The sequence below is a fragment of the Pseudomonas sp. BJa5 genome (genome assembly GCF_030272875.2).
Lineage (GTDB): Bacteria > Pseudomonadota > Gammaproteobacteria > Pseudomonadales > Pseudomonadaceae > Aquipseudomonas.
Map to the genome: position 1 here is coordinate 1 of NZ_JALRNG020000040.1, position 55,541 is coordinate 55,541.

The following is a 55,541-nucleotide window of genomic DNA, read 5'->3' on the forward strand; positions in this document are numbered from 1 at the left end:
GATGCCTACCATCACCATCAGCGAAGATTGAGATGAGCCCTGCGCGGGGCAAGCCCGCTCCTACTGGCCCTGTCGGAGCGGGCTTGCCCCGCGATGGGCATAAAAAAAGCCCCGCCTGTTAAGGGCGGGGCTTTTTTCAAGCTGTAAAGCGGAAGTTAGATAACTTCTACTTCTTCAGCCTGCATGCCTTTCTGACCGCGGGTAGCGATGAAAGAAACCTGCTGGCCTTCTTTCAGGCTCTTGAAGCCGTCAGCCTTGATGGCTTTGAAGTGTACGAACAGGTCGTCACCGGATTGTGGGGTGATGAAGCCGAAGCCTTTCTCATCGTTGAACCACTTGACGGTACCGGTTTGGCGATTGGACATGGTCTGTCTCCTTGGACAAAGATAACTACGGCTCAGGAACGCCCTGGCCGAGACTGAGTGCAAAGAGGCAGAAAATTCATGGAGATGGGTTGATCGAAATCTTGCATCAAGTAGAGATTCTCAGTGACACGTGCAGCACAGTGGCGCCACCATAACCGTTTTTCCAGAACGTGCCAATAATCTTGTTGAGCTTTCGCGCAAATCAAGACTGACGGTGCAGTCGCCGGCCCCGCAAGCCCCGTCGGGCGCGGATTTGACACCTGCAGGCGGATGGAACTTTGAACCGGGCGTCGGGCCCGGTAAGATGCGCCACAGATTTTTTCACCTCGTTACTTCAGGACACCCGCCATGAGCATCAAATCGGACAAGTGGATTCGCCGCATGGCGCAGGAACACGGCATGATCGAGCCGTTCGTCGAGCGCCAGGTGCGCGGCGAGAGCGACAACCGGCTGATCTCCTTCGGTGTCTCCAGCTATGGTTACGACGTGCGCTGCGCCGATGAGTTCAAGGTGTTCACCAACATCAATTCGGCGACCGTCGATCCGAAAAACTTCGATGCCGGCAGCTTCGTCGACGTCAAGAGCGACGTCTGCATCATCCCGCCGAACTCCTTCGCCCTGGCCCGTACCGTCGAGTACTTCCGCATCCCACGCAACGTGCTGACCATCTGCCTGGGCAAGAGCACCTATGCCCGTTGCGGTATAATCGTCAACGTCACGCCGCTGGAACCGGAGTGGGAAGGCCACGTGACCCTGGAATTCTCCAACACCACCACCTTGCCGGCGAAAATCTACGCCAACGAGGGCGTGGCGCAGATGCTGTTCCTCGAATCCGATGAAGAGTGCGAAGTGTCGTACAAGGATCGTGGCGGCAAGTACCAGGGCCAGCGCGGCGTCACCCTGCCGCGCACCTGAACCGACGGCGCGCGGGAATTCCCCGTGCCCCGCGCACTCTAATGCGATGAACCGTTCGCCAGGCACCAGGCCTGGCGAGCGTCGCCAAGGAGTCGCTCATGAAACTCGACCCGAGCATCAGCGCCAAGCTGGCCGTGCTGCAGCCCAACCAGGTTGGGGTGCTGGCCTGGACGCTGCTGGCTCACCCGCATCCACACACCGCCCATGCCAGCGGTATTCCCACTCAGCCTGACCCGGATGAGCCGCAACCGCCAGAACCGGGTGAAAAACCGCCCATGGAGCCAGGTGAGCCGACCTTGCCGGACGAAGCACCCCCTGCGCCCATAGCCTGAGACTTACTTCAGGTTGCCACTGAGAAACTGGCGCAGGCGCTCGCTTTTCGGACTTCCGAGGACCTCGGCGGCTGGCCCTTGCTCTTCGACCAGCCCCTGGTGCAGGAACATCACCTGGCTCGCTACCTTGCGGGCAAAGGCCATCTCGTGGGTCACCATGATCATGGTCCGGCCTTCTTCCGCCAGCCCCTGAATCACTTTCAGCACTTCGCCGACCAGTTCCGGGTCGAGCGCCGAGGTGGGCTCGTCGAACAGCATCACCTCCGGTTCCATGGCCAGGGCTCGGGCAATGGCCACGCGTTGCTGCTGGCCCCCGGAGAGGAAGGCCGGGTACTGGTCGGCGACCCGCGCCGCCAGGCCGACCTTGTCCAGGTACTTGCGGGCCCGGGCTTCGGCTTCCTGTTTGCTCACCCCCAGCACCCGCCGCGGCGCCAGGCTGATGTTCTCCAGCACGCTGAGGTGGCTCCACAGGTTGAAATGCTGGAAGACCATGGCCAGGCGCGTGCGCAGGCGCTGTAGCTCATCGGGGTCGGTCACCCGCAGGCCAAGGTGGTCATGGCTCATGTGCACCGGGTTGCCATCAAGGGTCATGCGGCCCTCGTTGGGTTGTTCGAGAAAGTTGATGCAGCGCAGGAAGGTGCTCTTGCCCGAGCCGCTGGCGCCGATCAGGCAGATCACGTCACCGGTCCTGGCCTTGAGCGACACGCCCTTGAGCACATGGTGCTCGCCGTATCGCTTGTGCAGGTCTTCAATGGTCAGTTTGTACATGGCAGGCCCTCAAGGCGATAACAGGTAACCGCTGCGAAAGGCCTGGCGGCCGGCCACATGGGCGATGGCCATGCCGGCGGTGGCCATGCGCCGCAGCGAGCGGGCGTACATGAGGCCGGGGTAGACGTTGCGCACCGGTGTCACCCGGTCATTGAGCGGGTCGATGACCTCGGCGATCAACTCGCCGCTTTCCAGGTACTGGCCGGGCCTGGCGTGAAACACCAGCAAACCGCCCAGCGGCGTGGTCACCGGCTCCACGCCGGCCAGGGGCGTAGCCGGGTAGAGCAGTTCCGGCAGGGCGGGGGCCGTGCCGTCGATGGCGCCGTAGTGGGTCAGGTAGGCCAGCAGCGCGGCGCAGTCCTGCTCCGCCAGCGGGTGACTGACGTCGCCCTGGCCGCGCAATTCGACGGTGACCGAGAAGCTGCCCTGGGGGATCGGGAACGCTTTGCCGAAGCGCTGTTGCAACTGCCACCAGACCAGGGTGAAACACTCGTCGAAGGACTGCCCGCCGGAATCGGTGGCCAGCAGGCTGGCCTGGGTTCCGAGGTAGCGTGACAGGGGCTCGACCTGCGGCCAGGCCTCGGGGGTGGTGTACAAATGGGCCACGGCTTCGAAGTCGCAGTGCAGGTCCAGCACCATCTCGGCGTCGCAAGCCAGCCGTTGCAGGGTCAGGCGCTGCGACTGCAGCGGCGTGGATGCCGGGTGGGCGTCCAGGGCGCGGCGCAGGCATTCACGGATCAGGGCCACGTTGTGCGCCGGGTCCTGGGTCAGGTGCCCCTCGATCTGGTCGCCGATCTTGTCGCTCAGGTCGACGAAGTTGCGGTTGAAGTTTTCACCGCTTTGCATTTCGTAGCGGCCCAGGGGCACATCCATCAGCACCTGTTCCAGGCCGACCGGGTTGGCGACCGGCACCAGCACCACCTCGCGCAGCAACAGGCCCTGGGTTTCGAGCTCGGCCAGGCGTTGCTTGAGGTGCCAGGCCACCAGCATGCCGGGCAATTCATCGGCGTGCAGCGAGGCCTGGATATAGATCTTGCCGGTGCCACGGGGGCCGAAGTGGAAGCTGTGGATCTGGCGGGCGATGCCGGGCACCGGAGCCAGAATATCGTGGGTCGAGTGGTGCATATCAGTCCTAGTGAGTCGGTCCTAGAAAAGCCAGCCAGCGCCGCTCGGCGAGGCGGAACAGGCCAACCAGTGTGAAGGTCACGCACAGGTAGATCAGTGCGGCGATACCGAATGACTGGAAGGTCAGAAACGTGGCCGAGTTGGCGTCGCGCGCGACCTTGAGCACATCCGGAACGGTGGCGGTGAAGGCGACTGTGGTGGAGTGCAGCATCAGGATCACCTCGTTGCTGTAGTAGGGCAACGAGCGGCGCAGCGCCGACGGCATGATGATGTAAGCATAAAGTCTCCAGCCGCGCAGGCCGTAGGCCTTGGCCGCTTCCACTTCGCCATGGTTCATGCTGCGGATCGCCCCGGCGAAGATCTCCGTGGTGTAGGCGCAGGTGTTCAGGGCGAAGGCCAGGATGGTGCAGTTCATCGCGTCGCGAAAGAAGCTGTCGAGCAGCGGCTGTTCACGTACGGCGGCCAGGCTGTAGATACCGGTGTAGCAGATCAGCAGCTGGATATACAGCGGCGTGCCGCGGAACAGGTAGGTGTAGAACTGCACCGGCCAGCGGATCCAGAAACGCGGCGAGACGCGGGCGATGGACAAGGGGATCGAGGCCACGAAACCGATGGCCAGCGAGGCGGTGAGCAGCCACATCGTCATGGCCAGGCCGGTGATGTGGGTGCCATCGGTATAGAGGAAGGCTCGCCAGTATTCCTGCAGCAGTTCGATCATCGGATGGCCTCCCGGGTGCCGACGTTATAGCGCCGTTCCAGCCAGCGCAGGCAGATGTTCGAGGCGCTGGTGATCAGCAGGTAGATGAAGGCCGCGACCATCAGGAAGTAGAACAACTGATAGCTGCTCTTGCCGGCGTCCTGGGCCGCCTTGACCAGGTCGGCCAGGCCGATGATCGACACCAGGGCGGTGGCCTTGAGCATCACCATCCAGTTATTGCCGATACCGGGCAAGGCGAAGCGCATCATCTGCGGGAAGACCACGAAGCGAAAACGTTGCAGGCGCTTGAGGCCATAGGCGGTGGCGGCTTCGACCTGGCCGCGGGGCACGGCGAGGATGGCGCCGCGGAAGGTCTCGGTGAAATAGGCCCCATAGATGAAGCCCAGGGTAATGACACCGGCCGCGAACGGGTCGATCTCGATGTATTCCCATTCCATGTAGTCGGTGAGGTTGGTCAGCCAGGTTTGCAGGCTGTAGAAAATCAGCAGCATCAGCACCAGGTCCGGTACACCGCGGATCAGGGTGGTGTAGAGCTGCGCCGGGACGCGCAGCAGGCGGATCGGCGAAAGCTTGGCGCTGGCGCCGAGCAGGCCCAGCCCGACGCTGACCAGCAGCGACATGGCCGAGAGTTTGATGGTCATCCAGGTGCCCTGCAGCAGCAAGGGGCCGAAGCCCTTCAAGCTGAATGCCGAGAGCCCCAGGTATTGCAGCAGGTCTTCGAACATGAACTCAACCTATGCCAGGTGTATGCGGTCTTTGTGTAGGAGCGGGCTTGCCCCGCGATGAGGCCGTTCGAAACGCAGCATCTTCATCGCGGGGCAAGTCGAGGCGTCGAACCGCCGCTCCTACAACAATCATTTACCGCTGTAGAGGTTCAGTTCACCGAAGTGCTTTTTCTGGATCGTGGCATAGGTACCGTCATCGTGTAACGCTTTGATACCTTTATCGAGCAGCGCCTTGAGCTCGGTGTTACCTTTTTTGATACCTACCGCGGTCTTGGACGGCAACAACTCGCTGTCGACCGGTTGGCTGACTTCGTAATCGGCGCCCTGTGGCGACTTCAGGAAGCCCAGTTCGGCCTGGAGCATGTCCTGGATCGAGGCATCAAGGCGGCCGGACACCAGGTCGGCATAGACCTGATCCTGGTTCTGGTAGGCCTGGGTCTTGACCCCGGCCTTGTCCAGCACGGCCTTGGCGTAGGCCTCCTGGATGGTGCCTTGCTCGTAGCCGACGGTCTTGCCCTTGAGCGAGGCGATGTCGGTGCTCAGCCCCGAGCCTTTCTTGAACACGAACGAGGTCGGGCCGGAGAACAGTTCGCTGGAGAAGTCGATGACCTTCTCGCGCGCCGGGGTCACCGTCATGGACGAAATCACCCCATCGAACTTGTTGGCCTTGAGCCCCGGGATCATGCCGTCGAAATCGCTTTCGACCCACTTGCACTTGACCTTGAGCTCGGCGCAGATGGCGTTGCCCAGGTCGATATCGAAGCCCACCAGGCTGCCATCGGCAGCTTTGGATTCAAAAGGTGCATACGACGGATCGACGCCGAAGCGCAGCTCCTTGTACTCCTTGGCCAGGGCATTGCCCGCAGCCAGACACAACGCGAGTGCGGAAACCGTCAGCCATGCTTTTTTCATTGTGTGTCCTTGGATTCGCAAAGTGTTGGGGTGGCAATAGGCCGTTACCGCCCACTGCCAGACATCACCAAGAAAGCAAGTTTCACACCATGTAGCGGATGGGCCGCAAAGCGGCCCGGATTACCGACCCTCTCAGTAGCGCGCATCCACCGGTTTGCCACCGTTGGGCCAGTCCTTGGCCTTGTCGGCAAAGTCCGGCCGTGGCTGTTGCGAGAACCAGGCGGCGACATCCACCGCCTCCTGGTCACTCAGGCCGCCCTGGCCCAGGGGAAAGCCCTCGTGAAAGCCGATCGGCATGTTGCGTTTGACGAATGCGGCCGCCGTGTAGGTGCGTGCCATGCCGGCGCCGAGGTTGAACGACTGCTCGCCCCACAACGGCGGGAACACAGGGGTGCCATCGGCACGGGCGAGGCCCTCGCCGTTGTCACCGTGGCACACCGCGCACTGTTTGACGTAAACCTGCTGGCCATTGGCAAGGTCGGGTTTGATCGACGGGTCGATCTTGCCGACCCCGCGGCCGGCCACCTTGTCGCCGGGCAGGGTGTTGTTCTTCATCCAGTCGAAGTAGGCGACCATGGCTTGCATGTCGGCCGATTGCGGCGGGATCGGCTTGCCGTTCATGGAGCGACGGAAACAGCCGTTGATGCGTTCCTCCAGGGTGATGACCTTGCCGGCCCGTGGCGCGTAGCCGGGGAAAAATGCCGACACGCCGACGAAGGGCGAGCCATCGGCCACCGTGCCGGCGTTCAGGTGGCAACTGGTGCAGTTGAGGCTGTTGCCGACGTTATCCGGCAGCAGCGCCTTGGTCTGCAGGTGCAGGCGCATGCCGCGGATCACCTGCTCGGCGTTGGGCGCGGCGAGCAGGTCGGCCAGGCGCGGGGTCTGGAAGGTCGTCGAGTCGGTGGTCTGCGGATTGAGCTGGCCGCGCAGCGCTTTCACCTGATCGGGTGTGACCGCCGGGCTGTCGTTGCCCCAGCGCCCGCGCACGAAGCTGAGGATTTCGGCGATTTCCTGATCCGACAGGCGAGCGAACCCGGGCATGGTGTACACCCGCGAGTGGGTGGCGGTCTGTGCGCTGGCCCAACCGGTGAGGGTGATATGCAGCAGGGAGGTCGGGTCTTTCGAGGCAATGCTCGGGTTGCCGGCCAAGGGCGGGAACATGCCCTCCACGCCGCCGCCGTCGGTGCGGTGGCAGTCACTGCAAAATTGCGTGTAGCCCAGGCCGCCGCGACTGCTGAACAGGTCGTCCGGGGGCGCGGCAGGGGCCAGTGCCACGGCCGGCATGGGCAGGTCGTCCTCGCCGGGAGGCAGGGACTTGAGGTAAGCGGCGATAGCCGTGAGGTCGGCATCGCTGAAGTGCTGGGTGCTGTGGTGAATCACCTCGGCCATGTTGCCCGAGACGGTGGCGAAGCGGTTCTGCCCGGTCTTGAGCAACTGCACGGTGTCCGGCACCGTCCACAGGTTGCGCAGGCTCAGGGCCCGCCAGTGCTCGACGGTTTCACCGGCGAGGAAGTGCTTGCCGCTGCTGCCGGCATCGCTCATGGCCTTTTCCTGGAAGGCCAGGCCCCGTGGCGTATGGCAGGCACCACAATGACCCAGGCCTTGCACCAGATAGGCACCGCGGTTGATCAGCGGGTCGCGGTCGGGGTCGGCTTCGAAGGGCTGGCTGTCGACGAACGCCCAGTTCCACAAGGCCAGGCCCCAGCGCATGTTGAACGGCCAGACCATGTCGGCGGCCTGGTTGGAGCGGCTGATGGGCGTTACGCCTTGCATCAGATAGGCGTAGAGCGCACGCATGTCGGCTTCGCTCATCTTGGCGTAGGACGGGTAGGGCATGGCCGGGTAGAGGTAGGTGCCGTCCGCGCTCACGCCCTCACGCATGGCCCTGTCGAATTGCTCGAAGCTGTAACGACCGATGCCGGTGTTCGGGTCCGGGGTGATGTTGGTTGAGTAGAGGGTGCCCATGGGCGTCTGCAGTTGCAGTCCCCCTGCCATCGGCGGACCCTGGGGCGCGGTGTGGCAGGCGACGCAGTCACCCAGCTGGGCAACGTATTTGCCACGCGCGAGCAGGTCATCCTCGACGGCTTCACTGGCCTGCAGGGCAGGGATCGACAACAACGCCGCGGCGCACAAGGCCAGACGTGAGAGGGCACTGTCCATTGCATTATTCCTTTAATCACCTGGCCCCGGGTGGTCCCGACGGCCAAGGCGTGCAATTGCTTTTATGGTTCATCAGGCAGTACGGGCGAGGTCGCCCTACGGTTTCGTTGTAGAACAATTGCGGGCGGGGGCTGTTGATATGGATCAGCGCAGCCGGCATTGCACCGGCTGCGCGCAGGCGGGGAATTACTTGCCCGGCACCAGGGTCAGGCGCTGGTTGCCGTAGGCCCGGTCGAAGTTCTGCGGTTGCAGCGGCAGGCTCATGTAGCGGCCCTTGAACCAGGCCTCCAGGCCATCGGCAAAGTGCTTGCTGGCCGGGTTGCCGGACTGGCCGCTGCTGCTTTGCAGTTGCAGCGGTTCGGCCTGGCCGAAGTCCACCACCATGCGCAGTGACGGTGCCAGTTCGGCGTTGAAGTCCTTGCCCCAGGCAAAGGGTGCGAGGTTCAGGGTGCTGTGATCGCCCCCTGCAGCTTGCGGGCTGCGGCTGACGGCATCACCCAGGCCATGGAAGGTCGGCGCCGGCCAGCGGTACTGATGCAGCTTGCCCCACTGCCAGGCACGGCGGTCGCTGCCCAGTTGCGCTTCGCCGGCGCTGACCGCGGCGGCCAGGCTGCGGGCGAGGATCGCCGGTTTGTCTTCTTTCTGCGCGGTGCGCTGGTCGTCCCAGAACGGGCTGTCTTCGCGACCCAGCAGGTGGTCGGCCTGGGCCGAATAGGACAGGCGCGCATTGCCGACCAGGGCTTGCCAGGCAGGGGAGGATTCCGGGCCCAGTTCGTCGAGGAAGGTCTGTCTGGCGCTTTCCTGCAGGAACAGCTCATACAGGGCGGCGTCGGCCGAGGTGGTCGTCAGCCGGCCATCGAAGGCCATCAGCCGGGTGTAGGCTTCCCGCGCACGGGTGCGCTGTTCGGCGGGCAGGGCCTCGATGGCCTGCTTGAGCGGCTGGGCCATGCCGGGCGCTTCGAACATCTGCTTGAGCTTGTCGGCGAACAGCGTGGTCTGGTCGTTTTGCAGGGTGATCAGGCTGCGGCTGTCATGTTTGCCGTTGCCGGCCAGTTGCCCCAGGCGCTCGGCGCGCTCGGGGTAGTACCAGCTGTTGGACAGCTGCATGCCGTAGCCCTTGGGGACGCTGCGCTGGTTGGCATTGGCCAGCCAGCCCTGGAGCGGATCCTGGTCGTAGGGGTGCAGCATCGGATCGGCGTAGCCGTCCCAGTCGTAGCGTCCGTCCCAGCCCGGCGAGGGCAGCAGGCCCTGGCCTTCGCGACGGTTGGGGAAGCGGCCACTGACCTGCCAGCCAATGTTGCTGGCATCGGCGAAGACGAAGTTGAGCGCCGCCGCGCCGATCTCCCGGGTGTTGTCGAAGGCGCGCTCGACTGTCTGCGCCCGCGACAGGTTGAAGAAGGCATCCATGCTCATGTCACCCTTGAGCTGCGGCACCTGCAGGGCAAGGCCCAGGCTGGCATTGCGGGTGCTGCCCAGCAGGGTGCCGTGGCGGGTGTCGTAGAGGGTTTCGCGTTGCGGGCGCTGGCCCTTGATAAAGAAGGTCTCGTTGCGCGCCAGGGCCGGCAGCCATTTGCCGTCGGCCTGGTACATCAGGCGGCTGCCTTCGTTCTTGAGCCGTTCCAGGTACAGGTCCTGGTTGTCGGCCATGACCGCACTGGCGCTCCAGGCCAGCTTGCCGTTGTAGCCGGACAGTACCAGCGGCAAGCCGGCAAGGGTCACGCCGGCGGCCTGGTATTTGGGCGCGCGAATCTGCACCGGGCTCATGGCCCAGGCAGCGAGGGTGTCGCTGGCCAGCAGGCTCTTGCCGCTGCGGCTGCGTTGCGGGGCAATCGCCAGGTTGCTGGAGCCAGCCACACCCAGCAGGTTGAGTGAAGCCAGTTGTTCGCTGGCGGCGGCCAGTGGCGCCAGCCCGGCCAGCTGGCTGCCCAGGTTCAAGCCCTTGAGCTTGTCGGCTTCGTCCAGCGGCAGGGGCTCGTCCGGGTAGCTGGGCAGCAGCCAGGCCAGCTTGTCGCTGCCGACTTTCTGCGCCAGGGTCAGGGCGGCCAGTTCTTCCTGCAGGTTGACCGACTGGCTGAAGTTGTACAGGCAGAAGATCAGCGCCGAGTCTTCCGGCTTCCAGTATTCCGGGCGATAGCCGCTCTGCGCCAGCGGTGCCGGCAGGCGGTCGCGGTAACGGAACAGGTAGGCATTGACGCCACGGGCGTAGACCTCGAAGAAGCGCTTGAGGCGCGGCGAGGCATCGGCGTAGAGCTGGTTGGCGGTCTTTTTCAGGTTGGCCGCACGCATCAGGCGGTCGACTTCCAGCACATCGTCACCGGCCAGTTCCGCCAGGCGACCCTGGGCCAGCAAGCGCATGCCGACCATTTGCCCGATGCGATCGCCGGCATGCACATAGCCCAGGGCGAAGAGCGCGTCATGGAAGTTGCTGCTTTCGATCAGCGGCATGCCTTGGGGGTTACGCCGTACCGTCACGTTCTGGGCCAGGCCCTTGAGCGGTTGCACGCCGGTACTGGGTGGCACGCTGTCGCGCTGGCCGCCCATCTGGCAGCCGCCCAGGGCAAGCAAGCCGAACATCGCTGCGGCTACGCCGAACCGGGGGAGGAAAGGGGGGAAGGCTGGCGCGGCCATGGTCGGGCTCCTGCAGGGCGTGGCGTCTGATAAAAGGCGCTACGTTAGTGAGCTCGACCATGCCATGCAAGCGGGGGCGAGGCCTTTATTTGCAAAGCCTCGCCATTACCTTGGCGGTATCAGGCGCCGTGGCACTTCTTGAACTTCTTGTTGCTGCCGCACGGGCACGGATCGTTGCGGCCGACGTCCTTCAGGGCGTTGCGCACCGGCTCCTGGTGGCCGTGGTTGCAGTGTGGACCGTGCACATGGCCGTGGTCATGATGGTGGTGATGGTCATGATCGTGGTTGCAGTCGGGGCCATGGACATGGGGTTGCTGGGTCATTGCGGGTTACTCCGGTAAAAGATCGCCGGGAATTATCTCACCACTGCGCGATAAGTGCAGTTCGCGGGGGAAGATTAATCCACTGTTGAGCTCGCCATCGAGGCGATAGCGCAGCGGTTGGTCGGTTTGGCGCAGCAGCTTGGACAGGGGCTTGACCTGTTGCCACAGGTTGGTACGCACCGGAATCTTGAAGGTACGCCGGGCGTGACCGCCGACACTGCGCCACAGGCTCGACTCGCCTTCGGCCAGCAGCAGGTCGTTCAAATGCACCGAATAGCTCAGGTTGCGGATGAACAGGCGACTGTCATTGGGGTTGTCGACGCGCACGTGCAGAACGAACTCCTGTTGCAGCAGGCGTGCCTTGACCATTTCGACCTTGACCAGCTGCACTTCGGGGTCGCGGTAGTCGCTGCCAAACCAGCTGGCACAGCCCGTCAGTTGCAGTAGCAGGAGGCTGAACAGCAACAGGCGGGCCATGGGGCTCAGCTTCCCAGGTAACTGGCGCAGCACTTCTTGAACTTCTGCCCGCTGGCACAGGGGCAGGCGTCGTTGCGACCAGCTTTGAGGCCCACGGTCGGGTCGATGAAGTACCAGCGTCCGCCGTTCTGCACAAAGGCCGAACGCTCACGGTGACTGTGCTCGCCGTCATTGTCGTGCCAGCAGGCGGTGAAGGTGACAAAGGCATGTTCGGGTTGGCCGCCGAACACCTCGGCGCTTTCCACTTCCAGGCCCAGCCAGGTGCTTTGTGCGCTCCAGGCCTTGATGGCGTCGCGATCCAGGCCTGCCTGCTGCACCGGCAAGGTGGTCTGCACCAGGTAGTCGACCAGGCCCAGCACATAGGCACTGTAGCGCGAACGCATCAGCGCCTGGGCATCGGGGGCCGGATGCCCGGCATGGAAGTGTCCGCAACAGGCATCGAGCAGATTACCGCTGCCGCAGGGACAAACCGAGACACTCATTGCTTCACCACCAGTACTTGCCAAAATTTTGCGGGTTGGCCCAGAACTTGGCGTTGAGCCAGTCCGGGACCTGTTTGTATTCACGTAGATCATAGGTGAACAGGCTCAGAACCTGCTCATCACGCTGAAATTTTTCGTTGGCCTGTAGGGCCAGGGCGAAAAAGTCGGTGTCGTGCCAGCCGCAGGCGGCCAGGTCGGCCAGCACCGCCACGCGGCTGGCGTTGAGGTTACGGATACCGCCCAGCAACTGCAGGCCATCGCGTTTGGGCAAGTGCTCCAGGCAGTCGACCAGCAGGGCCAGGTCGAAGCGTTGCGCCGCCAGGGCAGCAGGCAGCGGTCCGGGTTCGGCCTGGGCAATTTCCACCTGCGGGTGTGCCTGGGCAAACGCCTCCAGGGCAGGGAATCGCGTGCCCACCAGCAGCAGGCGTTGTGGTGCATGACGCTCGAGCAGGGCGGCCAGGGCCTGCTGCGGCGTGTATTGGGAAAATCCGTCAATCATCGGGAATCCTCGCTCAGATGCGTCAAGACTAACGGTCCCGGGCCGTCAGGCATAGTGGCTGACAGCCGCATCATGGCTTATTGCTGGCGGAGATGGTTTGCGCGGTCTTTACTCCCAGAGATCGGTTCCGCACCGAATCCCCCCTAGGAGAAGCAACAAAATGAGCATAGTACGCACAGCATTACCCCTGGTTCTGCTAACCAGCGTGTTGACTGGTTGTGCAGGTTTGCAAAAAACCGATTGGCCGAAGTGTGCTGCCGTCGGGGGTGTAGGCGGCGCCGCCCTGGGCGCGATAGAAAGCTCGACCTGGGCCGGTTGGGGCGCGCTGCTCGGCGCGGGCATGGCGGCGGGTTACTGCTGGGCCCACGGCGACGGTGACGAGGATGGCGATGGTGTGCCGGACAGCCGTGACAAGTGCCCTGGCACGCCACGCGGTGTGCAGGTCGATGCCAATGGCTGCCCGCCTGAACCTGCTCCGGTTGTCGAAGAAGCGGTCGTGGTCAAGGAAGAAGTCATCGTCATTCGCGATGTGCACTTCGAGTTCGACTCGGCCAAGCTCACCGCCGCCGACAAGGAACGCCTCAATACCATTGCCACCCGCCTGAAACAGGAAGCGCCTAGCGCCAGGCTGAGCGTCACCGGGCATACCGACAGCGTCGGCCGTGATGCCTACAACCAGAAGCTCTCGGAAAAACGCGCCCATTCGGTCACCGAGTACCTGATCAGCAGCGGCGTACCACGCGCCAGTTTCGTCTCGGTACAAGGCGCCGGTGAAAGCCAGCCAGAAGCCGACAACGCGACGGCCGAAGGACGGGCACAGAACCGTCGTACGGAAATTCGCATCCAGCGCTGATGCAAGCGGCCTGCGGCTTGAGAAGTGCCGCAGGCCCGTCTTTACTCCTGTGTGACCGGTATAGGCCGGTGACACAGGAGCAATTTCATGAGTGTTCTCTCCAAAGCGGCTCTCCCCCTGCTGGTGGCTGCAAGCCTGCTTTCCGGTTGTGCCACCCACAGTGATGGCAGCGCACCACTCAATCAAAGGACCTGGCCTATCTGCAGTGTGATTGGCGGTTTGGTCGGTGGCGGCCTGGGGGCTATCGAAAGCTCGGCCTGGGCGGCCGGTGCCGGTGCTGCCGGTGCGATTGCCGGCGGCCTGATCTGCTATGCCCAGGATGGCGACGAAGATGAGGACGGCGTGTTCGACCGTCGAGACAACTGCCCGGATACCCCGGCCAATACACCGGTCAGCCACACCGGCTGCCCGTTGCCGCAATACCCGGAAAAAACCGTGGAAGCTGCCGCCGGCCCGGAAGTCATCACCCTCGATGACAAGGGCGCGGTGATGTTCGCCTTCGACTCGGCCGAGCTGACCGAGGGAGCCCGCAGCCAGTTGCAGGGGTTGATGGGCAAGCTCAATGACGCCAGCGTGCACAGCGTCAAGGTGATCGGCCATACCGACAGTCAAGGTGCCGATGCCTATAACCAGGAACTCTCCGAACGGCGTGCCGCCAGTGTTGCCGAGTACCTGATCAGCCAGGGCCTGGCAGCCTCGAAAGTCACCAGCCAGGGCCGCGGCGAAAGCCAGCCGGTGGCCGATAACGACACGGAAGAAGGCCGTGCGCAGAACCGCCGGGTGGAATTGCACCTGAACTGATCGAGTGCTCTGGCGCAAGCACAGCGCGGCCGTTACTGTTGCAGGCGATGCCCAGACGTTGGCATCGCCTGCCAAAAAACAACAACAGGGGGCGCGTATGAAGGTTCTGCTGGCGCTGGGCAAGGTCCTGACGGTGGTGTTCTGGTGGGTGGTCCTGGTCAATCTGCTGATGCCCCAGGTACTGCCGTTCAACCTGCTGATCAACGCGGCGGGTGCCGCGCTGCTCGGCCTGCACCTGCTGGAGGTGCTGGGCTTCAATGGTCGCCTGCGCGGGCGTAGCCATCGCTGGTTCGACCGCCTGCAGATCCTGCTGGTCGGAATCTTTCATGTGCTGTCGATTCCGGCGCCCCGTCAGGAGAGTACACATGCGTAATTTGATTTTGCTGGCGGCGCTGTTCAGCCCGCTGGCCCTGGCCGATGCCATCAGTGTGGCGGCCAATTCGGTGCTGCGCCTGCCCAACAAGTCCAGTGTCGTGCACCTGCAACGCCTGGACGTGGCGGATTCGGCCACCTTGTTGCTGCCAGGCAGCCTGGTCGAACTAAAAGTCGATGAACTGCACATGGGGCGCGAGGCGCGAATCGCCATCGTGCCGGCGGACGCCCCATTGAAGATCGAAGTCGGGCGGGCCCGACTGGACGAAGCCAGCCAGATCAGCGCCCGTGGCGCCCCAGGCACTCATGAGCGTGCGGCCAGGGCGGGGCGCAACCTCGATCTGCAACTGCATGCCTTGCAGGCGCAGGTTTTGGCCATCGATGCGCGCGGCGGTGCCGGTGCGCCGGGGTACGTCGGGCTGGATGGGGCCAACGGCAAGGCCGCAGGATGCACCTGGGGCCAGGCCAGCAGTGGCGCCGATGGCGACAATGGCGGGAATGGACAGAATGGTGCGCCCGGGGGCCGGGTACTGCTGGCCGTGCCGTCGGACTTTGCGGCCGAGCGGATCAAGGTGCAGCTCGATGGTGGTGCGCCGGGGATTGCCGGCGCTGCGGGTAAACCGGGCGCGGGCGGGGCGAGCAAGGGGTGCTTGGTCTATCGCACGGCTCCCGGTACCGCCGGCAAGCCCGGTGTCGCAGGCCAGCCCGGCCTGGCCGGGGCTGAGGGCGAGCTGATTCTGAAACGCTTGTAATCCCTGTAGCCGCTGCCGCCAGGCTGCGATCGACTACAGCTGTGGGAGCGGCCTGGCGGCAGTGGCTACGGGATGTATCAGATCAACCAGCGGGTGCTCGCCACCAGCACCACGGCGATCCCCAGCAGCAGGTTGATCCCTACCAGGCGGCGAATCCGCCCCAGCACACCGGCACCGGCCGGCCAGTCTTCAGCCTGTACCGCCTTGCGCAGTTCCGGTAGCAGCAATGCCTGGATACGAAAAAACAGCGCGAACATGACGATGCCGCCGCCAATCATCGCCTGGACATAGCGTGGCGCCGTCTCGAAACCGGCAAAACGCAGGTGGATCATGCCGATGCCGCTGATCGCCAATATCAGGATCGCCACCCAGACCCACACGAAAAAGCGCTGAAACACTTCCACCCACAGGCGCAGGCGGGCAGGGCCGTCCAGGGCTGCAACCGCCGCCGGCCGCAGGATCAGCCAGGCGAAGAACATCCCGCCGACCCACACCAGGGCGGCCAGGACATGCAGGCTATAAGGAAGGGCAAAGGCGGCCATCGGGATCTCCATGCGGCGCAAAGGGCAATAGCGGGGTATGATAGCGACCCGATCGAAACACTGAAAATTTATCCAGCCCTCCGGGCGCCCCGACACCATGATCAGCAACGAACTCAAAACCACGATTCAGGGCGCCTATTCGCGTTTTCTCGAAGCCAAGAATCTCAAGCCACGCTACGGCCAGCGCCTGATGATCGCCGAAGTGGCCAAGGTGCTGGGCGACATCGCCTGCGACGACGAAGGTCGACGTGCCGGTGAGCCCGCCGTGGTGGCGGTCGAGGCCGGCACCGGTACCGGCAAGACGGTGGCCTACAGCCTGGCCTCGATCCCTGCCGCCAAGGCCGCCGGCAAGCGCCTGGTGATCGCCACCGCGACAGTGGCCCTGCAGGAGCAGATCGTCTTCAAGGACCTGCCCGACCTGATGCGCAACAGCGGCCTGAACTTCAGCTTCGCCCTGGCCAAGGGGCGTGGCCGTTACCTGTGCCTGTCCAAGCTCGACCTGTTGTTGCAGGAGGGTCATGCGCAATCGGCCACGGCCCAGCTGTTCGAAGAAGAAGGCTTCAAGATCGAGGTCGACGAGGCCAGCCAGAAGCTGTTCACCAGCATGATCGAGAAACTGGCCGGCAACCGCTGGGACGGCGACCGTGACAGCTGGCCGCAAGCCCTGGAAGACCAGGACTGGGCGCGCCTGACCACCGACCACAGCCAGTGCACCGGACGCCATTGCCCCAACTTCGGCCAGTGCACCTTCTATAAGGCCCGTGAAGGCATGGGCAAGGTCGATGTGATCGTCACCAACCACGACATGGTCCTGGCCGATCTGGCCCTGGGCGGTGGCGCGGTGCTGCCCGATCCGCGCGACACCATCTATGTGTTCGACGAAGGCCACCACCTGCCGGACAAGGCCATCGGCCATTTCGCCCATTACACCCGGCTGCGCTCCACCGCCGACTGGCTGGAGCAAACGGCCAAGAACCTGACCAAGCTGCTGGCCCAGCACCCCTTGCCGGGCGACCTGGGCAAGTTGATCGAACAGGTGCCGGAACTGGCCCGGGAGATCAAGGCCCAGCAGCAGTTCATGTTCACCGCCTGCGAACAGGTGGCCGATTTCCGCCCCGGCGAAGACATGGAAGGCCGCGAGCGGCCACGCCATCGCTTCGAGGGTGGTGTGGTGCCCGAGCACATGCGTGAAATGGGCATCGAACTGAAAAAAGGCTTCTCGCGCCTGACCGACCTGTTCACCCGCCTGACCGAACTGCTCAAGGAGGGCATGGACGCCGAGGTCAATATCGGCATTGCCAGCCACCAGGCCGAAGAGTGGTACCCGCTGTTCGGCAGCCTGCTGATGCGTGCCCAGGGCAACTGGGAGCTGTGGACCGCCTTCACCGCCGAAGACCCGGAAGACAGCCCGCCCATGGCGCGTTGGCTGACCCTGGCCGAAAGCGGTGCGCTGTTCGATATCGAGGTCAACGCCAGCCCGATCCTTGCCGCCGAAATGTTGCGCCGCAACCTGTGGAACGTCGCCCATGGCGCGCTGGTGACATCGGCGACCCTGACTGCGTTGGGCAAGTTCGATCGCTTTCGCATGCGTGCCGGCTTGCCCAAGGATGCCATCACCGCCGTGGTGCCGAGTCCCTTCCACCACACCGATGCCGGTGTGTTGCGGGTGCCGGACCTGCGTGCCGACCCGCGGGACGCCGTTGCCCATACGGCGGCGATCATTCGCGACCTACCGGAGCTGGTCGAAGGCTCGCGTGGCTCGCTGGTGCTGTTCTCCTCGCGCAAGCAGATGCAGGACGTTTTCGACGGCCTGGACCGCGACTGGCGCAAGCAGGTGTTCATCCAGGGCAACCTGTCCAAGCAGGAGACCCTGAACAAGCACAAGGCGCGGGTCGATGGCGGTGATTCCAGCGTGCTGTTCGGCCTGGCCAGTTTTGCCGAGGGCGTGGATCTGCCAGGTGCCTACTGCGAGCATGTGGTCATCGCCAAGATCCCCTTCGCCGTGCCGGACGATCCGGTCGAGGCGGCCCTGGCCGAGTGGATCGAGGCGCGCGGCGGCAATCCGTTCATGGAGATCGCCGTGCCGGACGCCTCCTTGCGCCTGATCCAGGCCTGCGGCCGGCTGCTGCGTACCGAGCAGGACCGCGGCACCATCACCCTGCTGGATCGACGCGTGGTCACCCAGCGCTACGGCAAGGCTATCCTCAACGCGTTGCCGCCGTTTCGACGGGAAATTTCCTGAGCTCCGGGGATCATTGTCCCGGGGCGTTGTCTATGACTCAGTTCAAGGCCCGCACGGGCCCTCAAGGAGAGCTCCAGCCCTATGATTCGCCGTACCTTGCCTGCCGTCTTCGCACTGATGTTCAGCACGCCGCTGCTGGCCGGGCAACAGACGCTGTTCAGCTTCGTGCGCCCGGCTGCCGTGGTCAATGTGCAGACCACTGACGCCAGCTTGCCGCAGTACAACGCAGAACAGACGGCGGAGGGCGAGGTATTGCGCCGCGTGGTGTTCAACCCGGCGCAACGGCCGAGCCTGCGCTTGAGCCCGCAAGCCGGTACCTGGGACTGGTCCACGGCCACGGCCATGACCTTGCGCCTGCAAAGTGGCATGGACTGGCCGCTGACCGTGGATGTCACGGTGCTCGGCAGCGATGGCAAGACCCTCACCAGTCGCATCGACCTGCCGGCGGGCCCGGCCCAGACCGTGGTGGTGCCGCTCAAGGCCAGTTCGCCGCTGAGCCAGGGCATGCGTGCCGGCCCGCCGATGCCCTGGACCCACGAAGGCCAGCGCTGGTTGCTGACCAGCAGTGCCGGTGATCTGGACCTCAAGCAGGTGGTGTCGGTGACCTTGTCGATGAACCAGCCCGATGTCGCCCAGAGCCTGATGATCGAGCGTTTCGGCATCCAGGACGACGATGCGCTGCAAAAGGCCGTCTACAGAGGCTTGATCGATGCCTATGGGCAGTCCACCCGCGGCCGTTGGCCAGAGAAGATCGCCAGCGATGACCAGCTCAAGGCCGCCCTGTCCCGCGAACAGCAGCAGCTCAAGGGCTGGCTGGCCGAACGCAGCCACCTCAAGCGCGACAAGTTCGGCGGCTTGAGCAACGGCCTGCAATTCGAGGCCAAGGGCTTCTTCCGCACCGAAAAGCATGACGGGCGCTGGTACCTGGTTACCCCGGAAGGCCATCCGTTCTACTCCCTGGGCGTCAACGCGGTTACCCCCGAGGGCGGGCGGACCTACGTGGCCGGGCGCGAATCGATGTTCACCGCCTTGCCGCAAGCCGGCGAGCCGCTGGCGCAGTTCTATGGCGAAGGCAACAACAACGACGGCAATGGTTCGGCGAACGGGCGCAACTTCAACCAGGGACGCTGGTTCGACTTCTATGCCGCCAACCTCGAACGCAGCCACGGCAAGCCCTGCACCTCGACCGCCGCGACCGACACCACGGCGGCGGTGCCGTGCCCGGCACCGGCGTTCGACCCGCAGCGCTGGCGCGGCCACACCCTGGACCGCCTGCAGGCCTGGGGCTTCAATACCCTGGGTAACTGGAGCGAGCCGGCCCTGGGCAAGACCGATCGCGTGGCCTACACCTTGCCGTTGTCGATTGTCGGTGACTACACCAGCATCAGCACGGGCATGGATTGGTGGGGCCGCATGCCCGACCCGTTCGACCCACGTTTTGCCATGGCCACCGAACGTGCCGTGGCCATCGCCACCCGTGATCACCGCGACGACCCCTGGCTGATCGGCTATTTTGCCGACAACGAGCTGGCCTGGGCCGCGCCGGGCAACGACCCCAAGGCCCGTTACGCCCTGGCCTATGGCACCTTGCGCCTGACCACCGATGTGCCGGCCAAGCGTGCGTTCCTCAAGCAGTTGCGCGACAAGTACCGCAACCAGGCCGGCCTGTCCAAGGCCTGGGGCATAGACCTGGCCGCCTGGGAACTAATGGAAGACCCGGGGTTCGAGCCGCCCCAGCCCAGCCCGGAACACCCGGAGATCGAGGCCGACTTCAAGTACTTCCAGAAGGTCTTCGCCGAGACCTACTTCAAGACCATTTCCGACGCCTTGAAGTGGCACGCGCCCAATCATCTGCTGCTGGGTGGACGCTATGCCGTCAGCACGCCGGAAGCGGTGCAGGCCTGCGCCGAGTTCTGTGATGTCCTGAGCTTCAACTTCTACACGCCCAAACCCCAGGACGGCTACGACTTCAGCCAGCTCAATGCCCTGGACAAGCCGGTACTGGTCTCCGAATTCCAGTTCGGCTCGCGTGATCGCGGCCCGTTCTGGCCAGGGCCGATGGAAGTGGCCAAGGAGGAGGCGCGGGGGCCGGCGTATGCGGCCTTCCTGAAAGCGGCACTGGCCGAGCCCTCGATCGTCGGTGTGCACTGGTTCCAGTACCTGGACCAACCGGCCAGTGGCCGTCTGCTCGATGGCGAGAACGGTCACTTCGGCCTTGTAGGCATCACTGACGTACCGTTCCAGGGATTTGTCGACAGCGTGCGCAAGAGCAACCTGCAAGCGCAGGAGCAAGTCGGCATCGTGAAAGCGACGAAAACCCAATAGCCCCGGGCCTGGCAGCCTGGTGCGCAACGACGCACCGGGTTGGCCCCCAAACTGGCTGACCACTGTCTGTTCCCAAATCCCCCAGAGGCTGAAACAATGCACGCCATTTTTCCGATTGGCGTGTGCCGGGAGCGGCTGGGTGCAGATTCAGGGTCATTACGAACTTCAGTTCGAAGCAGTGCGCGAAGCCTTTGCGGCATTGTTCGACGATCCCCAGGAACGTGGTGCGGCGTTGTGCATCCAGGTCGGTGGGGAGACGGTCGTTGACCTGTGGTCCGGTACCGCCGACAAGGACGGCGCCGAAGCCTGGCACAGCGACACCATCGCCAACCTGTTTTCCTGCACCAAGGCCTTCACGGCGGTCACGGCCCTGCAACTGGTAGGCGAGGGCAAGCTGTCGCTGGACGCTCCCGTCGCCCGCTACTGGCCGGAGTTCGCCCAGGCCGACAAACAATCGATCACCTTGCGCCAGCTGCTCTGCCACCAGGCCGGCTTGCCCGCCATTCGTCAGCTGATGAGTGCCGAAGCCTTCTATGACTGGCAGACCATGGTCGACACCCTGGCCGCCGAAGCCCCCTGGTGGAAGCCCGGTACCGGCCACGGTTACGCGGCAATCACCTTTGGCTGGCTGATTGGAGAATTGATCCGCCGCGCCGATGGGCGTACGCCGGGTGAGTCGATCGTTGCCCGCACCGCACGCCCGTTGGGCCTGGATTTTCATATCGGCCTGGCCGACGACCAGTTCCACCGGGTCGCGCATATCGCCAGGGGCAAGGGCAACATGGGCGATGCAGCGGCGCAGCGTCTGCTCCAGGTCACCCTGCGCGAGCCGGAAGCGCTGTCCACCCGCGCCTTCACCAACCCGCCGGGCATGCTGACCAGCACCAACAAGCCCGAGTGGCGCCGGATGCAGCAACCCGCGGCCAATGGCCACGGCAATGCACGCAGTCTGGCCGGGTTCTATGCCGGCCTGCTCGACGGCAGCCTGCTGGAATCCGAGTTGCTCGACGAGTTGACCCGCGAGCACAGCCTGGGCGACGACAAGACACTCTTGACGCCGACCCGTTTCGGCCTGGGCTGCATGCTCGATCAGCCGACCGTGGCCAACGCCACCTTCGGCCTGGGCAGCAAAGCCTTTGGTCACCCCGGGGCCGGTGGGTCGGTCGGCTTTGCCGACCCCGAACATGATGTGGCCTTCGGTTTTGTCACCAATACCCTGGGCCCCTATGTATTGATGGATCCTCGCGCGCAGAAACTGGTTCGGGTGCTGGCTGGCTGCCTTTGATCGGCTAAACCCGAGCGGCCTGAACCCTTTGGGTATTCTGAATTCCAATGGCCCGTGCAATTGGGCCGAATTTTTTCCTTCCATGGTGTATCACTGATGTCTTCGCATAAATCCTTAGCTCTTGCCCTGTGCCTGGCCATGACCGGCTGCGCACAGCATTCTCAGAAAGGCGCTGCCGGTAGCAGTATGGATTGGTGGCCCTTCGGTTCGGACAAGGTCGCCAACAAGGAAGTGAAGGCAGAGGTTGCCGAAAAAGTGGCCAAGACCGAGGCCAAGCCGGCCAGCGGCAGCTCCTGGTGGTGGCCGTTCGGTGGCAGCGACAAGGCCAAGGCCGCGGCGGTGCCGAAGATCGATCACAAGGCGACCCAGGCCTGGCTGGACAGCTATGAGCCGCGCCTGCGTGAAGCGATCAAGGACAGCAAGTTCGAACTGGAGCGTGGTGAAGACGTGCTGATCGTCACCGTGCCGGTAGACAGCGCGTACAACCCGGACCGCCCGTCCATGCTCCTGCCGGTAACCCTCGGGCCGATCACCCGGGTGGCCAAGGCCATCGAAACCGACAAGCAGACGGCCGTGCTGGTCCTGGGCCATGCCGATACCAGTGGCGCCGCTGCAGCCAACCAGAAACTGAGCCAGGAGCGCGCCCAGTCGGTGGCCGCGATCTTCCGTCTCAGCGGCCTGGAGCGCGACCGCCTGATGCTGCGCGGTATGGGCTCGGAAATGCCGCGTGCCGCCAACGACAGCCTGCAGGGCCGTGCCCTGAACCGTCGGGTGGAGATGATCCTGACGCCGCAGAACACCATGGTTGCGCTGCTGGCCAAATACAAGCAACCTACCCCGAGCCCGGCCTCGCTGGTGGCGGTGCAGGATGCCAAGGCGCCGCTCAAGGAAGCGGTGAAACCGGCGGCCAAGGCGCCGGCGAAAAAGACCAGCACCGCCAAGAAAGCCGCCCCGGCCAAGACCGTGGCCGCGAAGAAAGCCCCTGCCGCCAAACCTGCAGCCAAGCCTGCGTCGACGGCGAAGAAAGCGGCCACCAGCACCAGCCCTGCGAAGACCAACTGATCGTCAAGGAACGCAGCAATGAGCAAAACCCTGGCCGATATGCGCCGCGACTACACCCGTGATGGCCTGGCCGAAGACCAGGCCCCGGTGGAGCCTTTCGCGTTGTTTCGCCACTGGTTCGATGACGCGGTGAAAACCGAGCAGCCGCCGGTGGAAGCCAATTCCATGACCTTGGCCACGGTAGATGCCGATGGTCGCCCGCACTGCCGGATTCTTCTGCTCAAGGGGCTGGATGACGAAGGTTTCACCTTTTTCACCAACTACGACAGCGCCAAGGGCCAGCAGCTTCAGGTCAACCCCTGGGCGGCCATGACCTTCTTCTGGCCGGCGCTTGAGCGCCAGGTGCGGATCGAGGGCAAGGTGGTCAAGGTGACGGCCGAGGAGTCGGACGCCTATTACCAGGTACGGCCATTGGGCAGCCGCCTGGGCGCCTGGGCGTCGCCGCAAAGCCAGGTGATTGCCGACCGCGCCGAGCTCGAAGGCCTGGTCAAGGCCACCGAGCAGCGCTTCAGCGACAACCAGCCGCATTGTCCCGAACACTGGGGCGGCTACCGGCTGGTGCCGGAGCGTATCGAGTTCTGGCAAGGACGGGCCAGTCGCCTGCATGACCGCCTCAACTACCGCCTGCAGCAAGGCGCCTGGCTGCGCGAGCGGCTGGCGCCTTAATCGGCCGCAAACGCGGCGGCCTGGCGTTCCAGCCAGGCCGCCAGTTCCGAGCGCTTGATCTTTTGTGCCTGGGCAGTGGCCAGGCATTCAAGCATGTAGGCTTTCTTGTGCTCATCAGTACCGGCAAATGACAATGCCAGGTCGCGGTCCATCCAGCGCCGGATGCGGACGTACAGCCACCAGTGGAAGTACAGGCCGGCCAGAGTCGTGACGACGACGATGAAGTAATCCATGACTATCCTTGCGCTAGAAGTTTCGACAGGCTGCCTCGACAGGCTGTACAGAAGCTGAATGGAAGCAATATTACTCCGCATGAGTCGTGACAGTCGTCAATGTGCGGAGTCTAATGAACACCTGTCTTACGGAGATTATCCAATGCGTAAATCTGCTTTGCTGGCGGCCAGCTTCGCCACCCTGTCGCTGCTGCTCGGCGGTTGTGCCTCGAGCCTGACCGGCGACAGCTATTCGCGCGATGAAGCGCGCCGCGTCCAGACCGTACGCATGGGCGTCATCGAGGCCCTGCGCCCGGTGAAAATCGAAGGCACCAAGACCCCGATCGGTGGTGGCGCCGGCGCCGTTGTCGGCGGTGTGGCGGGCAGTGCCATCGGCGGCGGGCGCGGTAGCATCGTGGCAGCGGTCATCGGTGCCGTGGCCGGTGGCCTGGCAGGTTCTGCCGCAGAAGAAGGCCTGACCCGTACCCAGGGCGTTGAAATCACCGTGCGTGAAGACGACGGCAGCATGCGTGCCTATGTGCAGGCGGTACAGGAAAACGAGATTTTCCGGGTGGGCGATCGCGTCCGCATCCTGACGGTCGATGGCACCAGCCGAGTTACTCGTTGACTCCAGGCTGAAAAAAAGCCCCGACCTGGCAATGCCGGTCGGGGCTTTTTCATGCCTGGCGTATTGTCAGGCGCCCGGTGCCTTGCGACTGGCCAGGGCGGTGACGCTGTAGCCGATGATGGCAGCGAGGATGGAACCGGTGAGAATACCCATGCGGTCCATGCCGGCGTATTCGCTGCTGCCTGGCACGAAGGCCAGGGAGCCGACGAAAAGGCTCATGGTGAAGCCGATACCGCAGAGGATCGCCACGCCCAGTACCTGGCCCCAGTTGGCGCCGGCGGGCAGGGCGGCCAGGCCCAGCTTGACCGAGATCCAGGTGAGGCCGAACACACCCACGGTCTTGCCCAGCAACAGGCCAATGGCGATGCCCATCGGTACGTAGTGGGTGAAGCTCTCCAGGGTCACCCCGGCCAGCGAAACCCCGGCGTTGGCAAAGGCGAACAACGGCAGGATGCCGTAGGCCACCCACGGATGCAGGGCATGCTCCAGGGTCAGCAGCGGTGACGGCTCGGCATTGCGGGTTCGCAGCGGAATGCACAGGGCCAGGGTAACGCCGGCAAGGGTGGCGTGGACGCCGCTCTTGAGCACGCAGACCCAGAGAATCAGGCCAACCACCATGTACGGGCCCAGCTTGACCACGCCCAGCCGGTTCATCCCGACCAGGGCCAGCAGGCAGGCGCCGGCCAGCATCAACGACAGGCTCGACAGTTCACCGGAGTAGAACAGGGCAATGACGATGATCGCCCCCAGGTCGTCGATGATGGCCAGGGTCATCAGGAACAGCTTGAGCGACACTGGCACGCGCTTGCCCAGCAACGCCAGCACGCCCAAGGCGAAGGCGATGTCGGTGGCGGTGGGGATGGCCCAGCCGGCAACAGCCGCCGGATTGTCCTTGTTCAGGAACCAGTAGATCAGGGCCGGGACGACCATGCCGCCAATCGCCGCCGCACCGGGCAGGACGATTTGCGAGGGTTTGGACAGGTGGCCGTCGACCACCTCGCGCTTGACTTCGAGGCCGATCAACAGGAAGAACAGGGCCATCAGGCCGTCGTTGATCCACAGCAGCAAGGGCTTGGCAATCTTCAGGGCACCGATCTGGGCAACCACCGGTACATCCAGCAAGCCGTTGTACAGGTAGGACAAGGGCGAGTTGTTGATGATCAGGGCCAGGGCGGCTGCAGCAATCAGTAATAGACCGCTGGCAGCTTCCAACTGAAAGAAACGTGTGAAAGTGCTACGCAGCAAAGGTGCTCTCCATCCTGAGGTTTCCGATAGGGGCACACCCTACCTTGAGGGGATATGCATTAAAACAAAAATTATATTCTTTTTTGTTATAAGCTGTTACCAATAGGCCAAGAGCAGCCTAGCAGTTGTATCTGGATATTTTATGCAGCTGTATCTGTTGGAGTTGTAGGGGTTTTCTTAACATGATCCCCTGCATATCGATCCTTTTCCGGAACCGGACCATGAACGATCACCGCCTCTGGGCTCGTGAAGCCATTCGCATCATCGAAGCCGACTTTCAGCGTAGCGCCGATACCCACCTGATCCCGTTGCCCTTGCCGGGGTACCCCGGGGTCGAGTTGTATTTCAAGGATGAGTCCAGCCATCCCACCGGCAGCCTCAAGCACCGCCTGGCTCGCTCGTTGTTCCTTTATGCCTTGTGCAATGGCTGGTTGCGCCCCGGCGCGCCGGTCATCGAAGCCTCCAGCGGTTCGACGGCGATTTCCGAGGCCTACTTCGCGCGCCTGCTGGGGTTGCCTTTCATTGCCGTGGTACCCGCCAGCACCTCCCAGGAAAAGATCGCCCAGATCGCCTTCTACGGTGGCCAGAGCCACCTGGTGCAGGATCCGACGCAGATCTACGCCGAATCCGAGCGCCTGGCCCGGGAAAGCGGTGGGCATTTCATGGACCAGTTCACCTACGCCGAGCGGGCCACCGACTGGCGAGCCAACAACAACATCGCCGAGTCGATCTTTACCCAGCTGCGTTGCGAGCGGCATCCGGAGCCGAGCTGGTTGATCTCCAGCCCCGGTACTGGCGGTACCACCGCGACGCTGGGGCGCTATGTGCGCTATCGCCAGCACACGACCCGGGTGCTTTGCGCCGATGCCGAGCGTTCGGTGTTTTTCGATAGCTACAAGAGTGGTGATCGTTCTCTGCTGCTCGACTGTGGATCGCGGATCGAAGGTATCGGCCGGCCGCGGGTGGAGGCGTCATTCCTGCCCCAGGTCATCGACGCCATGATCAAGGTGCCCGATGCGCTGTCGTTGGCGGCCATGCATTACCTGGCCGAACGGCTGGGACGTCGGGTCGGAGGCTCCAGTGGCACCAACCTGATCGGCGCCCTGGCCGCGGCGCAGCAGATGAAGGCCCGGGGCGAGACTGGGTCGATCGTTGCGATTCTTTGCGATGGCGGCGAGCGTTATGCGACCACCTATTACGATCAGGACTGGTTGGCAGGGCAGGGGTATCAGTTGCAAGGCTTGATCGAGGCGGTGACGGGCTGTGTGGAGCGTGGCGAGGCGTTGCCCGAGAGCGTCCTGCGCGCCGGGGTTTGATAGCGGGGTGCGCTTATCGCAGGCTTCGCCAGCTCCCACAGGGTCCGGGGTAGATGGACCATTGTGGGAGCTGGCGTAGCCTGCGATGCTCTTTAGCGGCTGGAAACTCCCTGCAAGCCCAGCATGCTGCGCGCCACGGCCTCGGCAATACGAATCCCGTCGACACCCGCCGACAGAATCCCGCCCGCATAACCGGCCCCTTCACCCGCCGGGAACAGCCCCTTGAGGTTCAGGCTCTGCATATCCGCACCACGGGTGATGCGCAGCGGCGAAGAAGTACGCGTCTCGATCCCGGTCAACACAGCGTCGTGCAGGTTGTAGCCCTTGATCTGCCGATCGAAGGCCGGCAGCGCTTCACGAATGGCCTCGATGGCAAAATCCGGCAGGCTCGGGGCCAGGTCGCCGAGGTTGACCCCGGGCTTGTACGACGGCTCGACACTGCCCAGGGCGGTGGACGGGCGGCCGGCAACGAAGTCACCCACCAGCTGCGCCGGCGCCTGATAGTTGCTGCCGCCCAGGACATAGGCATGGGCTTCGAGTTTTTCCTGCAACTCGATACCCGCCAGCGGACCGCCGGGGTAATCCTGTTCCGGGGTAATGCCGACGACAATACCGGAGTTGGCGTTGCGCTCGTTGCGCGAGTATTGGCTCATGCCGTTGGTGACCACTCGGCCCGGCTCGCTGGTGGCCGCGACCACGGTGCCGCCCGGGCACATGCAGAAGCTGTAGACCGAACGACCGTTCTTGGCGTGGTGCACCAGTTTATAGTCGGCCGCGCCCAGTTTCGGGTGGCCGGCGTACTTGCCCAGGCGCGCCTGGTCGATCAGCGACTGCGGGTGTTCGATGCGGAAACCGATGGAAAACGGCTTGGCTTCCATGAACACGCCACGGGCGTGCAGCATGCGGAAGGTGTCGCGGGCACTGTGGCCCAGGGCCAGGATCACATGGCGCGACTGCAGTTGTTCGCCGCTTTCCAGCACCACGCCGTGCAGTTGGCCGTCGTCCATCAGCAGGTCGGTGACTTTCTGTTCGAAGCGCACCTCGCCGCCCAGGGCGTGGATCTCATGGCGCATGTTCTCGACCATGCCGGTCAGGCGGAAGGTGCCGATGTGCGGTTTGCTGACGTAGAGGATCTCTTCGGGCGCACCGGCCTTGACGAACTCGTGCAGCACCTTGCGGCCATGATGGTGCGGGTCCTTGATCTGGCTGTAGAGCTTGCCGTCGGAGAAGGTACCGGCACCGCCTTCGCCGAACTGCACGTTCGACTCGGGGTTCAGCACGCTCTTGCGCCACAGGCCCCAGGTGTCTTTGGTGCGCTGGCGCACTTCCTTGCCGCGCTCGAGAATGATCGGCTTGAAGCCCATCTGCGCCAGCAGCAGGCCGGCGAAGATCCCGCACGGGCCGAAACCGACCACGATCGGTCGCTCCTGCAAGTCGGCAGGGGCCTGGCCGACCACCTTGTAGCTGACGTCCGGCGCGACATTGACGTTGTGGTCGTCGGCGAACTTGTGCAGCAACTCGGCTTCATTGCTGGCAGTCAGGTCGATGGTGTAGATGAACAGCATTTCGCTGTTCTTCTTGCGGGCGTCGTAGCTGCGCTTGAACAGGGTGAAGTCCAGCAACTGCTCGTCGCTGATCCCCAGGCGTTGCACGATGGCCTCGCGCAGGGCTTCATCAGGATGATCCAGCGGCAGCTTCAGTTCGGTGATTCGTAACATGGCAGGGTCCAGTATCCCGGCCATGGGCGGCCGGCGGCTTTACACAAACCGCCAAGTATAAGCTGTTCGCCGGCCTTGCAGGCAGGATTAACGCAGGCGCCGATGATCAGTCGTTGCGCGAGCCGCCATAGTAGGCGCAGCCACGCATGATCTGGCCATTGACCCGCAGCTCGGCACTCAGGTGCTGCACGCCGCCGGTGGCGACGTCGACACAGCGTTGCGGCGCCACCCACAGCTCCACGCGCTGGCCGTTGGCCTCGGTGTTGATGCTGAACCGCCCGTCAGGCAGTTGCTCTTCCAGGTAGGGCACCGCCAGCGAAGGTTGGCCGGGGCGCTCCAGGACCATACCCTTGCCGCTGGCCTTGAGGCTCCAGTCCGGTTCATGGCCAAAGGCGCGCAGGGTCAGACGCTTGAAGTTGGGGTCGCTGCAGGCACTGCTGGAATGCTCGACCCGGTACAGCCGCTGCACGTTGAGCTGGCCGTCGTTGCCAGCCTTCTGGCTGGCGGAAAGATTGCCGCTGACATCGGCGAACAAGGTGCCAGGTTCGGCGGCCAGGGCGGCGGCTTCCTGCAGCAGGCCGGTGCTGCCGGCGTCGAAGACGGCAAAGTGGCGATTCTCGCCGCAGGGCTTGAACAACAACTGGCCGCCCTTGGCACTCAATTCACCTTGCATGCGTGTCGTGCCGGCCACGGCGGTTTGCGGCTTTTCCGCCAGCGCCTGGCAACCGGCGAACAGCGGCAACAGGGCGACAAGCAATAACGAAGGGGCGGCACGCATCGAGCAAACTCCAGGGTCTCTACCAAAAGGTGCCGCCACGTTACGCAGGCTGAACGCCGATCACAAGGCCTTAGCCGACATGATAGGTCTGGCCGGTCTGCAGGCCCTCGACGCTCTTGGCGTAGGCCAGGGCCACGTCAGCGGCCGGTACCGGCTTGAATCCACGGAAATACGGCGCATAGGCCGGCATGGCCTCGACCAGCACGTTGGGGCTGATCGAGTTGACCCGCAAGCCCCGCGGCAGTTCGATGGCCGCCGCCTTGACGAAGGCATCGAGGGCACCATTGACCAGGCTGGCCGACGCCCCGGTACGGATCGGGTCATGGCTGGTGATGCCGGTGGTGAAGGTGAAGGAGCCGCCGTCGTTGATGAACTCGCGACCGATCAGCAGCAGGTTGACCTGGCCCATGAGCTTGTCGTTCAGGCCGAGGGCGAAGTGTTCCTCGCTCATGTCCGCCAGCGGGGCGAAGGTGACGTTGCCCGCGGCGCAGACCAGGGCATCGAAGCGGCCGGTCTGCTCGAACAGGCGGCGAATGGATGCGCTGTCACTGATATCCACCTGGTAGTCGCCGCTGCTGCGCCCGATACGCAGCACCTCGTGGCGCTGTTCCAGTTCCTTGGCGACTGCCGAACCGATGGTGCCGTTGGCGCCGATCAACAGGATTTTCATTGAGCCGTTCCTCGCAAGTCAGGGGGAGAAGGCTCAAGTCTAGGGTGGATTTTCCCGGGGATAAGCGTAGTAATAAGCAACCTTTGGTTTTCATATGGAAACAATCCGTGAGCGACCTCGACGACCTTGCCGCCTTTGCCGTGTTGATGGATGCCGGCAGTTTCACCTTGGCCGCCCAGCAACTGGGCTGGAGCAAAGGGCAGTTGTCCAAGCGCATCAGTGCCCTGGAATCCAGCCATGGTGTGAAACTGCTGCACCGCACCACACGCCGGCTGAGCCTGACCGCAGCCGGCGCGATGTTGTTGCCCCAGGCCCAGGCACTGGTGCGGCAGATGGAGGGCGCGCGCCAGACCCTGGCCATGCTCAAGGACGAACTGGCCGGACCGGTGCGGATCACCGTACCGGTGTCATTGGGTGAGACGTTCTTTGAGGGCCTGCTGCTGGAGTTCGCCGCCACCTATCCGCAGTTGCAGGTCGAGTTGGAGTTGAACAACGGTTATCGCGACCTGCTGGGCGATGGCTTCGACCTGGCCATCCGTACCGAAGTCCGGGACGACGCGCGCCTGGTTGCCCGGCCTTTGCTGGCCATGCAGGAGCTGACCTGTGCCAGCCCGGCGTATCTGCAGCAGCAGGGTGAACCGCACACACCGGCGCAGTTGAGTGGGCATCGCTGTCTGCTCAACAGCCATTACAGCGGGCGGGAAGAGTGGTTGTATCACCAGCAGCACGAATTGCTGCGGGTGCAGGTCAGCGGCAGTTTCGCCAGTAACCATTACAGCTTGCTGAAAAAGGCGGCGCTGCTGGGGGCGGGTATTGCCAGGTTGCCGTCGTACATGGTGCATGCCGAGTTGGCCGAAGGGCGCTTGCAGTGGCTGCTGCGCGACTATCAGACGCGCAGCGTGCCGTTGTTCCTGGTTCACCCCTATCAGGGCGGGATGCCCAGGCGGGTCCAGGTGCTAGCCGACTACCTCATGCACTGGTTCAAGCGCAGCAGCCAGGCGTTGCAGACCCTCTAGGTTTTACATCTTGTCCTTTTTCTCGTCCTTCATCATGTTGTCGCCATTGTCCATTTTCTTGTCGTGGCCCTTGTCCATTTTCTTGTCGTGGCCCATGTCCATTTTCATGTCGTCGGCCATTTTCTGGTCCATCTTCATGTCCTTCTCCATGCTGGCTTGCTTGTCCATCTTCATGTCTTCGGCATGGGCAACGGGAAGGATGGCCAGGGTCGAGCCAAAGGACAGGATGAGGGCGGCCGCGCTGAGGGTTTTGTTCATGGTGGAGCTCCTGGTTAGTAGAGGGGGCGAGCGCTTGAGGTTGCTGGCTCGCCTGCTGCACTAGAGTCCACTGCCCGGGAGGCGTTACAGCGGGCAAGAAAAAAGGCCCGAAGGCCTTTTTCCATTTGTTGCCATGAAGCGGTGGATCAACCGCCCAGGTAGGCGTCGCGCACCTTGGGGTCGGTCAGCAGCGCTTCACCGGTGCCCTGCATCACCACCCGGCCGTTTTCCAGCACGTAGGCACGGTCGGCGATCTTCAGGGCCTGGTTGGCGTTCTGCTCGACCAGGAATACCGTCACCCCATCACGACGCAGTTGCTCGATGATGTCGAAGATCTGCTGGATGATGATCGGCGCCAGGCCCAGCGATGGCTCGTCGAGCAACAGCAGCTTGGGCTTGCTCATCAGCGCCCGGCCGATGGCCAGCATCTGCTGCTCGCCACCGGACATGGTGCCGCCACGCTGGTTGAAGCGCTCCTTCAGGCGTGGGAACAGTTGCAGGACCTTGTCCATCTGCTCCTGGTAGTCGCCCTTGTCGGTGAAGAAGCCGCCCATGGCCAGGTTCTCTTCCACGGTCAGGCGGGCGAATACCCGGCGGCCTTCCGGTACCACGGCAATGCTCTTGCGCATGATGTGCGAGGAGGACTGGCCGACCAACTCCTCACCCAGGTACTTGATGCTGCCGCTATGCGCCTGGGGTGAGCCGCACAGGGTCATCAGCAGGGTCGACTTGCCCGCGCCGTTGGCACCGATCAGGGTGACGATCTCGCCCTGGCGGATCTCGACGTTGACGCTGTGCAGCGCCTGGATCTTGCCGTAGAAAGTGGAAACGTTTTCGAACTGCAGCATTTACGCTTCCCCCAGGTAGGCTTTGATCACTTCAGGGTTGTCACGGATCTGTTCCGGCGAGCCGTCGGCCAGGGGCGTGCCCTGGTTGATCACCACGATGTGGTCGGAAATGCTCATGACCAGCTTCATATCGTGCTCGATCAGCAACACGGTGACGTTGTGCTCTTCGCGCAACAGGCTGATCAGTGCCTTGAGGTCCTCGGTTTCCTTCGGGTTCAGGCCGGCCGCCGGTTCGTCGAGCATGATGATCCGCGGACGGGTCATCATGCAGCGGGCGATTTCCAGGCGACGTTGCTGGCCGTAGGCAAGCGTGCCGGCGGGGCGGTTGGCGAACTCGACCAGGTTGACCTTCTCCAGCCAGTAGCGTGCGTACTCTTTCGCTTCGTGCTCACTGCGGCGGAAGGACGGGGTCTTGAGCAGGCCGGCGAGGAAGTTGGTGTTCAGGTGCCGGTGCTGGGCGATCAGCAGGTTCTCCAGCGCGGTCATTTCCTTGAACAGGCGCACGTTCTGGAAGGTCCGCACCACGCCCTTGCGGGCGATCTCATGGCCGGCCAGGCCCTGGATCGGCTGCCCATCGAGCAGGATGGTGCCGCCACTGGGCTTGTAGAAGCCGGTCAGGCAGTTGAACACCGTGGTCTTGCCGGCGCCGTTGGGGCCGATCAATGCCACGACCTGTTTTTCCTTGACGGTCAGGGCCACGCCGTTGACCGCCAACAAGCCGCCGAAGCGCATGCTCAGGCCGCTGACTTGCAGAATTTCGCGGCTCATCGACGCAGCTCCATGTGGGGACGTTGCATAGGCAGCAGGCCTTGCGGACGCCAGATCATCATCAACACCATCAGCGCACCGAACATCAGCATGCGGTACTCGCTGAATTCGCGCATCAGCTCCGGCAGCAGGATCATCACGATGGCCGCGAGGATCACGCCCAGCTGAGAGCCCATACCGCCGAGCACGACGATGGCGAGAATGATCGCCGACTCGATGAAGGTGAACGACTCCGGCGTCACCAGGCCCTGGCGCGCAGCGAAGAAGCTGCCGGCGAAACCGGCGAAGCAGGCACCGAGGGTGAAGGCCGACAGCTTGATCACGGTCGGGTTCAGGCCCAGGGCACGGCAGGCGATCTCGTCTTCGCGCAAGGCTTCCCAGGCACGACCGATCGGCATGCGCAGCAGGCGGTTGATCACGAACAGCGCGAACAGTGCCAGCAGCAGCGCCACCAGGTAGAGGAAGATCACCTTGTTGATCGAGTTGTACTGCAGGCCGAAGAACTCGTGGAAGGTCTGCATGCCTTCGGCGGCCTTGCGTTCGAAGGTCAGGCCGAAGAATTCCGGCTTGGGAATGTTGCTGATGCCGTTGGGACCGCCGGTCAGCCCGGTAAGGTTACGCAGGAACAGGCGGATGATTTCACCGAAGCCCAGGGTCACGATGGCCAGGTAGTCACCGCGCAGACGCAGTACCGGGAAGCCCAGCAGGAAGCCGAAGGTGGCCGCCATCAGGCCGGCGATCGGCAGGCAGATCCAGAAGCTCAGGCCGTAGTAGTGCGACAGCAGGGCGTAGCTGTAGGCGCCGACGGCATAGAAGCCGACGTAACCCAGGTCGAGCAGGCCCGCCAGACCGACCACGATGTTCAGGCCAAGCCCGAGCAGCACGTAGATCAGGATCAGGGTGGCGATGTCGACCGCGCCGCGCGAGCCGAAGAACGGCCAGATCAGCGCCGCCACGATCAGGCCCATGACCACCCAGCGCTGGGTCTTGGGCAGGGTCAGGAAGTTGCTGACAGCCGGCGAGATCAGCTTGCGCTCCGAGCGCGGGCGCATGACGGCGCTCCACTGCTTGTCGAACAGCACGCGCAGGAACATCAGCACCGAACACAGGGCGATGATCCACAGGGTCATGGCACCCTGGGTGTGGACGATCAGGTTGATGCCATCGATGCTGAGCTTCAGGCCCAGCACCGGGAAGGCCACGGCCCAGACCAGCAAGGCGCTGAAGAACGCCTGTTTGAGATTTCTGTTCATACTTTTTCAACCTCCGGACGGCCGAGAATGCCGGTCGGACGGAACAACAGCACCAGAACCAAAAGACCGAAGGCCACCACGTCCTTGTACTGGTCGCCGAAGATATCGGCGCCAAAGGCTTCAGCCACCCCGAGCACCAGGCCACCGAGCATGGCGCCCGGAATACTGCCGATGCCGCCCAGCACCGCGGCGGTGAAGGCCTTCAGGCCCACCAGGAAGCCGGCGTTGGGGTTGATCACGCCGTACTGCATGCTCAGCAGTACCGCCGCCACGGCCGCCAGGGCGGCACCGATGACGAAGGTCAGGGCGATGATGTTGTTGGTGTTGATACCCAGCAGGTTGGCCATCTTGATGTCTTCGGCACAGGCGCGGCAGGCACGGCCCAGGCGAGAACGGGAGATGAACAGGGTCAGGCCGGTCATGGCCACCAGGGTGACGACGAAGACCAGGATCTGCATGTACGAGAGCAGCACTTCCTCTGCGCCGCCTGGGCCAAAGGAGATGCTCCCCGGGATCAGGTTGGGAATGGACTTGTCCTTGGAGTCCTGGGACAGCAATACAGTGTTTTGCAGGAAAATCGACATACCGATGGCAGAAATCAGCGGGATCAGCCGGTTGCTGTTACGCAATGGGCGGTAGGCGACCCGTTCGATACTGTAGCCATAGGCACTGGTTACGAAGATCGTCGCGACGAAGGCGACGGTCATCAATACCGGCAGTGAATCGATGCCCATCATGGCCAGCCCGGCAAGGGCGATGAAGGCCACGTAGGAACCGATCATGTACACCTCGCCATGGGCGAAGTTGATCATTCCAATGATGCCGTAAACCATTGTGTAGCCAATGGCTATCAAGGCATAGGTGCTGCCAATGGTCAGGCCATTAACCAGCTGTTGGAAGAAGTGATAGATCTCAGGCATTACAGCGCTCCTAAAAACCTGATACGCATTTCACTGGTGGGGTTGCCCCCGGCCCGGTCTGGTGGTGTTTAGCCACGTTTCCCGCGCAACTGCCAGCGAACCGCTGGTGACGGTTTTAAGATTTTCAGGTGAACCTGCTTCCGGATCGCGGAAACCAGGCCCATGAACCTCGTAAAACAAAGCCCACTGCTCGCACAGTGGGCTTGTAGTCATGTAGTCAGACGGTATTACTGAGGGGAAACTTCGGTTTTAGGTTTGCCGAAATGCCATTCGTAGACCACGAATTTGAAGTCTTTCAGGTCGCCCTTGTCGTCGTACGACAGGTCGCCGGTCGGGGTCTTGAAGGTGCCTTTGTGGATGGCATCAGCCACCTTGTCGGTGTCTTCGGACTTGGCGGCCTTGATGCCTTCGGCGATCAGCTCGACAGCGGAGTAGGCCGGGAACACGAACGGACCGCTCGGATCTTTGCCGTCAGCCTTGATGGCATCGACGATTGCCTTGTTCGCAGGATCGGTATCGAAGGACTTCGGCAGGGTCACCAGCAGGCCTTCGGAGGCGTTCTGGGCGATCTGCGAGATGGAGTCGTTGCCGACACCTTCAGGGCCCATGAACTTGGCTTTCAGGCCTTTTTCCTGGGCCTGGCGCAGGATCAGGCCCAGCTCTGGGTGGTAGCCGCCGTAATAGACGAAGTCGACGTTGTTCTGCTTGAGCTTCTGGATGATGGACGAGAAGTCCTTGTCGCCGGCGTTCAGGCCTTCGAATACGGCAACCTTGGTGCCTTTGCCTTCGAGGGTCTGCTTGACCGCGGTGGCGATGCCTTCACCGTATTGCTGCTTGTCGTGCAGTACGGCAACCACTTTCGGCTTGACGTGGTCGGCGATGTAGTTGCCGGCCGCCGGGCCCTGGGCGCTGTCCAGGCCGATGGTGCGGAACACCAGCTTGTAACCGCGAGCGGTGATTTCCGGGCTGGTGGCAGCCGGGGTGATCATGATCACGCCTTCGTCTTCGTAGATGTCCGAAGCGGGCTGGGTGGAGCTGGAGCAGAGGTGGCCGATCACGAACTTGACGCCATCGTTGACCACTTTGTTGGCTACGGCCACGGCCTGTTTAGGGTCGCACGCGTCGTCGTACTCTTTGGCTTCAAGCATCTTGCCATCGACGCCGCCCTTGGCGTTGATGTCCTTGATGGCTTGTTTGGCACCAACGAACTGCATGTCGCCGTACTGAGTGACCGGACCGGTTTTCGGGCCGGCGATGCCGATCTTGATGGTATCGGCTGCAAACGAATGGCTGGCAACCCCGGCCAGAACCATTGCGGCAAACAGCTTGGAAATCTGCTTAGTAGCCTTACTCATAGTGCTCCACTCATTCTGTTGTAATTTTTATAGTCCTGGCGGCCAGAGCTTGAGGACCGGATCTGGTTCCATGGGAGGCCACGCCTCGCCATCGGTCCCGGATTGCTCCGAAAATGCCCTGGCAACTGTACCGGTACAGTGTAGAGCGCTGCTTTATCGCTTGAAAAGCAGCCCAGCCTGGGCAAATTCGGCGCGTGTCGCTTAATTGACAGAAACTTACAGGAAAGCGGCCTGGTCTTGCCCGGTTGCACGCGGCAATCCTTGGCTTTCAAGTCCTTTTCGATCAATTACTTATTTGAAACCGGGTTTTTCTGCAAAAATACCGACCTCTTACAGTAGTCGAATTATTTCTGGCAGGAACCCATGACTGATCAAGCAAGCACCCTCTATGCCAAATTGCTCGGCGAGACGGCAACAATCGAGTGGAAAGCCCTGGAGCGTTTCTGGGCCAAGGGTGACCTGATTTGGGTCGACTCGACCCTGGATCTGATCGAAGTTGCACAGGCAATGGCCGAGAATCGCAGTGAAATCGTGGCTGCATGGCGTAATGCTGGCACTGTCAGCCCGACCACCGCAGAGCAGGCACTAGACCTCCAGAGCCGCGATCCAGAGATCTGGGCGGTGGTGGTTTCGCCGTTCATCGTGATCCAGGAAAAGAAAAAAGCCTGAGCGCGCCCTGAATTGGTGCGTAAAAACGCACAGGCAGGCGCTTCTGGTGCGCGAGAGTGTTCAGGCAGGGTGGCTGTTGGTAACAGTCGGTGGCAGAGGTAACAGTTCTGAACGTCATCGCGGGGCAAGCCCGCTCCCACAGATGCCCCCTGTGGGAGCGGGCTTGCCCCGCGATTATCACTCAGTAGTCCACTTTCCCGGTGTGACTGTTCAGCGAGATCACCCGCGTCTTGCCGATACGGTGACGGTAGATTTCCCGCAGGTATTTCACCGCTTTCTTCACGCATTCCCGCGACAGGCGAATGTCGTTGATCGACACGAACTTGCTCTTGTCGTTGATCAACTCGCGGTACTTCTTCTCGTACATCGGTTTGATCGCGTACCAGTTGGTGTCGAGGATTTTCGCCGGGTTCTCGAATTCGTTGAGCAGGTCGTCGATGCGATCCTCATCGAACACATCGCTGGTGATGAACTCCAGCACGGCGTTGTCCAGGGTGTCGTCGAAACGGTACGGGTTGCGGGCGAAGCAGCGCTTGATGAAGGCCACGATCAGGGTCAGGAAGTCATCCGACAGGCACGGGCTCTTGGCGATCAGGGTGGTCAGCGACAAGTTGGCCGAGGCGCCGATCACCAGGGCGTAGCGCTTGAGCGTGGTGTTGGGGAACAGGCTGTTGAGGTGAGTCTTGAGCCGGTTCAGGTCCATGTAGGACAACTTGTAGTCCTTGGGCAGGGAGACGATCGACACCACCGACGAGCAATTCTTGAAGAAATGCAGGTCGTGCAAGGCCGCAGCGTCGTAGCCGGACGCCTTGTACTGCTCCAGGGCCGCCCGATAACGCTTGGACTCGATCGGCAACAGGCTGATGCCCTCGATCGCCTGGGTCACCTTGTTGAAGTGCGGCAGGTCGATGGAGCGGAAGAACAGGTCATCGATGTCCAGGCGTGGCTGATCCTTCTCGAACACCTTGAACTTGTCCGAACCCGGGATCGGCTGTTCCGGTACCACCGACTCGGCATAGGCAATGGCCACGGGACCAGCCAGGCTCATGAACAGGTCGTTGGCATCCAGGCGGATGGTTTCGCCGATGTCGATGCCGGCGCGACGGAAGTAGTTCTGGTCGTAGTCGGTGGTGACCGCCTGGGCGGTGAGAATGTTGAAGATCTGCTGGGAGATGTACTGGTTGGCGTGCTTCTCCATGGCATTGACATCGATGTTCTGGATGTTGCCGTCATCGTTCTCTTCGGCGTAGCGCATGATGTCGTTGGAGATCAGCATCATCGCGTTCCAGGGCCGGATGCGGCCCATGACGCTGGCCTCGCTGCTGTCTTCGTTGTCGAAGTTATAGGAAAAATCCCATTCTTCGGACAGGTACTTGCACAGCAGACGACCGGCGTTGATGTGCAGCGCCTCCGACATTTCACTGCGGTGATCGGAAATGTTCGGCAGTACGCAGATACCGCTGGTGAAGATCGGCTCGAAGACGAACGAGTGCCCGCTCTTGCCGTCGTTCTCGTCGGCCGGCTTGGTGTCGAAGGTCTTGTTCATGTAGGAGTACTGCTGGGCCAGGCCGAACTCCGAAGCCATGCCCGAACCGGTACCACCGCCGGCACTGAAGATGTAGAAGTACAACCGTGACTGGTTGGCCTTGATCCCGCAGGAGTCGATCAGGTAGGAGTGGATCAGCTTCCAGTCGGTGCTGGAGAAGCGATGGGTCTCCTTGTTGAGGATGATCTTGGCCAGGTACTGGCCCAGGATCGGCGCGTTGCCCGCACCGCCGGCATGGACTTCCGACAGGTCCATGATCTTCATCTTGCTGTAGTCGCGAATGAACCCGCTTTTTTCGCCCTTGCGCGAGAAGCGGATGCGCCCGGCAATGTCCTTGTCCAGGTCACCCAGCATGACCAGCGGTTCGACCAGGAACACCGGCTTGCTGCCTTTGTTCTGCACCAGGCGCAGGTTATTGCGGATCCAGCGTGCCGGGCTGTAGGACGGCTCGTTGGCGACCCGGTCGTCATTGTTGAATTCGTTGAGGTAGAAGGTGCGGGCGTTGTATACAAGTTCCGCAACATCCAGGGCAATATTCGAACCGCAGCGACCCAGGCCTATCAGGCAAACGGAGGGAAACTGCTGGTCCAGGCGCAACTGGCTTTCCTCCTCGACGTGGACACTGGGTGGAAACACCAGGTCGCGCAGGCCGTCGAGGTTGTCGAGGATGCGCTGGATATCACCCTCGGTGAAGTACAGGTACTGCTGCGGGTTGAGTGCCCGCGGGCTGTAGAATTCCCTCGCCCCTGAGAGGCTCGACGCGGGAGTGGATGACGTCAGCTCGGAAACTGCGTTGGCAGAAGTAGTCTTGGAGGTCATTTTGCGCCATTTGCCTGGGGGTGGATGGCTGTTCTAGTGGATATCATAGGGCCATCACTGGATAAGTTTCGCGACTGTATCAGTGCGCATCTGGCGTGAGCGATAGGGGGCTACCCTAGTGCCGATCAGGAGTTTTCCTTGTCACGCCTGCCAACTGAATCGTCCAATCAATCAACTTCTTTAATCTGCCTGGAGCTGTTCATGAGCACTGCACGTCCTTCGCTGGGGTTTGCCGGAATCGGTTTGATGGGGTTGCCGATGTGTCGGCGGTTGCTGGCGGCGGGGTACCCGCTGACCGTCTGGAACCGTTCGCCGGACAAATGTTCGGAACTGGTCAAGGCCGGTGCCCACCAGGTGGCGACGCCGGCCGAGCTCTGTCAGTCCGCTGATGTGGTGATGCTGTGCCTGGCCGACACCGCCGTGGTGCGTGAGGTGGTGTTCGGTGCCGACGGTGTGGCCAAGGGCGCCAGGGCCGGGCAGTTGCTGGTGGACTTCTCCAGCCTGGAGCCGACCGCCACCCGGGAAATGGCGGCGGAACTGGCGGCGCTCAGCGGCATGGCCTGGCTCGATGCGCCGGTGTCAGGCGGCACGCCGGGTGCCGAATCCGGCAGCCTGGCGATCATGGTCGGTGGCGATGCGGCCGACCTTGAGCGGGTGCGACCGGTGTTGTCGACCCTGGGCCAGCGGGTAACCCACATGGGGCCGGTGGGCGCAGGGCAGGTGACCAAGGCCTGCAACCAGATGATCGTTGCCTGCAATGCCCTGGTGATTGCCGAAGTGGTGGCGCTGGCCGAACAGTCCGGCGTCGATGCCAGCCTGATCGCCGAAGCCCTGGCCGGTGGTTTTGCCGATTCGAAACCCTTGCAGATCCTTGCACCGCAAATGGCCGAGAGCCGCTTCGAACCGGTCAAGTGGCATGTGCGGACCTTGCTCAAGGACCTGGACACGGCGGTGAAGTTTTCCCGCGAGCAGGGATCGGCGACGCCCCTCAGCGGCCTGGCCGCACAGCTGATGCGCCTGCACGGTAGTCAGGGCTATCTGCAAAAAGATCCGGCAACCTTGATTGATCTGTACCGGCGTAAGGAGTGAAGTCGGTCACCAGCGGCTCGCGCTGCTCCAGATCCTTGAGCAACGGGCGCAGCTCTCCCAGGGGCAGGGGGCGGCTGAGCAGGTAGCCCTGGACAAAATCGCAGCCTTGCTGGGCAAGGAACTGGTACTGGTCCATGGTTTCCACCCCTTCGGTGATCACCTGCAGGTGCAGGGTATGGGCCATGATGATGATTGCCTGGACGATTTCCATGTCCTGGGGGCTGCGGGGCACATCCTGGATGAACGAGCGATCGATCTTCAGGGTGTCCAGGGGCAGGCGCTTGAGGTAGGCCAGCGACGAGTAGCCGGTGCCGAAGTCATCGATCGACAGCGAGACGCCCTGGGCACGAATGTCCTTGAGCAGGGCGATGGTGCTGTGGATATTGCCCATCAGGGCGTTTTCGGTGACCTCCAGTTCGAGTTGCTGGGGGCTCAGGCCCGCCTGGTGCAAGGCGTCCTCAACTTCCCTGGCCAGTTCCTCGCGGCCCAGGGTCAGCGCCGAACAATTGACCGTGACCCTGAGCCCACCATGGCCATGGCGGCTGAGCAGGGCGAGATCCTGGCAGGCGTGGCGCAGCACCCAGAGGTCGAGGTCGGTGATCAGGCCATTGGCTTCGGCGATGCCGATGAAGCGCTCCGGACTGAGCAGGCCGTGTTGCGGGTGGTCCCAGCGCACCAATGCCTCGAGCTTGGCCACCTGGCCGGTATGCAGGTCGAAGATCGGCTGGTAGTGAATCCGTAGGCCGCGCTCTTCGAGCAGAGCGATGCGCAGCTCTTCTTCAAGCTGCAGTTCGAGGGTGGCGCGGGTATTCAAGGTGTTGTTGAAGAAGTTCAGGCTGTTGCGCCCGCAGCCCTTGGATTGATACAGCGCCAGGTCGGCGTTCTTGAGCAGCTCTTCACAGCTGCGCCCGTCATCGGGAAAGATACTGATGCCAATGCTGGTGGTCATGACCATGCGCCGGCCGGCCAGGTCGATCGGCTCTTTCATCTTCTGCATGATGCGCTGGGCCAGGTGCCGGGCTTCTTCGCGGTTGTGCAGGGCGGTCAGGATGCAGAACTCGTCGCCGCCGAAGCGCGCCACCACGTCCTGGCTGCGGGTCGCGGCCTTGATATAGCCGGCGATGACCTTGAGCAGTTCGTCGCCGGCATCATGGCCGAGGCTATCGTTGATGCGTTTGAAATGATCGATATCGAGGAACATGACCGCCAGCATGCCTTCGTTGGTCGATTGCTCCACCAGGCGTTCGGCAAACACCTGGTTGAAGCCGCGGCGATTGATCAGGTTGGTCAGGGCATCGTAGTGCGCGGCCTGCTGCAGGGACACTCGGGCCTGGTCCAGTTGGCTGAGCAGTACATTGACCCGGCGCAGGTCGTGTTCCTTGCTTTGCAGTTTCTGGTCGGAGAGGGCGGCACTGATGCTGCTGGCGCTGATCAGCAAGGTGATGAAGGCGATGGTCAGGCTCAGTTGCAGGCTGTTGTCGGTGGTGGGCAGGGTGACGCTTGCGCCGGAAGGGATGACCAGGGTCATGGCCCACATGCCGGTGAAATGGGTGGCGAAGATGCCGCCGGCCAGCAACAGGCTGGCGCCGTACTTGAGCAACTGGTGGAGGGTGCCGCTGCCATAGCGAAAATAGCGTGCCAGCAGCAGGGCCATGAGACTGGTGCTGATGGCGACGGCGATGGACGCCAGGAACCTGTCCGGTCGATAGAACTGCTGGGCGTTCGATTGAATGGCCGTCATACCGATGTAATGCATGGCGACGATGCCAAGGCCGATGCAGGTGGCGGCCTGGAGGAAGTGGCGTGCTTGCAGCTCGCGGTTGCCAAGGGTGTTCATCGCCAGCCAGCCGGCGAGCAGCATGATGATCAGCGACACCCCGGTCAGGGTGAATTCGTAGTGCACCTCGATCGGCGCCTGGAACGCCAGCATGCAAATGAAGTGCAGGGCCCAGACACCCCCGGCCAGGCAACAGGCGCCCAGCAGGCGCCATTGGCGCTGGGCAGCCGGGTGGTCAACATGGTTCAGGCGTTCGGCCATGCTCAGGGTGGCGAAACTGCCGGCACCGGCCACCAGCAGGGCAAGCACCACCAGGTAGGGGTTGTATTTGCACTCAAGAATGATCTGGCCGGTGGACGGCAAGTCGGCGAGCATTTCCAGGCCCAGCCACTCCATAGCATGCCTCTTATTCGAGTGTTCACTCGTCCCCCCAGAAGCCTGTCTGGAGACTGTTCAGGAGCAGTATAGGACAGGGGACTAACCCATCCTGATTAATGGCACTTTGACTTCTACGATTTGGTCATTGAGCCAATAGCGAAGGGTTCTAAAACTGTGAATGGTTACAATTTCCCGGTATCACAGGTGGGATGAAGTTTGGGGGGAGAGGGTAGGGAGGGGTACGGGGGGAGGACGAATCGCGGGGCAAGCCCGCTCCTACAGAGTGCATCTGTGGGAGCGGGCTTGCCCCGCGATGATTGCAGCCTTAACCGGCGACCAGTACCCGGATCGCTTCCAGGCGCAAGGCGGCTTTTTCCAGCATCGCCAGGCCTTGTTCGCGCTGCTTGCGCAGGGCTTCGATCTCGCTGTCGCGAACGGTCGGGTTGACCGCTTGCAAGGCGGTCAGGCGCGCCAGTTCTTCGTCGGTCTCGGCGGCCAGGCGGCTTTGGGCCTGGGCTACCCGTTCGGCATGACGGGGCATGACCTTGGCTTCACCACTGTTGATCCGTGGCGTCAGCACGTCGCGCTGGGCCTGGATGAACTTGTTGGCGCTGGCCTTGGGCACGCTTTCGAGCTGGTCGTTGAGGGTCTCGAAGGACACCCGTGCGGCCAGGTCGTTGCCATTGACGTCGAGCAGGCAGCGCAGCGCAGCCGGTGGCAGGTAGCGACCCAGTTGCAGGGAGCGCGGGGCCACGACTTCGCTGACATACAGCAACTCGAGCAGCACGGTACCCGGCTTGAGCGCCTTGTTCTTGATCAGCGCCACCGCGGTGTTGCCCATGGAGCCGGACAACACCAGGTCCATGCCGCCCTGGACCATCGGGTGCTCCCAGGTGATGAACTGCATGTCTTCACGAGACAGCGCCTGGGTGCGGTCGTAGGTGATGGTGACGCCTTCGTCGTCGCCCAGCGGGAAGCTGGCGTCGAGCATTTTTTCGCTCGGCTTGAGGATCAGGGCGTTTTCCGAATGGTCTTCGCTGTCGATGCCGAAGGCGTCGAACAGGGTTTCCATGTAGATCGGCAGGGTGAACTGGTCATCCTGTTCGAGGATCGCCTCGACCAGTTCCTGGCCTTCACCGGCGCCGCCGGAGTTGAGTTCGAGCAGGCGGTCGCGGCCGCTGTGCAGCTCGGCTTCCAGGCGCTCGCGCTCGGCGCGGGCCTCGTCGACCAGGGTCTGCCACTCGCCGTCGTCACCGCTTTCGAGCAGCGGCAGCAGGCGCGGGCCGAACTGGTGCTGCAGGGCGTTGCCGGTCGGGCAGGTGGCCAGGAAGGCGTTCAGGGCCTGGTCGTACCACTGGAACAGGCGCTCTTGCGGGCTGTTCTGCAGGTACGGCACATGCAACTCGATGGTGTGCTTCTGGCCAATCCGGTCCAGACGGCCGATCCGCTGCTCGAGCAGGTCGGGGTGGGCCGGCAGGTCGAACAGCACCAGGTGATGGGAGAACTGGAAGTTGCGGCCTTCGCTGCCGATCTCCGAGCAGATCAGCACCTGGGCGCCGAATTCTTCGTCGGCGAAGTAGGCGGCGGCACGGTCGCGCTCGAGGATGCTCATGCCTTCATGGAACACCGTGGCCGGGATACCGGAGCGCACCCGCAGGGCGTCTTCCAGGTCCATGGCGGTTTCGGCATGGGCGCAGATCACCAGGACCTTGACCCGCTTGAGCATCTTCAGGGTGTCGATCAGCCAGTCGACCCGCGGGTCGAAGCGCCACCAGCGTTCTTCTTCCGCGGTATCGCCCTGGGACTGGAAGGCCACCTCGGGGTACAGCTCGGCATGCTCGCCCAGCGGCAGCTCCATGTACTGATCGGGGTTGGCCAGCGGATAAGGGTGCAGCTTGCGTTCCGGGAAACCCTGCACGGCGGCACGGGTGTTGCGAAACAGCACGCGGCCAGTACCGTGACGGTCGAGCAGCTCGCGAATCAGGCGCGCACTGGCCTGGGTGTCGCCATCGCTGATGGCCGCCAGCAGGGCTTCGCCTTCAGCGCCGAGGAAGCCTTCGATGGTGGCGTGGGCCTTGGCCGACAGGCGACCTTCGTCAAGCAGCTCCTGTACCGCTTCGGCCACCGGGCGATAGTTTTCGCTCTCGGCGCGGAACGCGGCCAGGTCGTGGAAACGGTTCGGATCGAGCAGGCGCAGGCGGGCGAAGTGGCTGTCCTGGCCCAATTGCTCCGGGGTGGCGGTCAGCAGCAGCACGCCGGGGATGACCTGGGCCAGTTGCTCGACCAGGGCGTACTCGGGGCTGACCTGGTCTTCATGCCAGACCAGGTGGTGCGCCTCGTCGACTACCAACAGGTCCCAGCCGGCGGCGAACAGCGCGTCCTGGGCCTTTTCGTCTTCGGTCAGCCATTCCAGGGCGACCAGGGCCAGTTGGGCATCCTCGAAGGGGTTGCTGGCATCGCTCTCGATGAAACGTTCGGCATCGAACAGGGCGACCTGCAGGTTGAAGCGCCGGCGCATTTCCACCAGCCACTGGTGCTGCAGGTTTTCCGGGACCAGGATCAGCACGCGGCTGGCGCGACCGGAGAGCAGCTGGCGGTGGATCACCAGGCCCGCCTCGATGGTCTTGCCCAGGCCTACCTCGTCGGCCAGCAGTACCCGTGGCGCGATACGGTCGGCGACTTCACGGGCAATGTGCAACTGGTGGGCGATTGGTTGGGCGCGGGTGCCGCCCAGGCCCCAGAGCGAGGACTGCAGCTGGCGGCTGGTGTGTTCCAGGGTGTTGTAGCGCAGCGAGAACCACGGCAGCGGGTCGATCTGGCCGGCGAACAGACGGTCGCTGGCCAGGCGGAACTGGATGAAGTTCGACAGCTGGGTTTCCGGCAGGGTGCAGGCCTGGTTCTGGCCGTCGAGGCCGTGATAGACCAGCAGGCCGTCGACATCGTCGACCTCGCGCACGGTCAGCTTCCAGCCCTCGAAATGGGTGATCTGGTCGCCAGGGGAGAAGCGCACCCGGGTGAGCGGCGCATTGCGCAGGGAGTACTGGCGGGTGTCGCCAGTGGCCGGGTAGAGCACGGTCAACAAGCGGCCATCCTGTGCCAGAATGGTCCCCAGACCCAGCTCGGCTTCGCTGTCGCTGATCCAGCGTTGCCCCGGTTGATACTGCTGCGCCATACTGCCTGACTCCCGCCATGAAAAAGCCGACTATCTTAACGGATAGGACTGTACAGACCAAAGAGTCTAGCAATTTCAGCGAATAAAACCCTTGTGTCCGGCCATGTCCCCGACTTTTCGGTGTGCCTGGCTCAAGGCCGCAACCTCATGGCCGAAACACTGGCGACAGGAGATCAACCCCCATGCTGCCGCCCCTCATCCCGCTCAGTGCCGCCCCCGTGACCTCGCAACTGGACCCGGTCAAGCCGACTCCGGACATCAAGCCGGTGGTGCCTGCGCAACCGGCCTCCAGTGAGGGAACCATCGACTTCAAGCAGCGTGACCCGGAAAAGTCGGCGCTGCTGTTGCGTGAAGAGCAGCGCCGCCAGCAACGCCGGCGTCAGCCAGGCAGGGAAGAGGAGCGATACCAGGCGCTGCCGGGGGATGAAGTCAACGCCGACAACACCGTGCCGGTCGCGCCACTGATGGATCCACCGTCGCGCCAGGGCCTGCTGGTGGACATCGAAGTCTGAAGAAAGGCCGCTGTACTGGTCAGTATCGACAACAGGCTTCATTATGAGCGCATCGCAGTCCGCTTCCTGAGCCAGACCATGAGCCAAGATGACAACCTGATCGACTTCGGTGCCGAACGTGCCCGTCGTGTTCACGATCTCAACGAAAAGCGCCTGAACGAAGTGCGCCAGGCATTCGAGAAGGCCATGCCCCTGGGCAAGGCCAAGAAGAAGTCCAAGGGCAAACCCAAGAAACGCTGAAAAACTTGATGCAGGTCAAGCCTGCACCCGCCTCGCGCGCCCGTCCCCGGGCGCCATTGACCTCGGTCAATTTATTCCCGCCAGCCATTCGCTACCTTGAACCCATCAGACAGGTGCAGGCGAATGGAGGCCGACATGTTCTTCGATAATGTGGTTATCGCTGGAGTAATTACGGTCGGCCTGATGCTGTGTTTCTTTGTCGGTTTCGGAATTTTCATCTGGAAGGATTCGGTCAAGCGCAAACAGCGCTGATCCTTCCGATCAACGAGCACGCAAGGCATTTGGGGCGACTTCGGTCGCCCATTTTTTTGCCCGCAAGAAACCTTTCAGCACGACTGGATTTTAGATAGTTAGCTAGCTAATAATGCTGTCCTGATTCTTTCCCGCCATCCTGACTATCTTTACAACATAGTCTCCAAGGTTCGTCCCGTGCCCATCACTCTGCAGGCCCTGCTGGCGCCGAACAAACTCGCCGTGCAATTTGCCATCAAGACCTTGCTCGGTGGTGGCCTGGCTTTGTGGCTGGCACTGCGTTGGGGGCTGGAGCAACCGGCCTGGGCGCTGATGACGGCCTTCATCGTCGCCCAGCCGCTGTCGGGGATGGTGCTGCAGAAGGGCCTGGCGCGCCTGTTCGGCACCCTGGTCGGGACCTTCATGTCGGTGCTGTTCATCGGCCTGTTCGCCCAGACCCCCTGGTTGTTCCTGCTGGCCCTGGCGCTGTGGCTGGCCCTGTGTACCGCGTGCTCGACCCTGCTGCGCAGCGCCTGGGCCTATTCCTTCGTGCTGGCAGGCTACACCGTGGCGATCATCGCCTTGCCGGCGGTCGATCATCCGTTGCAGGTGTTCGACCAGGCGGTGGCGCGATGCACCGAAATCTGCCTGGGAATTGTCTGTGCCACCGCAACCAGTGCCTTGCTCTGGCCCTTGCGGGTCGAGCAGCAACTGGGCGGGCAGGCTCGCCAGGCCTGGATGAACGGCTTGCAGGCGGCCAGCGCGACCCTGACCGGTGAAGCCCAGGCGCGCAAGGGCTTGCTGGAAATCCTCGGGCGCATCGTCGCGGTGGATGCCCAGCGCGAACATGCCTGGTTCGAAGGCCCGCTGGGGCGCCAACGGGCCCGGGCCATCCGCGGACTGAGCCAGAAACTGCTGATTCTTCTGCGCATCGCCCGCTCGGTGCGGCGCCAGTGGCAGCAACTGGACGAAACCCAGGCCCGGCACCTGCAGCCGTGGCTGGACGAGGTGCGCGATGCCCTGGCCGCGCCCGACCAGGCGGGGCTGCAGGCGCTGCGCCATCGTGTCTGGGAGGCCGCGCACGACGACAGTATCAGCTCGGCTGAACACTACGGCCTGGCTCGCCTGACCCTGCTGCTGGACAATGCCGTGGCCTGCACCCTGGCGCTGCACGCCGTGGAGGAGGGCATTGCACCGCTGGACGTGCCCGACAGCCTCGCCGTGCACCGTGATGTGCCGTTGGCGCTGTTGTTCGGCTCGCGCAGTGCCCTGGCATTCCTGGCCATGGCCGGTTTCTGGCTGGCCACGGCCTGGACCGCGGCACCCGGTGGGCTGGTGCTGACCTGTGTGGTCTGCAGCCTGTTCGCCAGCCGCGAGAACGGTGCGCAGATCGGCATGAGCTTCTTGCGCGGCATCCTCCTGGCGATTCCCGTGGCCTTTGTCGTCGGGCAGATCCTGCTGCCGCAATGGAGCAGCTTTGCCATGCTGTGCATGGGCATGGGCGTACCCTTGTTCTTCGGGGCCCTGGGCATGGCCAACCCGAAAATCGGCGCCACGGCCACGTCCTACTGCCTGCACTTCATCGTCCTGGTGGCGCCGCTCAATACCATGCAGTTCGGCGTCGCGACCTTTCTCAACAGTGCCCAGGCCATGATGATCGGCGTCGGGGTGGCCGTGCTGGCATTCAAACTGCTGGTGCTGCGCAACCCGGCCTGGCATGGCCGGCGACTGCGGGCGGCAACCCAGGGCGACCTGGTGCGCCTGACCCGTCGCGACCTGCGGGGCGCGGAAACCTGGTTCGGCGGGCGCATGGCCGATCGCTTGCTGCAACTGGCCCGGCACTACACCGCGTTGCCGGAGCAGGAGCGCGCTCGCTGGGACGATGGTGTGCATGGCCTGGATATCGGTGACGAACTGTTGCACCTGCGCTTGTGCCTGGCGGCGGCCCGGGCACCGCTGGTGACGGCCGAGCGCGAGTATTTGCAGCAGTTGGAGACGGTGTTGGCACGCGGCCCGGCGCCGGGCAGGGGGCAGCGCCTGGACAGTGCCAGTGAAGTGTTTATCGAAGCTTTGCAAAAGCAGCCCCCCAGCGATGCGCTGCGCCTGGCGGTAGGGGCGGTTTTGCAGTTGCAACGCAGTTGGGGCAAGTGGTGCCAACGGCTGGAGGATATCCATGGGGTTGCGTGAATGGGCGCTGGGCGGCGTGCTGCTCAGTCCGTTTCTGATCTATGTACTGCTGGCCCTGGTGTTGACCGGTGCGCTGCGCCTGTTGTTGCGCCTGACCCCGCTTGGCAGCTGGATCTGGCATGAAGCCTTGTTCGATTGTGCGCTGTTCGTTTGTGTATTGACCCTGGTAACCCTCGGGCTGGGGCCTTTGTAAGGAGTATGACAATGCGTGCACTGCTACGTATCGCGGTGACTCTGGGCCTGGTGGCGGTGGCGGTTTTTGCCGGCTGGAAACTCTGGCAGTACTACATGCTCACCCCCTGGACCCGCGATGCGAAAATCCGCGCCGATGTGGTGATCATCGCCCCGGACGTATCGGGCTGGGTGCGCGAGCTCAAGGTGCGCGACAATCAGCCGGTCAAGGCGGGCGAGCTACTCATGTCGATCGATCGCGATCGCTTCGAAGCGGCCCTGGACGCGGCCAATGCGGTAGCCGAAACCCGCCAGCACCAACTGAGCCTGCGCGAACACGAAGCGTCCCGGCGTGCCGCCCTCGGTCCCCAGGCGATCAGCGCCGAGTTGCGCGAGAATGCCCAGATCAATGCCGCCGTGGCCCGCGGTGAACTGCACCAGGCCCAGGCCCAGGTCAAGGCGGCAGCCATCAACCTGGCACGCAGCCAGGTCAAGGCGCCACGCAGCGGCCATGTCACCAACCTGCGCCTGGCCGAGGGCAATTACGTCAATACCGGGCAGCCGGTGATGGCCCTGGTCGATGATTCGACCTTCTACGTCCAGGCCTACTTCGAAGAGACCAAGTTGCCGCGCATCCGCGTCGGCGATCCGGTCAAGGTCTGGCTGATGAGCGCTGGCGAGCCCATGCAGGGGCATGTCGAGAGTATCAGCCGCGGCATCACCGACCGCAACGCCACCCCCGACAGCCAGCTACTGGCCGAGGTCGAGCCGACCTTCAACTGGGTACGCCTGGCCCAACGCATTCCGGTGCGGATCAAACTGGACGAGATTCCCCAGGGCGTGACCCTGAGCGCCGGCATGACCGCCAGTGTGCAGGTGCATGAAGACCCGGCCCGGCGCTGATCAGAGGAACATACCGCCAGATACTTCCAGGCGCTGGCCGTTGATCCAGCCGCCACCGTCGCCCAGCAGCAGGGCCACGGCGGCGCCGATGTCGTCCGGCAGCCCGACCCGGCCCAGTGCGGTGTTGCTGGCGATGAAGTCATTGACCTCGGCGTTGTCGCGCACCACGCCACCGCCAAAATCGGTCTCGATGGCGCCGGGGGCCAGGATGTTCACGCGAATCCCGCGGGCGCCCAGTTCCTTGGCCTGATAGCGGGTCAGCACTTCCATGGCACCTTTCATGGCCGCATAGGCGGCGTAGCCGGGCAGGGCGAAGCGGGTCAGGCCGGTGGAGATATTGACGATCCGCCCCTGATCGGCAATCAGCGGCAGCAGGCGCTGGGTCAGGAAAAATGGGCCCTTGAGCTGGATGTTGCACAACTGGTCGAACTGCGCCTCGCTGGTCTCGCTGAACGGCACATGGATACCGATGCCGGCGTTGTTCACCAGAAAGTCCAGCTGTTGGCGGCCGAACGTCGAGGCCAGGGTCTGGCGCAGGCGCTCGGCAAATTCGGCAAAGCTTTCGCTGTTACTCACGTCCAGTTGCAACATGGCGGCACGCACGCCAAGTTGTTCCAGTTCGGTCACCAGCGCCTGGGCTTCCTGCGCCTTGCTGTGGTAGGTGCCGATGATGTCGATGCCCTGGCGGGCCAGGTGCAGTGCGGTGTTCTTGCCCAGGCCACGGCTGGCGCCGGTGATCAATGCGATAGTGCGACTCATGGTCTGTACCTCGGGAGCGGTGGGGGAAGTCGAGGAAAGTCTATTGGTCGGCTGGGTGCTGATAAATCCGCGGATTTCGGAAATACTGGTCGGTATCGGCGAACAATCGAGCCTGCCTTCATGAACAAGCTGGAGTTGTTGCGTACCTTTGTACGGGTCAGCGAGTTGTCCAGTTTCACCCTGGCCGGCGAAAGCCTGGGCCTGCCGCGCTCGACTGTGTCCGAACAGATCCGCGCGCTGGAGCAGCTGCTCGGTACGCGCCTGCTCAATCGCACCACGCGGCGGGTACAGGCGACCCAGGACGGCCTGCACCTGTACGAGCGTAGCAAAGACCTGTTGGCGCGCATGGACGAGATCGAAGGCCTGTTCCTCAACGAATCGGCGGCCCTGAGCGGGCGCTTGCGCATCGATCTGCCGACCTTGATGGCGCGGCGCATCATCCTGCCGAACCTGCCGCAGTTCATTGCCCGCCATCCGGGCGTGGAGCTGGAGATCAGCTGCACCGACCGCCAGGTCGACCTGTTGCGCGAGGGCTTTGACTGCGTGCTGCGCATCGGCGAACTGAGTGACCTGGACCTGGTCGCCCGGCCCCTGGGCCACCTTGCGCAGATCAATTGCGCCAGCCCGGGCTACTTGCAGCGTCATGGCATCCCCACTGGCCTTGCCGACCTTCACCAGCATCAGTTGATCCACTATGTGAGGAACCTGGGCAGTCGCAGTCCGGGCTTCGAGTACCTGCAAGCGGGCGAGTTGCAGGTCCAGCCCATGGCCGGATCGATCACCGTCAACAGCACCGAAGCCTATGAAAGTGCCTGCCTTGCCGGGCTCGGCCTGATCCAGGCGCCCGGCGCCGGCCTCAAGGCCTATCTGGACAGCGGCGAACTGGTGCCGGTGTTGACCGATTTCGTGGCTCCGCCCCTGCCGGTGTCGTTGATCTATGCCCGGCAACAGCATGTGCCACACCGTGTGCGGGCGTTCATGGACTGGCTGCAGGCGCTGCTTGGGCCGCACCTGGCCAATCCGTGAAAAATCCATACCCGCGGCCTGTGCATTTCCTTTAACCTTGGCCCTTCAAGCCACTCCGCCAGAGAGTCGCCACCCTTGCCCCGCGTGCCAGATCCCTTCCGCCCAAGTGAGGTTTGACATGCACATCACATCCCAGGACATCTGCGCCGCCGCCGACCAGCTCAAGGGCTTCGTTGGATTCCACCGCAAACTTGGCAAGCATATCGTGCGCTTCAGCGAAGACTCCTTCGGCATGGACGTTGCCGATGACAGCATCACCCCCAGCAGCGAATTCGTCTGGAAGGCCAGTGACGGCGAGGTCATGACCCTGAGCCGGGCCCTGATCGAGATCCTCCTGGCACAGAACGTCGATGAGCGCCTCAATGTCAGCGAGCCGCTGCGGGTCTACCTGCGCCGCCGCGACCTGCCGGAAATCGCCGCGCAACGCCGCTTGCGGGCATAGTCAGGCGCAACTGTCTTTGTGGGAGCGGGCTTGCCCCGCGACTTCGATCGGACAGTCAGATCGCATCGCGGGGCAAGCCCGCTCCTACATGCAGCAGTTGCTCGAAGGCCTGCTTGTCGACCGGTTTGCTCAGGTAGAAGCCCTGCACCTCATGGCAATGCTCCTTGCCCAGGGCTTTGAGCTGCTGCTCGGTCTCCACCCCTTCGGCGGTGACGGTCAGGCCCATGGCCTTGCCCAGGTTGATGATCGCCTGGACCACGGCCTTGTCGTTGCTGTCGCTGTTCAGGCCGGCGATGAAACGCTTGTCGATCTTGATGCTGTCGAACGGGTAGGTGCGCAGGTAGCCCAGGGATGAATAGCCCGTGCCGAAGTCATCCATGTTCAGGCGCACGCCCAGTTCCTTGAGGGCGGTCATGGTGGCCAGGGCGCCTTCGATATCGTTGAGCATGACGTTCTCGGTAATTTCCAGCTCCAGGCGCTGCGCCGGGAAGCCGGTATCGACGAGAATCTTGTAGACGTCACTGACCACGTCGCTGCGTGAAAACTGCGCCGGCGACAGGTTGACCGAGACCAGCAGGCTGTCGGGCCAGCTGCGCGCGGTCTCGCAGGCTTCGCGCAATACCCAGCGGCCCAGGGGCACGATCAGGTCGGTCTGTTCGGCCAGCGGAATGAACGTGTCCGGGCCCAGCAGGCCTTCCACGGGATGCTGCCAGCGCACCAGTGCTTCGACCGAGACGATGTCCAGGGTTTCGAGGCGATAGCGGGGCTGATAGTGAAGGACGAACTCGTTGTTCTTCAGCGCCTTGCGCAAGTCGTTTTCCAGCTGGCGGCGGTGCTGGATCTGCTCGTTCATTTCCGGCGAGAAGTAGCGCCAGGTGTTCTTGCCGTCGGCCTTGGCCTGGTACAGGGCGATATCGGCACAGCGGATCAGTTCCCCGGCATCGAAGCCCTGCAGGCGGGTCTGGGCAACGCCCAGGCTGGCGCCGATGTGCAGGATCTGCTCCTCGTAGTGGATCGGCTGGTGCAGGTTGTCGATCAGGCGGGCGCAGAAGCGGTCGATCTCATTGCGGCTGTCCATGCCGTTGAGGACCAGGACGAATTCGTCACCGCCCAGGCGTGCCACCAGGTCCTTGTCGCGGGTGGATTCACGCAGGCGCGCGGCCACTTCCAGCAGGACCGCATCGCCAGCGGCGTGGCCCAGGGAGTCGTTGATCGGCTTGAAGCTGTCCAGGTCCAGCAGCAACAGGGTCAGGGGCGTGGCATCCGGGCCGCTGAGCAGCGCCTGTTCGAGAAAGCGCGACAGCTTGTTGCGATTGGCCAGGCCCGTCAGTGCATCGTGCATGGACAGGTGCTGGATGCGGGCATGGGCGGCCACTTCATCGGTGATGTCGCTGGCCGTGCCACGAAAACCGGCCAGTTTGCCGCCCAGGATGATCGCGCGCGCCGAGACCCGGCAGAAACGCAACTGCTGGTTCTGGTCGCGGTAGGCGCAGCGCAGGTTGGCCATCTGTTGCGGATCCTGGTCGGCCTGGTTGTCCAGCCAATGCGTCAGGGGCGTGGTTTCGCAACTGAGCAACTGGTTGATCGGTTGGCCAAGCCAGTCTTCGGTCGCGTAGCCGGTCACGGTAACGAAGCGCTGGGACAGGTAGCTCAGGCGGTGGAGACGGTCGGTTTCCCAGATCCAGTCAGATGCGGATTCGGCCACGGCGCGAAAGCGTTGCTCGCTGGCTTCCAGGGCCAGGTTGCTGGCCTGCAGGCGTTGCAGGCTGCTGTCGATTTCCCGCGTGGTGCGCAGGGCATAGCGGAAGAAGTAGACCATCAACAGGCCGAGCACCAGCATGGCGCCCAGCAGCGGCGGCAGTACGGCCCAGAGCAATTGATCGCCCGGACGCGGCGTAAGCCATTCCAGACGATAGCCGGTGTCGCCCAGGGGCAGGCTCGAATCGGCTGCCGGCAGCTCACCGGTCTTTTCGATGCGCATGCCCTGCAAGCCAGCCCCGGCGCCTAGTTTGGCGAGCTTTTCCGGGGTCAGTTGGTCGACGAAGATCATCACCGAGGTTGTCTGTGGATCGATACCCAGTTGTTCGTCGTCGGGGCGGATCGCCGCGGCCACCAGCACCGCCGGCCAGCCGTTGAACAGCATGTGGCGGGTGATCTGCTGGCGCTCGGCGGCAACCTCGCGGGCCTGGGCAATGATCGGCGGCAGCGGGTCTTCTATATAGGTACTGGCCGGCGCGGTACTGAGCAGACCCTTGAACAGGGTGTACTTGGTGCTTTGGTCATCCACCACGAACACGCCCTCGAAACCGCTGGCGGTGTACAACGAGCTGCCGATGTTTTCCTCTTCGTACGCCCAGTTCAGGTCCGCAGGGCCGTTGAGGTGCTCGTAGGCCGCGTCCCACACGGCATAACTTGAGAGAAATTGCCGGGACGCTTCAAGCCGCTGCTCCAGGGCTTTGTGCGCGTAGAAACTGCTCTGGTCTCGCGCATTGGTGTTGAGGGTGGCGGCAATGTTGAACAAGGCCCCGAGGGCAATCAGGCACGCCAGGGCGAACAACGCCGCGATACTGGCGATGAGCTTTCGTGTCTGCAGGCGGGGGTGCGGGCGGGTAGGCGAAGCCTCGACAATCCTGTCCATACGCATACTGTCCTTGGTGAGCTGCGCCTCGACGGTCACGCCGAGGGGGCGAACGTTCAGTCAGGATAGGCCAGCTTCAGCGAGGTGAGGTCCGAATGGGCGAAATTGACCTGATTGCGCCCACTGTTCTTGGCGGTGTACAGGGCCTTGTCGGCTTCGTTGAGCCAGGCCTCCGGGTCCGGCAAGGCCGGGTGGCAGCTGGCCAGGCCGATGCTCAGGCTGATGCGCAGGTCCGGCAACTGCGGATTGCGATAGCTGCCGACCCGCTCACGCAGCCGCTCCATGGCCTGTTTGGCCTGCTCCAGGCTGGTGTCGGGCAGGATCAGGCAGAACTCGTCGCCACCGTAGCGCCCCGCCAGATCGTCGCTGCGCAGGCTGCGCTTGAGTTCGTTGCTCAACTGGGTCAGGACACAATCGCCGACCACGTGGCCATAGGTGTCGTTGATGGCCTTGAAGTGATCGATGTCGATAAGTGCGATCACTGCCTGGCAATGCGCCTGCCGGCACGCCTGGAAACTGAGTTGCAACAGGTCTTTCCAGGCGCCGTGGTTGAACAGGCCGGTCAGGCTGTCGGTACGGCTCAGGGCGCTCAGCCGATGCTTGTGCTCGGCAAGCTTCATGGCCAGGCGGTAACAGACCCAGCCGAGGGCCATGGGGTAGAGCGTGAG

At 63.1% G+C, this 55,541-nt stretch carries 53 protein-coding genes and 1 pseudogene (1 of these 54 running past the window's edge); 24 read left to right on the forward strand and 30 right to left on the reverse strand.

Features of this window, described 5'->3' with window-relative positions:
• Positions 1-155 precede the first annotated feature (155 nt).
• On the reverse strand, positions 156-365 hold the full coding sequence (locus M2D63_RS20760) for a cold-shock protein (protein WP_028943495.1): 210 nt from the start codon (positions 363-365) through the stop codon (positions 156-158).
• Positions 366-713: 348 nt separating this feature from the next.
• Between M2D63_RS20760 and dcd the strand changes: the two genes are divergently transcribed.
• Both dcd and M2D63_RS20770 read left to right on the forward strand, forming a co-directional pair.
• The gene (dcd, locus tag M2D63_RS20765) at positions 714-1,280 is read left to right on the forward strand and encodes a dCTP deaminase (RefSeq protein WP_028943496.1); all 567 of its coding nucleotides are present in this window, start codon (positions 714-716) and stop codon (positions 1,278-1,280) included.
• Between the two features lie 98 nt (positions 1,281-1,378).
• Positions 1,379-1,612 carry a hypothetical protein gene (locus tag M2D63_RS20770; RefSeq protein WP_285864884.1) on the forward strand — a complete coding sequence of 78 codons (234 nt, stop codon included), beginning with the start codon at positions 1,379-1,381 and terminating at the stop codon, positions 1,610-1,612.
• A gap of 3 nt (positions 1,613-1,615) precedes the next feature.
• On the opposite strand, the gene M2D63_RS20775 is transcribed toward M2D63_RS20770, so the two are convergent.
• The 11 genes from M2D63_RS20775 to M2D63_RS20825 form a co-directional block, all read right to left on the reverse strand.
• A complete protein-coding gene (locus M2D63_RS20775; protein ID WP_285864885.1) occupies positions 1,616-2,380 on the reverse strand; it encodes an ABC transporter ATP-binding protein in 765 nt (254 codons plus the stop codon).
• Positions 2,381-2,389: 9 nt separating this feature from the next.
• Positions 2,390-3,505 carry a succinylglutamate desuccinylase/aspartoacylase family protein gene (locus M2D63_RS20780; protein WP_285864886.1) on the reverse strand — a complete coding sequence of 372 codons (1,116 nt, stop codon included), beginning with the start codon at positions 3,503-3,505 and terminating at the stop codon, positions 2,390-2,392.
• Between the two features lie 7 nt (positions 3,506-3,512).
• Complete coding sequence (locus M2D63_RS20785) at positions 3,513-4,223, reverse strand: ABC transporter permease (protein WP_285864887.1); 711 nt, start codon at positions 4,221-4,223, stop codon at positions 3,513-3,515.
• On the reverse strand, positions 4,220-4,948 hold the full coding sequence (locus M2D63_RS20790) for an ABC transporter permease (protein ID WP_285864888.1): 729 nt from the start codon (positions 4,946-4,948) through the stop codon (positions 4,220-4,222). The genes M2D63_RS20785 and M2D63_RS20790 overlap by 4 nt, the downstream gene beginning before the upstream one ends.
• Positions 4,949-5,077: 129 nt before the next feature.
• Positions 5,078-5,860, reverse strand: coding sequence for a transporter substrate-binding domain-containing protein (locus M2D63_RS20795; RefSeq protein ID WP_285864889.1), 783 nt, complete (start codon positions 5,858-5,860; stop codon positions 5,078-5,080).
• Between the two features lie 132 nt (positions 5,861-5,992).
• The gene (locus M2D63_RS20800; RefSeq protein ID WP_285864890.1) at positions 5,993-8,020 is read right to left on the reverse strand and encodes a c-type cytochrome; all 2,028 of its coding nucleotides are present in this window, start codon (positions 8,018-8,020) and stop codon (positions 5,993-5,995) included.
• A gap of 186 nt (positions 8,021-8,206) precedes the next feature.
• Positions 8,207-10,648: a penicillin acylase family protein gene (locus tag M2D63_RS20805; protein ID WP_285864891.1), complete on the reverse strand. Its 2,442-nt coding sequence runs from the start codon at positions 10,646-10,648 to the stop codon at positions 8,207-8,209.
• A 119-nt stretch (positions 10,649-10,767) separates the two neighbouring features.
• On the reverse strand, positions 10,768-10,971 hold the full coding sequence (locus tag M2D63_RS20810) for an SEC-C metal-binding domain-containing protein (protein WP_285864892.1): 204 nt from the start codon (positions 10,969-10,971) through the stop codon (positions 10,768-10,770).
• A 6-nt stretch (positions 10,972-10,977) separates the two neighbouring features.
• Positions 10,978-11,448: an LEA type 2 family protein gene (locus tag M2D63_RS20815; RefSeq protein ID WP_285864893.1), complete on the reverse strand. Its 471-nt coding sequence runs from the start codon at positions 11,446-11,448 to the stop codon at positions 10,978-10,980.
• Positions 11,449-11,453: 5 nt separating this feature from the next.
• Positions 11,454-11,930: a YchJ family protein gene (locus tag M2D63_RS20820; RefSeq protein WP_285864894.1), complete on the reverse strand. Its 477-nt coding sequence runs from the start codon at positions 11,928-11,930 to the stop codon at positions 11,454-11,456.
• A 4-nt stretch (positions 11,931-11,934) separates the two neighbouring features.
• Positions 11,935-12,429, reverse strand: a complete 495-nt coding sequence (locus tag M2D63_RS20825; protein WP_285864895.1) for a DUF6231 family protein — start codon at positions 12,427-12,429, stop codon at positions 11,935-11,937.
• 160 nt (positions 12,430-12,589) lie between these two features.
• On the opposite strand from M2D63_RS20825, the gene M2D63_RS20830 reads away from it, so the two are divergent.
• From M2D63_RS20830 to M2D63_RS20845, 4 genes are all read left to right on the forward strand, one after another.
• The gene (locus M2D63_RS20830; RefSeq protein ID WP_285864896.1) at positions 12,590-13,282 is read left to right on the forward strand and encodes an OmpA family protein; all 693 of its coding nucleotides are present in this window, start codon (positions 12,590-12,592) and stop codon (positions 13,280-13,282) included.
• A gap of 87 nt (positions 13,283-13,369) precedes the next feature.
• Positions 13,370-14,083, forward strand: coding sequence for an OmpA family protein (locus tag M2D63_RS20835; protein WP_285864897.1), 714 nt, complete (start codon positions 13,370-13,372; stop codon positions 14,081-14,083).
• 97 nt (positions 14,084-14,180) lie between these two features.
• A complete protein-coding gene (locus M2D63_RS20840) occupies positions 14,181-14,456 on the forward strand; it encodes a DUF1145 domain-containing protein (RefSeq protein WP_285864898.1) in 276 nt (91 codons plus the stop codon).
• A complete protein-coding gene (locus M2D63_RS20845) occupies positions 14,449-15,207 on the forward strand; it encodes a collagen-like protein (RefSeq protein WP_285864899.1) in 759 nt (252 codons plus the stop codon). The genes M2D63_RS20840 and M2D63_RS20845 overlap by 8 nt, the downstream gene beginning before the upstream one ends.
• Before the next feature lie 77 nt (positions 15,208-15,284).
• Here M2D63_RS20845 and M2D63_RS20850 read toward each other — a convergent pair whose 3' ends face one another.
• Positions 15,285-15,749, reverse strand: a complete 465-nt coding sequence (locus M2D63_RS20850) for a CopD family protein (RefSeq protein WP_285864900.1) — start codon at positions 15,747-15,749, stop codon at positions 15,285-15,287.
• Positions 15,750-15,846: 97 nt separating this feature from the next.
• Between M2D63_RS20850 and dinG the strand changes: the two genes are divergently transcribed.
• From dinG to pdxH, 5 genes are all read left to right on the forward strand, one after another.
• Positions 15,847-17,991: an ATP-dependent DNA helicase DinG gene (gene dinG / locus M2D63_RS20855; protein WP_285864901.1), complete on the forward strand. Its 2,145-nt coding sequence runs from the start codon at positions 15,847-15,849 to the stop codon at positions 17,989-17,991.
• A gap of 81 nt (positions 17,992-18,072) precedes the next feature.
• Entirely contained in the window at positions 18,073-20,316 is a 2,244-nt protein-coding gene (locus M2D63_RS20860; RefSeq protein ID WP_285864902.1) for a beta-galactosidase, read from the forward strand.
• A gap of 139 nt (positions 20,317-20,455) precedes the next feature.
• Positions 20,456-21,601, forward strand: a complete 1,146-nt coding sequence (locus M2D63_RS20865; RefSeq protein WP_285864903.1) for a serine hydrolase domain-containing protein — start codon at positions 20,456-20,458, stop codon at positions 21,599-21,601.
• Positions 21,602-21,697: 96 nt separating this feature from the next.
• Complete coding sequence (locus M2D63_RS20870) at positions 21,698-22,663, forward strand: OmpA family protein (protein WP_285864904.1); 966 nt, start codon at positions 21,698-21,700, stop codon at positions 22,661-22,663.
• 18 nt (positions 22,664-22,681) lie between these two features.
• Entirely contained in the window at positions 22,682-23,329 is a 648-nt protein-coding gene (pdxH, locus tag M2D63_RS20875; RefSeq protein WP_285864905.1) for a pyridoxamine 5'-phosphate oxidase, read from the forward strand.
• Here pdxH and M2D63_RS20880 read toward each other — a convergent pair.
• Positions 23,326-23,562, reverse strand: a complete 237-nt coding sequence (locus M2D63_RS20880) for a hypothetical protein (RefSeq protein ID WP_285864906.1) — start codon at positions 23,560-23,562, stop codon at positions 23,326-23,328. The two genes, pdxH and M2D63_RS20880, sit on opposite strands and share 4 nt — an antisense overlap.
• 142 nt (positions 23,563-23,704) lie before the next feature.
• On the opposite strand from M2D63_RS20880, the gene M2D63_RS20885 reads away from it, so the two are divergent.
• Positions 23,705-24,169, forward strand: a complete 465-nt coding sequence (locus tag M2D63_RS20885; protein WP_285864907.1) for a glycine zipper 2TM domain-containing protein — start codon at positions 23,705-23,707, stop codon at positions 24,167-24,169.
• Between the two features lie 66 nt (positions 24,170-24,235).
• Here M2D63_RS20885 and nhaA read toward each other — a convergent pair whose 3' ends face one another.
• On the reverse strand, positions 24,236-25,414 hold the full coding sequence (gene nhaA, locus M2D63_RS20890) for a Na+/H+ antiporter NhaA (RefSeq protein ID WP_285864908.1): 1,179 nt from the start codon (positions 25,412-25,414) through the stop codon (positions 24,236-24,238).
• Positions 25,415-25,635: 221 nt separating this feature from the next.
• Between nhaA and M2D63_RS20895 the strand changes: the two genes are divergently transcribed.
• Positions 25,636-26,730 carry a PLP-dependent cysteine synthase family protein gene (locus tag M2D63_RS20895; RefSeq protein WP_285864909.1) on the forward strand — a complete coding sequence of 365 codons (1,095 nt, stop codon included), beginning with the start codon at positions 25,636-25,638 and terminating at the stop codon, positions 26,728-26,730.
• 92 nt (positions 26,731-26,822) lie between these two features.
• On the opposite strand, the gene M2D63_RS20900 is transcribed toward M2D63_RS20895, so the two are convergent.
• The 3 genes and pseudogenes from M2D63_RS20900 to M2D63_RS20910 all read right to left on the reverse strand — a co-directional run.
• The gene (locus tag M2D63_RS20900) at positions 26,823-28,448 is read right to left on the reverse strand and encodes an NAD(P)/FAD-dependent oxidoreductase (protein WP_285864910.1); all 1,626 of its coding nucleotides are present in this window, start codon (positions 28,446-28,448) and stop codon (positions 26,823-26,825) included.
• A gap of 106 nt (positions 28,449-28,554) precedes the next feature.
• Positions 28,555-29,226: a COG3650 family protein gene (locus M2D63_RS20905; protein ID WP_285864911.1), complete on the reverse strand. Its 672-nt coding sequence runs from the start codon at positions 29,224-29,226 to the stop codon at positions 28,555-28,557.
• A gap of 70 nt (positions 29,227-29,296) precedes the next feature.
• Positions 29,297-29,902: pseudogene (locus tag M2D63_RS20910) on the reverse strand (short chain dehydrogenase); the annotation flags it as partial.
• A gap of 101 nt (positions 29,903-30,003) precedes the next feature.
• Here M2D63_RS20910 and M2D63_RS20915 point away from each other — a divergent pair.
• Complete coding sequence (locus M2D63_RS20915) at positions 30,004-30,912, forward strand: LysR family transcriptional regulator (RefSeq protein ID WP_285864912.1); 909 nt, start codon at positions 30,004-30,006, stop codon at positions 30,910-30,912.
• Positions 30,913-30,915: 3 nt separating this feature from the next.
• Here M2D63_RS20915 and M2D63_RS20920 read toward each other — a convergent pair whose 3' ends face one another.
• The 6 genes from M2D63_RS20920 to M2D63_RS20945 form a co-directional block, all read right to left on the reverse strand.
• On the reverse strand, positions 30,916-31,170 hold the full coding sequence (locus tag M2D63_RS20920; RefSeq protein ID WP_285864913.1) for a hypothetical protein: 255 nt from the start codon (positions 31,168-31,170) through the stop codon (positions 30,916-30,918).
• A gap of 146 nt (positions 31,171-31,316) precedes the next feature.
• The gene (locus M2D63_RS20925) at positions 31,317-32,018 is read right to left on the reverse strand and encodes an ABC transporter ATP-binding protein (RefSeq protein ID WP_285864914.1); all 702 of its coding nucleotides are present in this window, start codon (positions 32,016-32,018) and stop codon (positions 31,317-31,319) included.
• Positions 32,019-32,786 (reverse strand): high-affinity branched-chain amino acid ABC transporter ATP-binding protein LivG, encoded by a 768-nt coding sequence (livG, locus tag M2D63_RS20930; RefSeq protein WP_285864915.1) that lies wholly within the window; start codon positions 32,784-32,786, stop codon positions 32,019-32,021.
• Positions 32,783-34,039: a high-affinity branched-chain amino acid ABC transporter permease LivM gene (locus M2D63_RS20935; protein WP_285864916.1), complete on the reverse strand. Its 1,257-nt coding sequence runs from the start codon at positions 34,037-34,039 to the stop codon at positions 32,783-32,785. Before M2D63_RS20935 ends, livG begins: the two co-directional genes overlap by 4 nt.
• Positions 34,036-34,959: a high-affinity branched-chain amino acid ABC transporter permease LivH gene (gene livH, locus M2D63_RS20940; RefSeq protein WP_285864917.1), complete on the reverse strand. Its 924-nt coding sequence runs from the start codon at positions 34,957-34,959 to the stop codon at positions 34,036-34,038. Before livH ends, M2D63_RS20935 begins: the two co-directional genes overlap by 4 nt.
• A 227-nt stretch (positions 34,960-35,186) precedes the next feature.
• Positions 35,187-36,314 carry a branched-chain amino acid ABC transporter substrate-binding protein gene (locus M2D63_RS20945; protein WP_285864918.1) on the reverse strand — a complete coding sequence of 376 codons (1,128 nt, stop codon included), beginning with the start codon at positions 36,312-36,314 and terminating at the stop codon, positions 35,187-35,189.
• A 363-nt stretch (positions 36,315-36,677) separates the two neighbouring features.
• On the opposite strand from M2D63_RS20945, the gene M2D63_RS20950 reads away from it, so the two are divergent.
• Positions 36,678-36,983: a DUF2288 domain-containing protein gene (locus tag M2D63_RS20950; protein WP_285864919.1), complete on the forward strand. Its 306-nt coding sequence runs from the start codon at positions 36,678-36,680 to the stop codon at positions 36,981-36,983.
• Positions 36,984-37,164: 181 nt separating this feature from the next.
• On the opposite strand, the gene M2D63_RS20955 is transcribed toward M2D63_RS20950, so the two are convergent.
• Positions 37,165-39,348, reverse strand: coding sequence for a hypothetical protein (locus tag M2D63_RS20955; protein WP_285864920.1), 2,184 nt, complete (start codon positions 39,346-39,348; stop codon positions 37,165-37,167).
• Between the two features lie 201 nt (positions 39,349-39,549).
• On the opposite strand from M2D63_RS20955, the gene M2D63_RS20960 reads away from it, so the two are divergent.
• On the forward strand, positions 39,550-40,437 hold the full coding sequence (locus tag M2D63_RS20960; protein WP_285864921.1) for an NAD(P)-dependent oxidoreductase: 888 nt from the start codon (positions 39,550-39,552) through the stop codon (positions 40,435-40,437).
• On the opposite strand, the gene M2D63_RS20965 is transcribed toward M2D63_RS20960, so the two are convergent.
• Together M2D63_RS20965 and rapA are read right to left on the reverse strand one after the other, a co-directional pair.
• On the reverse strand, positions 40,337-42,610 hold the full coding sequence (locus M2D63_RS20965) for a bifunctional diguanylate cyclase/phosphodiesterase (protein ID WP_285864922.1): 2,274 nt from the start codon (positions 42,608-42,610) through the stop codon (positions 40,337-40,339). The genes M2D63_RS20960 and M2D63_RS20965 overlap by 101 nt on opposite strands.
• Positions 42,611-42,917: 307 nt before the next feature.
• Complete coding sequence (gene rapA / locus M2D63_RS20970; RefSeq protein WP_285864923.1) at positions 42,918-45,764, reverse strand: RNA polymerase-associated protein RapA; 2,847 nt, start codon at positions 45,762-45,764, stop codon at positions 42,918-42,920.
• A 182-nt stretch (positions 45,765-45,946) separates the two neighbouring features.
• Between rapA and M2D63_RS20975 the strand changes: the two genes are divergently transcribed.
• From M2D63_RS20975 to M2D63_RS21000, 6 genes are all read left to right on the forward strand, one after another.
• Entirely contained in the window at positions 45,947-46,276 is a 330-nt protein-coding gene (locus M2D63_RS20975; protein ID WP_285864924.1) for an aspartate-semialdehyde dehydrogenase, read from the forward strand.
• A gap of 78 nt (positions 46,277-46,354) precedes the next feature.
• Positions 46,355-46,516: a hypothetical protein gene (locus M2D63_RS20980; RefSeq protein ID WP_285864925.1), complete on the forward strand. Its 162-nt coding sequence runs from the start codon at positions 46,355-46,357 to the stop codon at positions 46,514-46,516.
• A 135-nt stretch (positions 46,517-46,651) separates the two neighbouring features.
• Entirely contained in the window at positions 46,652-46,768 is a 117-nt protein-coding gene (ccoM, locus tag M2D63_RS20985; protein WP_285864926.1) for a cytochrome c oxidase subunit CcoM, read from the forward strand.
• A gap of 177 nt (positions 46,769-46,945) precedes the next feature.
• The gene (locus M2D63_RS20990; RefSeq protein ID WP_285864927.1) at positions 46,946-48,934 is read left to right on the forward strand and encodes an FUSC family protein; all 1,989 of its coding nucleotides are present in this window, start codon (positions 46,946-46,948) and stop codon (positions 48,932-48,934) included.
• Complete coding sequence (locus M2D63_RS20995) at positions 48,921-49,127, forward strand: DUF1656 domain-containing protein (protein ID WP_285864928.1); 207 nt, start codon at positions 48,921-48,923, stop codon at positions 49,125-49,127. Before M2D63_RS20990 ends, M2D63_RS20995 begins: the two co-directional genes overlap by 14 nt.
• An 11-nt stretch (positions 49,128-49,138) precedes the next feature.
• Positions 49,139-50,008 (forward strand): HlyD family secretion protein, encoded by an 870-nt coding sequence (locus M2D63_RS21000; RefSeq protein WP_285864930.1) that lies wholly within the window; start codon positions 49,139-49,141, stop codon positions 50,006-50,008.
• Here M2D63_RS21000 and M2D63_RS21005 read toward each other — a convergent pair whose 3' ends face one another.
• Complete coding sequence (locus tag M2D63_RS21005) at positions 50,009-50,767, reverse strand: SDR family NAD(P)-dependent oxidoreductase (protein ID WP_285864931.1); 759 nt, start codon at positions 50,765-50,767, stop codon at positions 50,009-50,011.
• Between the two features lie 120 nt (positions 50,768-50,887).
• Here M2D63_RS21005 and M2D63_RS21010 point away from each other — a divergent pair, with 120 nt between their 5' ends.
• Positions 50,888-51,793 carry a LysR family transcriptional regulator gene (locus tag M2D63_RS21010; RefSeq protein WP_285864932.1) on the forward strand — a complete coding sequence of 302 codons (906 nt, stop codon included), beginning with the start codon at positions 50,888-50,890 and terminating at the stop codon, positions 51,791-51,793.
• 118 nt (positions 51,794-51,911) lie between these two features.
• On the forward strand, positions 51,912-52,235 hold the full coding sequence (locus M2D63_RS21015) for a DUF2025 family protein (RefSeq protein ID WP_285864933.1): 324 nt from the start codon (positions 51,912-51,914) through the stop codon (positions 52,233-52,235).
• A 55-nt stretch (positions 52,236-52,290) separates the two neighbouring features.
• Here the strand turns inward: M2D63_RS21015 and M2D63_RS21020 are convergent, their stop codons facing one another.
• Complete coding sequence (locus tag M2D63_RS21020) at positions 52,291-54,873, reverse strand: EAL domain-containing protein (protein WP_285864934.1); 2,583 nt, start codon at positions 54,871-54,873, stop codon at positions 52,291-52,293.
• Positions 54,874-54,929: 56 nt separating this feature from the next.
• A protein-coding gene (locus tag M2D63_RS21025) for a diguanylate cyclase (protein WP_285864938.1) crosses the window boundary here: on the reverse strand, positions 54,930-55,541 show its 3' portion. Its footprint extends 462 nt past the window's final position; 612 of the gene's 1,074 nt are visible here — the last part of the coding sequence; the start codon falls outside the window, past its right edge — the gene reads right to left on this strand; the stop codon is at positions 54,930-54,932.

What these genes read in the sequence shown, in the direction of transcription:
- M2D63_RS20835 (WP_285864897.1), top strand. Translation starts at nt 13,370, where the DNA reads ATGAGTGTTCTCTCCAAAGCGGCTCTCCCCCTGCTGGTGGCTGCAAGC.
- M2D63_RS20850 (WP_285864900.1), bottom strand. Translation starts at nt 15,749, where the DNA reads ATGGCCGCCTTTGCCCTTCCTTATAGCCTGCATGTCCTGGCCGCCCTG.
- M2D63_RS20925 (WP_285864914.1), bottom strand. Translation starts at nt 32,018, where the DNA reads ATGCTGCAGTTCGAAAACGTTTCCACTTTCTACGGCAAGATCCAGGCG.
- M2D63_RS21000 (WP_285864930.1), top strand. Translation starts at nt 49,139, where the DNA reads ATGCGTGCACTGCTACGTATCGCGGTGACTCTGGGCCTGGTGGCGGTG.
- M2D63_RS20920 (WP_285864913.1), bottom strand. Translation starts at nt 31,170, where the DNA reads ATGAACAAAACCCTCAGCGCGGCCGCCCTCATCCTGTCCTTTGGCTCG.
- dinG (WP_285864901.1), top strand. Translation starts at nt 15,847, where the DNA reads ATGATCAGCAACGAACTCAAAACCACGATTCAGGGCGCCTATTCGCGT.
- M2D63_RS20900 (WP_285864910.1), bottom strand. Translation starts at nt 28,448, where the DNA reads ATGTTACGAATCACCGAACTGAAGCTGCCGCTGGATCATCCTGATGAA.
- M2D63_RS20945 (WP_285864918.1), bottom strand. Translation starts at nt 36,314, where the DNA reads ATGAGTAAGGCTACTAAGCAGATTTCCAAGCTGTTTGCCGCAATGGTT.
- M2D63_RS20845 (WP_285864899.1), top strand. Translation starts at nt 14,449, where the DNA reads ATGCGTAATTTGATTTTGCTGGCGGCGCTGTTCAGCCCGCTGGCCCTG.
- M2D63_RS20770 (WP_285864884.1), top strand. Translation starts at nt 1,379, where the DNA reads ATGAAACTCGACCCGAGCATCAGCGCCAAGCTGGCCGTGCTGCAGCCC.
- M2D63_RS20785 (WP_285864887.1), bottom strand. Translation starts at nt 4,223, where the DNA reads ATGATCGAACTGCTGCAGGAATACTGGCGAGCCTTCCTCTATACCGAT.
- M2D63_RS20885 (WP_285864907.1), top strand. Translation starts at nt 23,705, where the DNA reads ATGCGTAAATCTGCTTTGCTGGCGGCCAGCTTCGCCACCCTGTCGCTG.
- M2D63_RS20935 (WP_285864916.1), bottom strand. Translation starts at nt 34,039, where the DNA reads ATGAACAGAAATCTCAAACAGGCGTTCTTCAGCGCCTTGCTGGTCTGG.
- M2D63_RS20795 (WP_285864889.1), bottom strand. Translation starts at nt 5,860, where the DNA reads ATGAAAAAAGCATGGCTGACGGTTTCCGCACTCGCGTTGTGTCTGGCT.
- M2D63_RS20955 (WP_285864920.1), bottom strand. Translation starts at nt 39,348, where the DNA reads ATGACCTCCAAGACTACTTCTGCCAACGCAGTTTCCGAGCTGACGTCA.
- M2D63_RS20815 (WP_285864893.1), bottom strand. Translation starts at nt 11,448, where the DNA reads ATGGCCCGCCTGTTGCTGTTCAGCCTCCTGCTACTGCAACTGACGGGC.
- M2D63_RS21010 (WP_285864932.1), top strand. Translation starts at nt 50,888, where the DNA reads ATGAACAAGCTGGAGTTGTTGCGTACCTTTGTACGGGTCAGCGAGTTG.
- M2D63_RS20995 (WP_285864928.1), top strand. Translation starts at nt 48,921, where the DNA reads ATGGGGTTGCGTGAATGGGCGCTGGGCGGCGTGCTGCTCAGTCCGTTT.
- dcd (WP_028943496.1), top strand. Translation starts at nt 714, where the DNA reads ATGAGCATCAAATCGGACAAGTGGATTCGCCGCATGGCGCAGGAACAC.
- M2D63_RS20980 (WP_285864925.1), top strand. Translation starts at nt 46,355, where the DNA reads ATGAGCCAAGATGACAACCTGATCGACTTCGGTGCCGAACGTGCCCGT.
- pdxH (WP_285864905.1), top strand. Translation starts at nt 22,682, where the DNA reads ATGAGCAAAACCCTGGCCGATATGCGCCGCGACTACACCCGTGATGGC.
- M2D63_RS21015 (WP_285864933.1), top strand. Translation starts at nt 51,912, where the DNA reads ATGCACATCACATCCCAGGACATCTGCGCCGCCGCCGACCAGCTCAAG.
- rapA (WP_285864923.1), bottom strand. Translation starts at nt 45,764, where the DNA reads ATGGCGCAGCAGTATCAACCGGGGCAACGCTGGATCAGCGACAGCGAA.
- M2D63_RS20820 (WP_285864894.1), bottom strand. Translation starts at nt 11,930, where the DNA reads ATGAGTGTCTCGGTTTGTCCCTGCGGCAGCGGTAATCTGCTCGATGCC.
- M2D63_RS20805 (WP_285864891.1), bottom strand. Translation starts at nt 10,648, where the DNA reads ATGGCCGCGCCAGCCTTCCCCCCTTTCCTCCCCCGGTTCGGCGTAGCC.
- M2D63_RS20905 (WP_285864911.1), bottom strand. Translation starts at nt 29,226, where the DNA reads ATGCGTGCCGCCCCTTCGTTATTGCTTGTCGCCCTGTTGCCGCTGTTC.
- M2D63_RS20790 (WP_285864888.1), bottom strand. Translation starts at nt 4,948, where the DNA reads ATGTTCGAAGACCTGCTGCAATACCTGGGGCTCTCGGCATTCAGCTTG.
- M2D63_RS20860 (WP_285864902.1), top strand. Translation starts at nt 18,073, where the DNA reads ATGATTCGCCGTACCTTGCCTGCCGTCTTCGCACTGATGTTCAGCACG.
- M2D63_RS20830 (WP_285864896.1), top strand. Translation starts at nt 12,590, where the DNA reads ATGAGCATAGTACGCACAGCATTACCCCTGGTTCTGCTAACCAGCGTG.
- livH (WP_285864917.1), bottom strand. Translation starts at nt 34,959, where the DNA reads ATGCCTGAGATCTATCACTTCTTCCAACAGCTGGTTAATGGCCTGACC.
- M2D63_RS20965 (WP_285864922.1), bottom strand. Translation starts at nt 42,610, where the DNA reads ATGGAGTGGCTGGGCCTGGAAATGCTCGCCGACTTGCCGTCCACCGGC.
- livG (WP_285864915.1), bottom strand. Translation starts at nt 32,786, where the DNA reads ATGAGCCGCGAAATTCTGCAAGTCAGCGGCCTGAGCATGCGCTTCGGC.
- M2D63_RS20810 (WP_285864892.1), bottom strand. Translation starts at nt 10,971, where the DNA reads ATGACCCAGCAACCCCATGTCCATGGCCCCGACTGCAACCACGATCAT.
- M2D63_RS20895 (WP_285864909.1), top strand. Translation starts at nt 25,636, where the DNA reads ATGAACGATCACCGCCTCTGGGCTCGTGAAGCCATTCGCATCATCGAA.
- M2D63_RS20870 (WP_285864904.1), top strand. Translation starts at nt 21,698, where the DNA reads ATGTCTTCGCATAAATCCTTAGCTCTTGCCCTGTGCCTGGCCATGACC.
- M2D63_RS21020 (WP_285864934.1), bottom strand. Translation starts at nt 54,873, where the DNA reads ATGGACAGGATTGTCGAGGCTTCGCCTACCCGCCCGCACCCCCGCCTG.
- M2D63_RS20840 (WP_285864898.1), top strand. Translation starts at nt 14,181, where the DNA reads ATGAAGGTTCTGCTGGCGCTGGGCAAGGTCCTGACGGTGGTGTTCTGG.
- M2D63_RS21005 (WP_285864931.1), bottom strand. Translation starts at nt 50,767, where the DNA reads ATGAGTCGCACTATCGCATTGATCACCGGCGCCAGCCGTGGCCTGGGC.
- M2D63_RS20800 (WP_285864890.1), bottom strand. Translation starts at nt 8,020, where the DNA reads ATGGACAGTGCCCTCTCACGTCTGGCCTTGTGCGCCGCGGCGTTGTTG.
- M2D63_RS20880 (WP_285864906.1), bottom strand. Translation starts at nt 23,562, where the DNA reads ATGGATTACTTCATCGTCGTCGTCACGACTCTGGCCGGCCTGTACTTC.
- M2D63_RS20950 (WP_285864919.1), top strand. Translation starts at nt 36,678, where the DNA reads ATGACTGATCAAGCAAGCACCCTCTATGCCAAATTGCTCGGCGAGACG.
- M2D63_RS20825 (WP_285864895.1), bottom strand. Translation starts at nt 12,429, where the DNA reads ATGATTGACGGATTTTCCCAATACACGCCGCAGCAGGCCCTGGCCGCC.
- M2D63_RS20975 (WP_285864924.1), top strand. Translation starts at nt 45,947, where the DNA reads ATGCTGCCGCCCCTCATCCCGCTCAGTGCCGCCCCCGTGACCTCGCAA.
- M2D63_RS20780 (WP_285864886.1), bottom strand. Translation starts at nt 3,505, where the DNA reads ATGCACCACTCGACCCACGATATTCTGGCTCCGGTGCCCGGCATCGCC.
- M2D63_RS20760 (WP_028943495.1), bottom strand. Translation starts at nt 365, where the DNA reads ATGTCCAATCGCCAAACCGGTACCGTCAAGTGGTTCAACGATGAGAAA.
- M2D63_RS20960 (WP_285864921.1), top strand. Translation starts at nt 39,550, where the DNA reads ATGAGCACTGCACGTCCTTCGCTGGGGTTTGCCGGAATCGGTTTGATG.
- M2D63_RS20775 (WP_285864885.1), bottom strand. Translation starts at nt 2,380, where the DNA reads ATGTACAAACTGACCATTGAAGACCTGCACAAGCGATACGGCGAGCAC.
- ccoM (WP_285864926.1), top strand. Translation starts at nt 46,652, where the DNA reads ATGTTCTTCGATAATGTGGTTATCGCTGGAGTAATTACGGTCGGCCTG.